Below are 56,870 nucleotides of genomic sequence, written 5' to 3' on the forward strand. Positions count from 1 at the left end.
CGCTGTGCCAGCGGCGTAAAGTCGTGGAGCTTCGCCCCACACCCGACCAAGAAGGGATCAACAGCAATCCCCTCTTGGATCTCCCTTGCCGCCCCCACACGGTGTCGAAAGCCCCTCGGCCTAATGGCGCAAATAACTACCGCTTCAGACGCTCATCCCTGATTCGACTGTCGCTGCTTCGGCATCCATGCCTCAGCCACGTTATTTGCGCCAACGACTTTCGGCGACACCGAGGGGGGAATTAGTGCAATTCTGTTAGCCCTGAGTAGCTTGAACCATTTGAAAGATCTGCAGGCATACACCTCATTTTCAGGCACAGGCGAAACTGTGACCGTCGAAAACAGGGACGTTTTCGTCGAGGCTACATGGACGTATTCACAACAACATCCCTGTTTAACGGCCAGCTCAACATCCCTGGCTCGCGCTCGAAAGCATGTTGCTGCGCAACTCTCGCCGAGTCACAGGATCGCCTGTGCGAAAAGCGCACCGCAGGTGATTAGCTACACCGTGGCCGGAAGCTCGGCCAGTACTAGGTGGGACTATGACTGTCGAAAAAAGGGAAGAATGCAAACACCCAGTCAATTCTGTTGCAAAAACAACCCAAATCAGGGTTTTGTTGCCTTTGTCAAAACTTGACCTTTGGCTAATTGTTTTAACATTCAATGCTGGCTATTGTATAACCAATTCAATACTTTGGATTTAGCACTTTCTTAAGCTTAAGGCCGAAAGCAACAACACTTTTCCGCATTAAGCGGAATTCAGGGACGAACAGAGTTTGGACCCGTGCGGTAGCTATGGCCTTACTTAGCGTTTTTTTGTAGGGCCTGGGTTGTAGGGCCCTTGGTTGTGCGGCTTGAAGCGCCTATGACAAGTACCTCAGAGCTGATTTTTATACAGTATTATTGACGTTCCGGACAAAATGCCGGGAATTTGCAGCTAAGTTTGTGCGTTATTTCTGTAATATTTAGAAAATAGTATCAAATTCATAAAGTTAAAAAATATAGCTGGTAGATAATAGGTTTGGAAACCGCGCATGCGCGTTTAGCTGCAAGGGATATTTGGACTAAATGGTATTATATCCAGCTAATACAAGCAGATAGCGATGCGCGTTTACACTCCTCCGAGGACTAAAACGCGCATGCGCACTATACAGCTGTTAGGCCCCTATAGCTCTGAGAGAATCTTAAATGAATGAGGAGTTACCACCTGAAGTGGTGGAAGCAATAAAGCATTTTCAAGAGCGAGCTGAAAAAGCGATTGCTTTAGAGGATCTGCTTAAAAATACAGAGTTTCCTCAAAAAATAGATTTTAGCGATCTTCCCTCCCTTGAGGCTCGCGCCAAGCTTTATATAAAGATCGCGCAAGCTAGATACGAAGCAGGTGATATTTCTGAGCACGAGCTCGCGTTTCATAGATGCTATGCAATTGAGGTCCAGATACACGAAGCAAGATGGAGTAATGGGCAGTACGAAGACATTCTTGGGCCAATATCAGAGAAAATGCGTGCTGTCGAAAAGTCTTACGGGCTCTCTGATGATGAGTATTGGCCAATATCAGAAGCGCCTGATGAGTATAAGAGCTTGTCTAAAGAGTATGATTTAGTTATGGAGCAGAAGCTTCTGGAGGCATTTAGCGAGTTCGGCGCTGATGATTTAAGAGACCTGTATATCAATGATCCAGAAGAGTTCTATAAGTTGCACGATGCAGGAAGGGTTGCAGTTTTCCAAAAAGACGAGCACGCAAAACTAAAATCAATCGCAATATACTATGAGAATGAGGCCCGCGTCTGTGAGGACGCTGGTTCTTTCTTGGCGGCGGCAGTAATGCTCGGATCAGCCATTGAGTCCAGATTGATTTTGACATGCCTTGAAAATGAAGCTCATATAAGAAAAACACTGACAACTCTAGGGTTAACGAATCGAGTCCTGAAGTCTAAGAATCCTCTGACGTGGACTTTGGATACCCTGATAAAGGTATGTTCTGCTGCTGGCTGGATACCCAATTACGAGACTGGCGATTATACATTTAGCGGACAAGCGATGATGGAGTTCTTGAAAGCATCAAGAAATCAGGTTCATCCTAAGATAAAAGTAAAGAATAAGGGTTTAGTAGTAGGAGAAGAGCAATTTAAAGATATAAAGTTTGCTCACCAACTCCTTTCGTCAACGCTAAATTGGCCTAACAATTCAAGCCAGAAGGACGCCGACAAAGTCGGCGCCTCTGCTTGAGGCGTTATGCCAAAGGAACTGATGACCAATGAATCAAGATTGGATTCTTCAAAAAAAGGAAACACGCCGGACTTTTTCAAAGTCTACTTGGGTGCCTTTGAGAGCATCAATTAACGATGAAAAAGGAAACTGCAAATATATAGGGCACGTTGACGAGTACTTTGGTTGTGGTTCTGTAGCATTTCCTCCAGAGCACAGAGAAATAGCAGAAAAAGCTAGCTGGAATGATATTGGGATTAGTTGTACCCCTCAAGCTTATGCCTATGAAGATGGTTATTATTCTACAATTGAACAGTACCAATGGAATGACAAAGAACCAATCGGAGTCCATCTTATATTTGAGCACCCTCAACCCGTAGTTGGCGGAAGTTTATGGATATTGAATCCTGACTTAGTAGTAGCGCTTCGTCTTATAAAAGAGGGGAATAATTGGGTAAGGCCAGAAGAAAATTTTGTAGTAGTAGCTCGGGAGGTTCTCGATGACAAAGGGGAGCAGCGCCTGATCGAAATAAAAAGAGAGTTTCTTCTCGACTATTTAGCGGCTAGAAATTTATGTCTAAGGCTATCGTACTATCGACAAAGAGTTGAAAACGTACCGACACTTGAAAATAGCGAATATGCTGACCTAGAAGGCCACCAAGAAGAAAGGGATGGCGGCCGTTATGAACTTCGTATTCGCAATGTGAATGATATATTTGGCGGTAGCTGGGCAATGCTTCGTGCTTGGCGTACAGATGTAGACGAAGAGGAAGATGCTCCTGTGATGGGGCCCGAAACAAACGAAAATACTGATTATGAAAAGTCTGAAGGAAACAAATCCGGTTATGATGGTGTACGGGTGGAAGGAGAATTTTGGCGGGATGAATGGATTGAACACCAAGGCATAAGCAAACGCGTTAGAGGAGACGCTGATACAAATCTACCTCAATTCATAGTTGAAACAGATAGTACTCGCATCGCATCATCTGAACTAAACAATGAAGACGTTGGAAGGTGGCTGTGGTTTCGTCCAAGTATTGTAAATGAGCTGTTGGGACTACGAGGCTTCTCACTTGAATGGTATACAGCAGAAACAGGTTCTATTCACTCAACGTCCGGTTATCGAATTCACTTTGGAGTAAACTCAGCGGATTTCATGACAGTATATGCTTATGATATTGCTCGCCTCCCTTCATGGGAACAGCACATATGGGCCGCACATAATGTAGTCCCAGAGGGCAAGGTTTCCAGTGAGTTGTTAGATTCTCAGGTTAAGGCTCAACCCGCATCCACACATGCAGTAGAGGAGTTACTATTCGAAGTAATGAGCATGCTGGAGAATGGATTTAAGCAAGAGTTTAATGTTTCTCTTTTCTCACATGATATAGATCGAAAAGAAGCCTTAAAGAAAATATCCAGATTCGAAAGTAAAGATCAAGCGTCATTATTAAGGCTAGCAAAAGAAATTGTACGCGTTTTCTCTGACCGGCTTAATGTCAAAGAGTTGCGGGCGTTATCAGTACATGCGAATAAGGATAAACTTGGCTCAAACAAACTACTTCAAGACATACTATCCCAGACAGTTGGAGATGATGCTGCTCGTAAAGTTTTTGGTTCAATTGTAGGTGCTTATGATATGCGAGTAGGTGATGCACACCCGACAAGTTCAAAAATCGGAGAAGCCTTAGAGCTTGCCGGAATTGACACTGAAAATTCGTTTTTAAGGCAAGGGCAACAATTGATTTCCAATGTTGGGCGGTCAATTTGGTGGATTGGTAAGATGATGTTTGAAAAGCCTAAAAAATAATGGGCTCGCAAGATGGCATAACAAGGCGCTGCTGTCGGACAAATTTTCCGCTGCGCTCCAAATTTGCCGCAGAGCGCGGCGTTGATATGATTCCCATTGTCAAATAGGTAAAAGTGTCCTTACCGGAGATTTTTGGGTCTCCGGTAAGGACACTCTGACAGTCGGACTTTGGCGAGTAAGTGTCGGCGGTTGACCTTGCACTCTTTTTAATAGAGCCGCGCGAGTTTGGTTATTCGCATTACTTGTGTTCGCCGCAGGGACCAGCCTCATAGATAGCACAGATTTTACTGGTCTTGGCTGTTTGATTTTTAATGAGTTTATCGAATGAACGCAGGTTGGTTGGGATTGTGCCATGGTAATGCACAGTCTCAGCAGACTTATCAGAAACCCAGGCCACGTCAGTGGTCTCCTTGTATACGTCCAACCCGATAAAAAGTGTGTTAGCTTTAGACATGTCGGCCTCCTGTGATTGTTTGCCTATTGGATCAACAAGCAGTGTGGCTCTGGTTTAACTAATACACGAAAAAACACGGAGGCCGACACCTGCACAGGGAATCATTATGTCTAATCGAAATAGGAGGATTAGGTGCGTACAGATCAAGTTTTTGGAATATCGCCCGAAATAAGAGATGCGTCATATGTTGATAGAGGTGAGCTTGACTCGAGATTGCAAAAAGCATTGTTGCGCACGAGACATGTAGCAATTCGTGGACCTTCGAAAAGTGGAAAATCCTGGCTAAGACTGAGGGTCGTCGAAAATCCCATCGTAGTTCAATGTCGTTTGCATAAGTCTTTCATTGATATTTATGTTGACGCGCTCTCCCAGCTCGATATCAAGTTAACTATAAGCGAATCGCGTACAGGATCTGTCAAAGGATCTATCAAGGCATCAGGAGCAGTCGGCGTAAATCTTCTTGGAAAAATCGGTGTCGATCTACAGGGTGAGATTAATGGAACTGGACAAAAGAACGAAAAGTCTATTGGTAAAGACATCGAGGATTTGAGATTTATTGCGGACATAATAAAAGCTTCAGATAGAAGGTTGATCATAGAAGATTTTCATTACATGTCGACCGAAAATAGAAAGGGGTTTGCTTTCGATTTAAAAGCGTTATGGGATTATGGCGTATTTTTAATAATAGTCGGCGTGTGGTCGGAAACAAATCTTTTGTTGCATCTAAACCCAGACCTTTCTGGAAGGGTAGAAGAAATTCCAGTTGATTGGTCGAACTCTGATTTAACAAAAATAATAAATAAAGGTTCAGGAACTCTCAATCTATCTGTTGCTGATCCAGTAAAAAACAAACTAGTAGAGTTGGCATATGGGAATGCAGGAGTATTGCAACAACTAACACTTTTAACATTAGACCAAGCCAACATTGAAGAAAAGCGATTTCTCAATCAAAAATTGGATGATGTAAATTTTGTTGATTCCGCTGCGATGGAATACGCCGAACAATTGAATCCTGTATACCAGCAATTTTCAAAGCTGGTTTCAAAAGGTATTCGTTCTCGGAAAAATGCAACTGGAATTTATGCTCATGCGATGAGTGCAATCATTGCTTCTACAGATAGCGAGTTAATAAATGGATTGCCTGCAAAATCAATTTATGAAAAGGCTCACGCGAAACAAGATAGAATTCAATATGGAAACTTGAAAACAATTTTAGAGAAACTGCCAGAGTTGCAGGTTGATGAAGATGGGCGCGGCTTGGTCGTTACCTACAATACTGCGACCGAAGAAATAAGCGTGGTAGACAGGCAATTATTGCTTTACAGGCGATTTTCCACTGTTAAATGGCCGTGGGAAGATTTGATAGCAGAAGCCGAAAAGGCAGGTGGCCAGCTAGATTCCGATTAACAATCACAAGCAAGGGACCAAACTATGCTCCGCCAATTTGCGGTTCGCTTCACTCATTCTACCGCAAATTGGCTCCACTCTGTTTGGCCCCTGTTGTGGACGTTATGTTTAAAATCCAACGAAGGAACTCTAATTAATGCAGAAATTAATCGCGATTATTGTACTTGTTGGTTTCCTGAGCGGGTGTAACTTTGAAGTACCGGGGGCTGATGAAAAGTTTGGAACACAAAACTTCGTTTCCGCGGTGTCAATAATTGAGCTTCATAAACTTAGAAATGGTGTATACCCCAAAAGCCTTAGAGATTTAGAGTTCTTAGGCGATTGGGATGGAATATGGCTTTCAGCCGTTCGATACGAACAGAATGGTGACGGATACAATCTCTATTTAGAGCGTGGCTGGGTTGGCAAACCTAGCCTAGAGTTTCCTGTCAAATTCAAACAGGGTCTTGGTATTAAAGAAAGTAACGTTACATGGTCTGCAACCAAATAAACATAACAAGCAAAGGTAGCATTGCCCTGAGGGTTGAGCGCACCGCTGTTTTTGCCTTTATGTGAACTCACTAATGAAGGTTTTATGAGCTACAAAAATTTACTTTTCACCATCTGTTTTTTGTCTACTGGAACAATCGCTGCCAGTAACTATGCCTCTGTAGAATTAACCTATTTGGAACCAACAAAAACGGAAAGTACTTGGCTTCGAGACAAGGAATTCATGCCTCGCTATCCCGTTGAGTTAGCAATGAAAGGTGTAGCTGGTTGCGGAGTATTTAAGGTCACAGTCGATGAAAACGGTTCAACCGAGAGCATCACTCTCATAAGCTCTGTGCCTAAAAAGACCATTTCAAAGCCAGCAACTGACGTAATTAAAGACTGGCATTGGAAGCTAGCAGAGGACAAAACGCCAGTAAATGAAGAAAAGTTGTTAAGGTTGGATTTTTGTATGGGTGGTAGTTCAGAAGCAGAGTCACTCTCAAAATGTAAGCAACAGGCAACTATGGTATGTGAATAGCGTTCACAGAATAAATCAGTTCAGCGGGACCATTAAATGCTGGCTCCTGTCACTTCATTCTGTATTTTAGCCTGCCCCTTGCTTGCAGCGTTCATCCTGTTCTTCACGGCATTATCCCCGCTGCAGGCAATGAAACATCCGTCATCGGAAGCCCAATCAATGTTATTTGGCTATTTTGAGCTAGGCCGTCGTCCCCGCGATAAACCTTCCGGGGAAGACGGCCGATGGTTTTAAGATTAGACTTTGAACTCGCCAACCGAAGCCTGCAACTCTTCGGCGAGTTGCGCCACCTGATGGCTGGATTGGGCGGTCTGATCGGCGCCTGAGGCGGTTTCTTCCGATATCAGCGCAATATGTTCCAGTTTTTCTGAAACCTGCTGGCTGACCAGGTTCTGCTCCTGAGCGGCGTTGGCGATTTGGGTTCCGGCATCGAAAGCCTGATGAACAGATTCGCTGATGGCTTCCAGAGCCTGATTGGCTTGCTCTGTCTTGGCGACGCAGGAGTTGGCCTGGGCGCGGCCTTGTTCCATGACAGCGACCGCCTCTTGGGTGCCTGTTTGCAACACCTGGATCATTTGCTGGATCTCCTGGGTCGACTCCTGGGTGCGGGATGCGAGGTTGCGTACCTCATCGGCCACAACGGCAAAGCCGCGTCCCTGTTCGCCGGCCCTGGCGGCCTCAATGGCGGCGTTGAGTGCCAGTAGATTAGTCTGCTCGGCAATGCCGCGAATAACATCCAGAATCGAGCCTATGGCATCACTGTCGGAATGCACCTTGTTGATCACTTGCCCCGCCTTGGCGACTTCTTCGGCCAGCGCTTCTATGGTGCGGCGGTTTTCTTCGGCAATCATCCGCATATGCTGGGCTTCTTCATCGGCCTGTTTAATCTGGTTCAGGGCGTGGTCGGCGCTGTGGGATACCTGCTGGGCACTGGAGCTCAGCTCTGTGGTCGCCGTTGCCACTTGATCCACCTGGCTCTTCTGCTCCTGGATCCCGATAGTAGTTTGTGAGGTGACCGCCGAGGTTTGTTCGGCGGCGGCTGCCAATTGGTTGGATCTATCCAAAATGCCGCGAATAAGACCTCTGAGACTGTCGATAAGGCGGTTGCAGTTGCGGGAAAGCTCGGCAAACTCATCCTGACCAGAGTCATCCAGCTTATGGGTCAAGTCACCGGAAGCTAGGATATTCAATGCCTGATTGATACGGTTGAGTGAGGCGGTCAGTGGTTTCACCACGGCAATACTCACAGCTATGGCAACCACTATCGCCACCAGTACTACCAATAGGGTCTGCATACTGGCCGAGTCGATACTGGCCAAGGTTTTGGCGTTAATCTCGTTGGTCAGGGTTTCGATGGCACCGGAAAGAGCCCCCATTGCCTGATTGACGTTCTTCTTGTCGGTTTCCACTTGATTCAGCGCCACTTGAGTACTGGCCTTGAGCTCAAGTTGGGTCGCTTTTTGGGCCTGAATCGAGTTTTTGCCCTTAAGATGTTGGCTGAGTTTGCCAAGCTCGCTGTTCATTTCGTTGAGTACATCGGCATCGATGACACCGGCGCCATGGCGACTGATGTACTCCAGCTTGGCCTCGGCTTCATTGATGATATAGCTAAGTTCTTTGACTATGATTTCGTACTTGCTGCGCTCTTCGGTGGCGACCAGATCGTAAACAGTACTGATCACATTGGTGACATTGCTGTCCAGAGCGGCGGCGGAAGCGGCAATCTCCCGCTCAGTCGTGTCTTGGCTCTGTTCCAGATCCATCAGATCCAGCAGCAGACTGGCAGCATCATCGGCGGTTGTTTCCAGCTGATCCCGCTGTTTATTGAGGCTTTCCTGTTGCTCCAGGGCGCTGAGGTGGTCGGCCATCATGCGTTCGCTGGTGTTGATAAAGGCCTGATAATTGCGCTCTACCTGGGGCAGGATCTCTTTGAGCCCGGGCTCGTGCTGTACCAGCTTTGACAGACTGGCAAATTGCGCCTTGAAGTTTTGCTTTTGACTGGCAAACTGCTGTTGGATAGGCGGGAGTTTATTGGCCTTGGTGACATGGTAACCCACCAGAACCAACCTTTGCTGTTCGCTGAGGGTTTCGCCCAGCTCGCCGGTTGATTTGAGTGCCGGGATACTCAGTTGCTGTAGAACTTCGGTGGTGTTTTTCAGCTCATTGTTGGTGAACCAGGAAACAGCACCAAGCAGGATCAATAGCAGGGTGACTACGGCAAACCCTGCTATGACTCGGGTCGCTACATTCAACTTCATAGGCTACTCCGGAAAGGTTATGGTTTTTCTCTTGGGAAAAATCTTTTAGTTTTCATGGGCACGTTACCAGATGGTTATCGGCCGACGTCCGCTAAGTTTAACCTTTTTTTAACCTGGGTTGGGTAATTTTTTGATCTGATTCCAGGTGCCAGAGTGTCAGGTATTCTCCCCAGCAACAGCCGGTGTCCAGCGCCTGCAGTCTTTCGCCTTCGACCTTGCCCATCAGCGCGGCCCAATGGCCAAAGACCCGGGTGTAGTCAGCGGTGTTGGATGGGAATAAAAACCAGGGTTTGAGATTGGGGTCTTCACATTTGGCCGGTGGCACCTTGCAGCTGAAATCCAGCGTGCCGTCGAGATAGAGGTAACGCATCCGGGTCAGGGCGTTGATACAGTACCTGAGTCTGGGCAGGCCGCTGAGCTCACCGGACCAATCTTCCGGCTCTTCTGTGTACATCCTGGCGATGAGACTGTCTAAATAGTCGGCTCTTTGCAATGCCTGGCTGACGGCGCCTGCTTCCTGGCGTAAAGTTTGGATGTCCCACTGGGGCGGCACGCCCGCATGGGTCATAATGAGTTTGTGCTCGGGCAGTTCGCGCATCAGGGGCTGGGTTCTAACCCAGTCGATGAGGCTGTCGATATCAGCGGCTTCCAACAGTGGTTGCAGCTTGTCGCTGGGTTTGGCGCGTTTGAGCCCGGCCTTGACCGCCAGCAGATGCAGATCATGGTTACCCAGTACCGACTTGGCCGAACCGCCGAGATCGCGGAAGAATCTCAAGGTCGAGAGAGAATCCGGACCGCGGGCGACCAGATCGCCGACCGCCCAAAGTTCGTCCTTGGAGGGATTGAAATCGACTTTCTCCAGCAGGCGTTGCAACTCGTTGAAACAGCCCTGAATATCGCCGACAAAATAGTGAGCCACTGTTATCTGCCCATCAGTGTACCTGGCCGGGTACGGCCAGGCGGAAAGGAGGGATCTGGGCGTAGAAACTCTCGCCCGCATCGGTTTCCATCAGGTAACGGCCTTCCATAAAGCCCAGCGGCGTTTCCAGCACTGTGCCGCTGCTGTATTGGTAGGCAGTATTGGGCTTGATCCTCGGGGTTTCACCGACGACACCGGCGCCCTGAACCTCGCTCTGTTGGCCATTGCCATCAGTGATCACCCAGTGACGACTCTTGAGGGTCGCCGCCTCATCACTCAGATTGATAATGGTGATGGTGTAACTGAAAAGATACTTGTCTTCATCCGGCGCAGACTGGTGTTCTATGTACTGGGTCTGTACCTCGACTCTGATACGGCTTTTCTGGGGATTCATCTTAAGTTCCTGGCCAAAATCTCTGATGGAAAGGAAGGACGCCGCCCGGCGTCCGGATGTTACGCCTGGCGGTCGCTCAGCAAGTTGGCGATGGCAACATACTGCTCGACACTAATCTGCTCGGGTCTGAGGCCGGGATCGATTCCCAGGGTCTCATAATCGGCATCACCAAGCAGCCCCTTGAGGTTATTTCTCAGGGTCTTGCGGCGCATGTTGAAGGCGGTGCTGGTTACCTTGCCGAGCATGGCAACGTCTTTGGCCGGCCAGGGTTTGGTTTCATAGGGTACCAGACGCACGACGGCGGAATCGACCTTAGGTGGCGGCGTGAAGCTGCCCGGAGGCACTTCCAGTACCGGCACTACCTGGCAATAGTATTGGGCCATGACAGTGAGGCGGCCATAGGCCTTGCTGCCCGGGCTGGCTGAAAGCCGCAACACCACCTCTTTTTGCAACATAAAGTGCATGTTGGTGATCTGCTCGGCATATTCGAACAGATGGAACATCAGTGGTGTGGAGATATTGTATGGCAGGTTACCAAAGACCTTGAGCTTCTTGCCCTCGACCATGAGTTTGTTGAAGTCAAACTGCAGGGCATCGCCCTGATGAATTTCCAGCTTGTCTTTCAGCACAGGATGCTGCTTCAGGCGTTCTACCAGATCTCTGTCCAGCTCGACCACGGTCAGCTTGTCTATGGCACTGGCCACAGGTTCGGTCAGGGCCGCCAGACCCGGGCCGATTTCGACCATGACATGCTCATTATCCGGGGCGATAGCCGCCACAATACGGTTGATCACATTGTCATCGGTCAGGAAGTTTTGTCCGAAACGTTTTCTGGCGGTATGGCCTAAGTGTACTTTATTGCTCATTGATACTCAGTTGGATCAGTTTTTGCCGGCCAGTTCTATGGCCTTGTTGAGTGCACAGACGAAGCTGCCGATATCGGCCTTGCCTGTGCCTGCGAGTTCCAGCGCCGTGCCGTGATCCACCGAAGTGCGGATATAGGGCAGGCCCAGAGTGATGTTTACCGACTTGCCAAAGCCCTGTGACTTGAGCACAGGTAGGCCCTGGTCGTGGTACATGGCCAGCACCACATCGGCGTCTTGCAGATACTTGGGTTGGAACAGGGTATCGGCAGGCAGAGGGCCTATGATACGCATCTGTTCCTGCTCTCTGAGCTCGTTCAGCGCCGGGATGATTACATCCAGCTCTTCCCGTCCCAGATGGCCATCTTCACCGGCATGGGGGTTAAGGCCACAGACATAAATCTTGGGGTTGTCCAGGGCAAACTTATTCACCAGATCCTGGTGCAGTATCCTGATGATCTGATGCAGGCGTTCACGGGTGATCGCTTTGGAAACGTAAGCCAGTGGAATGTGAGTGGTCACCAGGGCTACCTGCAGACCGGGGCAGGCGAGCATCATCACCACATCCTGACAACCGGCCTGATGGGCAAAGAACTCGGTATGGCCGGAGAATGGGATCCCGGCCTGATTGATAATGCCCTTGTGTACCGGACCTGTCACCACGGCATCAAACTCGCCGTTCATATTCTTCTCACCCGCATAACGCAGGGTGTCGACCACATAGGCGCTGTTTTGCTCATTGAGCACGCCGCAGCGAGGCTCACAGGCCATGGGGAAGGGCACTATGGTCAAACTACCGGCTTGCTGTGGCTTGGCCGCTTGGCTTGGCTGGTAAGGCTTGAGCTGGAGACTGAGCCCCAGCATCTTGGCGCGCGCCTGCAACAAGGCAGGATCCGCGCACACAACCAGCTCGGCCGGCCAGTCGCGCTGCGCCAGCTGTACTACCAGATCCGGGCCTATGCCGGCAGGCTCTCCGGGGGTAATGGCAATACGTTTAATGTCCAAGCGACTTAACCTCTGTCAGTTTCTGGGTCGAAGAGTTCAATGTATGCGTCGGCCCGCATTTCGTCCAGCCAGTTCTGTAACTCTTCGTTGAATTTGCGGCGGAAGATCAACTGATGCGCACGGTTGGTATTGAACTGATCTGTGGCATCTGTTTTGCGTCTCTCTTCCAGCTGAGTGATGTGCCAGCCGTGAGTTGAGCGGAACGGCTCACTGATTTCACCCTGCTTCAGGCTGTTGAGTGTCTGGGCGAACTCGGGCACATAAATGCCGGGATCGGCCCAACCCAGCTCACCGCCTTTGGTGGCACTACCGGGATCTTCCGAGTACTGACGCGCCAGATCTTCAAACTTGGCTTCGCCGCTGCGGATCTGTTTGAGGAACTGCTGCAGCATCGCCTTGGCTCTGTCTTCAGACAGGATCGGTGACGGCTTGAGCAGGATATGGCGGGCTCTGACTTCCTCGACTTCTTTGGTCTGCAGGCCGCGGGCGTCCATAATCTTGATGATATGGAAACCGGCACCACTCTTGATAGGGCCTATGATGTCGCCTTTCTTGGCATCTGTGATCACTTCGGCAAACAGGGTAGGCATCTCATTGATGTTCATGTAATCCCAGATACCGCCTTCCAGCGCCTTGGGACCGGCGGAAGAAGCAATGGCGGTTTCACGGAAGTCGGCACCGGATTTCAGGCGCTCCAGCACGGCATTGGCACGCTTGCTGGCTCCTTCCAGTTGCTCTGAAGTGGGGTTGGAAGGCACTTCAATCAGAATGTGGCCAACCTGGTATTCCACGTCTTTCAGGCCCTGTTCCTTGATCAGCTTCACCAGGTTATTGATTTCCTGGGGTGAAACCTGAATTCGGCGCTGTACTTGAATACGCTGGATCTCGCCTATGGTTACTTCTTCACGCAGTTGCTCGCGGTATTGGCTGAAGCTGCTGCCATCGGCTTCAATTTCGGCGCGCATCTGGGCGACAGTCATGTTCTGTTGCTTGGCAATGTTTTCTATGGTTTGGTCCAGCTGCAGATCCCCGATATGCAGGCCGATACGGTCGGCCATCTGCAGTTGCAGACGGGTCAGGATCAAACGCTCAATAACCTGGGTGCGCAGCGCCTGATCCGAAGGCAGACTCTGGCCGGCGGCCTTGGCGTTGGCCTTAACAGTGTCGACCATGTTCTGGACTTCGCTTTCCAGCACTATGCCGTCGTTGATCTGCACTGCAACGCGATCCAGCAGCTGTGGTGCTGCCAGGGCAGCCTGGCTCATGACTAGAGCAAAAAATCCAAAAATCAGTTTCTTACAGGGTTTCATCCACAAAATCCTTGCCACATTTTCGTTTCGTTGGCCGCCGATGGCAGCGGCCTGGGTTGTCCAGATTGGACTCTCTGTCCCGTCCGAGGTTCAGCAATCTACCACAAATCTTGATTAATTCCTCAGATAAAGTGGTTTGCGGTAGTTGAACAGACCTTCATCCAGCATGTCGCTGACCCCCAGTGGGCCTGAGCCGCCGAGGCCTTTGATCACAAAGTTGAGGTAGACACCGGTTTCGAACATCTCACGCTCGTTGAGCACTGCATTCTTGAGGTCGTCCTCGTAGTTGGTCTTGATGCGGTAGTGGTAACTCAGACGCACTGCCCAGCAGCATGACTCGTACTGGAAGCCGGTATAGGTTTCCACCGAACGTTCCTCTTTGAGATCGTAATACCAGTTGCCGACAAAATAGAGGCTGTCGGTAATTGGCCAGGTGGTACGGACACCGGCCTGGGAGATATCCACTCTGTCATTGGTGTTGCTGTTGAGCAGATCCGGCACGTAACGATAGCTGAACTGTAGCAGCTTGTTGGGGCCGGGGCGGTAGTCCAGGGTTGCTTCACTCTTCTTGTTGGAGCTGTAACGGGTGTCGTATTGAATAGCACCGCTGACAAACCAGTCTTTGTAGATTCTGGCATCCAGCTCGGCGGCCAGTACCGAAGTGGACGGCTGCTCGGTGAGTTCATTCTCATAGAGGCTGACTTTACTGTCGTCGAAGTAGATGATCTGGCCCAGGCTGAATTTCAGCTGTTCCAGGTTACGCTCATCAAACAGTCGGGTGGTCAAACCCAGAGTCAATTGGTTGGCATCGGCGATACGGTCCAGGCCCGAGAAGCGGCGGTCGCGGAACAGGCCAAAATAGTCCTGCTGCAGTTCACCTGTGTCGTAGAGACCGATATTGGACTGATCTTCATAGCCAACATACAGGTATTGGAACTGGGGCTCCAGCGTCTGGCGGTAGTTCTGGTTGAAGTATTCGGTATAACGCTCGAAGTTTATCTGACCGTGAACCCTCACCTGAGGTAAGGTACGGCTGACACTGTCATCCAACTCGGGCTGCTGGATATTGTGCTGCCAGTAGTTGGTCTGCATCAGCTTGACCTCACTGGTCAGTGACCCCGCCGGGCCATGGATTGGCAGACGGATACTGGGCTCCATATGTACCCGGCTGGCGGTGGTGTATATATCTTCTTTATGACGGAAGTTGGTTATCTCGGAGGCGAAGCTGAAATCCAGGCCTTCCCACACCCCAGGGGTACGGTAGTTGAAGTTCAGCTGTGGCATCACCTGATAAGGACGCTCTTCCTTGCCCAGTACCTTGATGTCCTGCACTCTGGCGCTGAAGTCCCAGTTGTCGGTGAAGTAGGCGATTTCGCCAACCCGGGATAACTGGTTGTCCGTGGCGCGATTGACATCAGACTTGAGATCGTTGAAGTAGTTATTGTCCGAGACATCGGTATAGTTGGCCAGCACCCGCCAGTTTTCATCCAGGGCATCGCTGTGCTCCCAGTGATACATATAGCGGTTGGGGCTGCCATCGAGCATGTTATCGCTGCCCAGATATTCGAGGTTGAACTGGCCGGTAGGCGTTTGCCGGTCGCCGGGATCGCCCAGCAGATAGCGGAATTCTGTCTTGGTAAACAAGCCCCGCGACGACATATAGTGCGGGGTAAAGGTCAGATCGTACTCAGGCGCTATGTTCCAATAAAACGGGGTGGCGATTTCGATCCCGTTGGTGGTGCTGGAACTGAAGCTGGGGAACAGGAAACCTGTCTTGCGTTTCTCCGAAACCGGCACTGTCATATAGGGAATATAGAATACCGGCACGCCACCTATTCTGAGTTTGGCATCCCAGATCTCCCCCCACTCTTCCTTGCTGTCGATTTTGATCTTCTCGGCTTCCAGCAGCCAGGAGACATTATCCGGTGGGCAAGTGGTGAAGTTGGTGTTGTTCAATACCAGGTTGTTGTTCTGGGTAATTTCCAGTTTCTGGGCGTCACCGTGAACTTGCTGGCCGTGGAGCCAGTACTGAGCGCCTTCCAGGGTGGCGTTGTTGGAACGCATCTGCGCCATCAGCGAGTCGGCGGTCACTGTAAACAGCGGGTCTTGAAACACCAGGTTGCCCTGAGCGGTTAGCTGCTGCTCCTGCTGGTTGACTGTGGCTCTTTCGGCGGAAATTTTGCGCCCGGCCTGAGAAAAGGTCACATTGCCTTCGAAGGTCGCCTCGCGTCCCAATTGCGCCGAAGAGGCGTCAGAATGGATCTGTATTTTTTGATCGGCCAAAGGGCCGCTGCTTTCCCCATCCTGATGATAGGGAACCGGAGGCAAGATAACACATTGAGCGTTGTTGCCGCCCTCCTGAGGAAGGGTTTCAGCCAGCGTCAGGGGAGGTAAAAGGCTCAATGCCAGAAAATATCGGATCTGCATCTTAGGTCAATTATTTAGATTTCTTTGTCTGGACAAGTTTCGGAGGGAAAAGTTGCATCCTGCCTCGGGCAACGCAGCCATAAAAAACTCTGTATTTATTGGCTGTTTCCTGTTTTTTACCTCGGTATAATAAAGCAATTTTTCGTCAAGAGCCATGAGATGACCTTGTCTGATCCCAGATTTCTTTCCATGTCGTGCTGGTTGCAGCAACTTTTCGGTAAGCCCTTGCAAGCCAAGCTGATTTCCGGTGATGCCAGCTTTCGGCGTTATTTTCGTCTCAATGTCGATGGTTGTGATTACATAGTCACGGACTCACCTCCCAACTTATTGGATAACAAGCCCTTTATTGCCTTGGCACGGGCGTATCACCAAGCTGGCATTCGGGTGCCCAAGGTGCTTGAGTTCAATGAGGAAGCGGGCTTTATTCTGCAGCAGGACCTTGGCGATAACTTGTTGTTGCCCGAGTTGACCGAAACCAATGTGAGTGACTGGTATCTCAAGGCGCTGGCGATTTTGCCGGATATTGCGGCGGTGCGGGAAAGTGAACTTGGCCCCTTGCCGGACTATGATGCGGCCTTTGTCGAACGCGAGCTGGCGATTTTCAGCGAGTGGCTGCTGGATAAACACTGGCAAGTCTCCCTGACAGCCGCTGAGCATACTATGTTGGCCGAAAGCTTTGCTATTTTGACTGCCAGCGCGCTTGCGCAACCCCAGGTCGGCATGCACAGGGACTTTCACAGCCGTAATCTGATGCTTAAAGAGGGTAAGCTTTGGGTAATAGATTTTCAGGATGCCGTGTTGGGACCTGTGACCTATGATGCAGTCTCGCTGCTGAGAGATTGCTATATACGTTGGCCGGATGCGATAGTCGAGCCGCTGCTCAAAGCCTTCTTTGAACAGTGTCGCGAGCTGGGGTTGGTTGGCAAAGGTGTTGATTATGCCACCTTCAGTCGCTGGTTCGATCTCATGGGAGTGCAGCGACACCTGAAGGCGGCGGGTATCTTTGCCCGTTTGCACCACAGAGACGGCAAGTCAGGTTATCTCAAGGATATACCGCTTACACTCGGCTATGTGGCCGATATCTGCGAGCGTTATCCTCAGTTGCAGGCGCTTTCCTCCTGGGTCAGGCAGAGGTTATTACCACTGACTCAACAAGAGTCACAATCACAGTCCCGACCACAAGCAGAGGCACAGGAGCACAAATGAAGGCGATGATTCTGGCAGCCGGCAGAGGGGAGCGTCTGCGCCCCTTGACCGACAAGCTGCCTAAACCTCTGGTGACAGTGGCCGGTAAGCCCTTGATTGAGTATCACATTGAACGTTTGGCCGCCATGGGCGTGACTGAGTTGGTGATCAACTGCGCCTGGCAGGCAGACAAACTGATTGAACGCCTGGGAGACGGCAGCCGTTTTGGCGTGACGATTCATTACAGCCGTGAGATTGAGGCGCTGGAAACCGGCGGCGGGATCAAAAAAGCCCTGCCGCTACTTGGCAACGCGCCTTTTTTGGTGATTAACGGCGATGTGTTTATCGATGCCATGCCTGAGCTGCCCTATTTGGCTGCAGATACTCTGGCGCACCTGTTTCTGGTGGATAACCCGGCGCAGCATCCCGAGGGAGACTTCGCCTTGCTGCCGCAAACATTCGGCTATTCGCGGGTCAGTGACAGGGGCGCGCCCAGATACACTTTCTCCGGGGTGGGAATATATCGCCCCGAGTTATTCGATGGGGTAGCCCAAACACATTTTGCCTTGGCGCCGCTGCTGCGGCAAAAGATGGCGCAGGGGCTTATCAGTGGCAGTCATTTCACGGGTTACTGGTGTGATGTCGGCACACTGGACAGGTTGCAACAGCTGGAGCTTAGGCAGGCGAAAGGGACTGTTTAACCACGAGCCCGCAAGCGGACGCAAGACAAGACAGTTCAAGATTGAGTATTGGCCCGGCCAAGCACGGGCGCACTATGGGATAACAGATGCGTATTTGGGGTAAATTTTTCGGCGGTGTCATTGGCTTTATGTTCGGGCGTTTCTTCGGCGCCTTGCTGGGGATCTGGCTTGGGCATCTATATGACAAGCGGATGGCGGCCTCTCAGGGGCTTCCGGGGGGCAGTCGGCAGGCACAGTTTTTCAACACCACTTTTGCCGTTATGGGGCATATCGCCAAGGCCTCGGGGCGGGTGACCGAAAACGATATCCGCATGGCCACCAGTCTGATGGATATGCTGCGCCTCAGCGGCAAGGCACGTAAAGACGCCCAGCAGGCGTTTCGCGAGGGCAAGGAGCCGGACTTTGAACTGGAAGCCAGCCTGCGCCGCTTTCGACGCATCACCTTTGGTCGCCGGGAAGTGCAGCAGATGTTTCTGGAAATTCAAATCCAGACTGCCCTGTCTGACGGTGAACTGCAGGACAAGGAATATGCAATACTGCAGGTGATTGCCAGAGAGCTGGGATTCAGCAGTTTTCAGCTCGATGAACTGCTCAAGCGTTGGCAAGCGGAGCTGCGTTTTCAACAAGCTCCCGGCGATCACAGACCATCGGTTGCCGATGCCTATGAAGTCTTGGGGCTGTCAGAATCCGCCAGCGATCAGGACATCAAACGCGCCTATCGCAAATTGATGAATGAACACCATCCGGATAAGTTGGTAGCCAAGGGCTTACCGGAAGAGATGATGGAGTTGGCCAAGCGTAAGGCTCAGGATATTCAGGCGGCTTACGACAGGGTCAAGAGCAGTAGAGGAATGCGCTGAGCCTCGCCCTTGGGTGTTGGCTCATGCTGTTAAAGAGGGTTCACCCAAGGAGAGCGCCATGAAACTTGCTTATTCAATCCCCTTGCTTTTGGCCCTGAGCGGCCAGGCTACGGCCGAAGTGTTTGTTGCGCCGTTTGGCGGCTACAGCTTTGGCGGCAATGATCTGGACTATAGGTCCAGCGAAAGCACGGTTAATAACAACAGTAGTGCGGATATTACCGAGGCCGGTCATTTTGGCTTTATGTTGGGGCTGACGACGTCAGAGCCGGGTGACATGTATCTGCTTTACTCCCATCAGGGCACAGAGCTCAGTGGCAGCGGTTTCCCGGGCACTGACAAGCTGATGGACCTCAGCGTCGATTATCTGCATCTGGGGGGCACCCTCTATTTCCCCAAAGACAAGCTGCGGCCCTATGTCACCGCCAGTGCCGGTTTGACGCAATTGCGTCCCGAGCATGGCAGCAACGAAACCCGTTTTTCCATGGGGCTAGGGCTGGGGTTGGATTATCAACTGCTGGAGCAGCTATCCCTGTTTGCCGATGTGCGCGGCTATGCGACCCTGATAAACAGCGACAGCAGCCTGTTTTGCGATGCCAATCAGTGCTTATGGCATATCAAGGGCGATACCCTGTGGCAGGGGCAGGCCAATCTGGGGTTAAGATACCGTTTCTGAGTGGGGTAACAAAGAGGTGAGTATGAGCTTAAAAATAGTGGTTCTGGATGGCTTTTGTCTCAATCCTGGTGATCTCGATTGGTCGCCACTCAAGGCACTTGGGGAGCTTAGCGTCTATGACAGAACCCCGGCGGAGCTTGTGCTGCAGCGCGCCCAAGGCGCCGATGTTTTGCTCACCAACAAGACAGTGCTCGGGGCGCAGCAACTGGCGGCGCTGCCTGGGCTCAAGTACGTAGGCATTCTTGCCACGGGCACCAATGTGGTTGACTTACAGGCCGCCGGCGACCTTGGCATCACAGTCACCAATGTGCCTGGCTATGGTCCGGATGCGGTGGCGCAGATGGTCTTTGCCCATCTCTTGTATCACACCCAACAAGTGGCGCAGCACCACCAGGCGGTGGTGGCGGGGGCCTGGAGCCAGTGCGCCGACTTCTGTTTTATTCTGTCACCGCTGATGTCACTCTCGGGCAAGGTGATGGGAATTGTCGGTTATGGTGATATAGGCTCGCGAGTGGCGAATATAGCCAGGTCACTGGGGATGCGGGTGCTGCTGCATACCCGAACTGAGCGCCATGACCTGGCCGAAGGCATCAGCTGGGCGCCACTGGAGCAGCTGTATCGTGAAGCCGATGTGATCTCGCTGCACTGCCCGCTGACAGCGGCGACCGAGAAGATGATCAATCAAGACTCGCTGCAGCTGTTAAAGCCAGGAGTGATTTTGATTAATACCGCCCGTGGCGGGCTGGTGGATGAAACTGCGCTTGCCACAGCACTCAATCAGGGCAAGTTGCGGGCCGGAGTGGACGTGCTCTCCAGTGAACCCCCTATGCCGGATAACCCCTTACTCAATGCCAAAGGAGTCAGCATAAGTCCGCACAATGCTTGGGCGACAATAGAAGCCAGGCAGAAGCTGTTGGATATTGCCGTGGACAATCTGCGCGCCTTTATTGGCGGGGACTCAGTTAACCAGGTTTAACTCAATAAGGTTTAGTGCGGCACAGTTGCCGATAGGAGCGGGACTCCAACATGGCTTGGGTCAGCCCGAACCGGGCCGCCAGTTGCCAAAGCTCGCTGCGAAGCTGCTCCAGCTTATCGCTATCGTCGGTCATGATTGCCAGCTCGGCAAAATCGCCGAGTCCCGCCAGGCTGTCCAGCGTCATATGCCACTTGCCGATAAAGTAGATGCTGCGGCGTTTTTGCAGCCGCTGCACCGGCACATAGCCCATAGCGCTGAGCATGCTGCGGGCCCTGGCGGCATCCGAGATATTGACCGCTTCACAGCAATCTGCTCCCGGGCCCTTGAGGATCCACAGCAGATTGTTGGATGGCTGCATCTCCCGGATGCACAGTGACTTGTCCGCCGCGGCCAGTTGACCATCCGGGGTATCGAAGTAGCAGTCGTCCTCCTGATTATCGGCAAACATGCACTCATGCTCCATGGCATTGAGGTGCTCAAGCAGTTGTTGTTTGCTGCAAGATTCATTCAGACGGAACTTGAGTTCCACTTCATACTTACCCTGAAAATGCTGGCTCATGGCGGTCTCTTTTAAAAAATCACTTCTACTTTGGCGGCGCTGCGCAGCGCCTTGTCTATGGCGCTTTGAATATCCAGATCCCTTGCCAGGGCAACTCCCAGACGGCGGCGACCATGGATCTCCGGTTTGCCGAACAGTCGCAGCTGGGTGTCGGCTTCGCTCAGCGCTGCTGCAAGGCCTGTGTAGCGCAGGTTGTCTGAGTCGCCTTCTTTGAGCACCACAGCCGAAGCGCTGGGGCCGTGTTGGCGGATATTGGCGATCGGCAATCCGAGAATGGCACGCACGTGCAGGGCAAACTCGGACAGATCCTGGCTTATCAGGGTTACCATGCCTGTGTCGTGGGGCCGGGGCGAGACTTCAGAGAAGTAGACTTCATCGCCCTTGATAAAGAGTTCTACCCCAAACAAACCATGGCCGCCGAGCGCCTCAACCACTTTGGCGCCTATCTGTTGTGCCTTTTCCAGGGCCACTTGGCTCATGGCCTGTGGCTGCCAGGATTCGCGGTAGTCACCGTCTTCCTGTCTGTGGCCTATAGGCGCACAGAAATGAATGCCGTTGACTGCACTTATGGTGAGCAGGGTGATTTCGTAGTCGAAAGGCACAAAGCCTTCGACAATCACCCGGCCTTGACCGGCGCGGCCACCTTGCTGGGCATACTCCCAGGCCGCAGCTATCTGGGCTTGCTCGCGGATCACGCTCTGGCCCTTGCCCGATGAGCTCATCACAGGCTTGACCACACAGGGCAAACCTATTTGGGCCACCGCCTGATTGAATCCTGTCTCTGTGTCACAAAAGACGTAGGGCGAGGTGGGGATCCCCAGCGTCTCTGCTGCCAGACGGCGAATGCCTTCTCTGTCCATGGTCAACTGGGTGGCTCTGGCGGTGGGCACCACCTTCAGACCTTCGGCCTCCATCTTTGCCAGCGTTGCTGTGGCTATGGCTTCGATTTCCGGAATGACCAGATGGGGTTTTTCCAGCTCGATGACCGCGCGCAGCGCCTCGGGATCGAGCATGTTCACCACATGAAAACGATGGCTGACCTGCATGGCAGGGGCATTGGGGTAGCGGTCGACGCCGATGACTTCGACGCCCAGGCGCTGCAGTTCAATCGCAACTTCTTTGCCCAGTTCGCCGCAGCCGAGCAGCATGGCGCGCACGGCGCCTTGGCTAAGGGGAGTGCCTAACATAGTGTGGGTACCTTTGGTTATTGTAGCTGCCTGTGGCAGCGGATTTTTTTGCCAGTTTACCCTTTGGCAATCGGCTTGGGCGGAAGGCTTGATAAATTGTGCGCTGGATCACTGCTTGCGCTGCTGTGGCGGATGTTGAAACTTTGTTATTCTTAAGTCCGCTATTATCGTGCGGGAAGCCAGAATGCAGGATGTCAAAGACTTAACCGGGGTGCTCAGGGGCGGTACGCCCTTGGTGATAATTGAAACGTATGAGGAGCCCAGGGTACTGGAGCTGCTCAAACGAGTGGCCGGTGTGCTGATGCGGCCCCTGTATGGCTGGAGTGTTACCCAGGGGCTCAAGCGGCTGGACAGGGAAGTCGGGGTGCAGAAATTCAATGCCGAACCGACCGATATTCTGGCGCACATCAAGGCCAGCCAGCAACAGGGGATCTATGTGCTCTGTGACTTTCACCCCTATGTGGTCGATGCGCCGCGTAACGTGAGAATGATCAAGGAGATTGCCCTTGAGCACGAAACCTTGCAGCACACCCTGGTGATGGTCAGCCACGCCTTTGATGTGCCCCCTGAACTGAGCCGATACTGCGCTCATTTCTCCCTCTCCATGCCAGGGCAGGCCCAGTTGGAAAACCTCATTATAGAGGAAGCGCGCCTGGCCCGAGCCAAAGGGGTATTGAATCGTCTCGATGAAGCCGTGATCCCACTGCTTGCCGGTAATCTTCGTGGTCTGAGCCATGCCGATGCACGACGTCTTGCCCGTAAGGCCATCTGGGATGATGGTGCCTTGTGTCACTCGGATATTCCCGTGGTCAACAAGGCCAAGTTTGAGCTTTTGGATATGGAAGGTGTGCTGCAATTTGAATACGACACTTGTGACTTTGCCGATGTTGCCGGGCTTTCCAGACTCAAGGAGTGGCTGAACCACAGGCGTCTTGGCAGCGATGCGCAATCGTTCGATACGCCCAAGGGCGTGATGCTGCTCGGGGTGCAGGGTAGCGGCAAGAGCCTGGCGGCCAAGGCGGTGGCCGGGATCTGGCAGCGGCCTTTACTGCGCCTGGATATGGCCGGACTCTACAATAAGTACATAGGCGAGACGGAGCGCAACCTCAAGAAAGCGCTGGAGATGGCGGAATTGATGGCGCCCTGTGTACTCTGGATAGATGAAATTGAAAAGGGGCTGGGCAGCAGTAACAGCGATGAAGGCACCTCGAAGCGGATCCTCGGCACCCTGCTGACCTGGATGGCAGAGCGCAAGTCCGAGGTCTTTATGGTGGCTACTGCCAACGATATCAGCGCGTTGCCCCCCGAGCTGCTGCGTAAGGGACGCCTGGATGAGATCTTTTTTGTCGACCTGCCGGACAGCTCCACCCGGGAGGAGATCTTCCGCATCCACTGCCGCAAGCGCAATATCGATCCGGCCGCGCTGGAATTGGCGAGTCTGGCAAGCGCCAGTGAAGGTTTCTCCGGCGCCGAGATAGAGCAGGCGGTTATTTCTGCCCGTTATGCCGCGAGGGCCGCGGGGCAGGAGGCCAATCAGGCCTGGCTGCTCGATGCCCTGAGTCGGACCCGCCCCTTATCTGTGGTGATGGCCGAAAAGCTCAACGCCCTGCGTCAATGGGCTAACGGTCGCACTGTGATGGCTCACGGTTGAGGCGGAAACTGGCTCAGGATCCGCATCACGGTTTCCCGGGTTGCCTGAGCCTTACCTTCGCCGCCATCGCTGAAGCTGAACTGATCGCTGCCGCGCCAGATGAGGCGGTTGCTGGAGGCCTCTATGATATCGATTTGTATGGTCTGGAGTTTGGCATCGGCTCCCAGAGGCACACCCACACTGGTGCCCACGCCTATGCCACCGCCAGATCCCCAGGTGCCGCTGCCAAGGCCGATGGAGAGGCCCTTGTCTTTCGGCTTATCTGTAGTGCGAAAGGCAAAGGAAACCTTGAAGTCCGCTGACTCTGTGACTTCGATAAATTGTTTGCTTTTCAGCGTGTCGACAATCGCCTGATTGATCCGCTCGGCGCTCAGGGGGTCATCACTGCTGGAAATCGGCAGGGGGGTGAACTTTTGTAGCTTGGCGAAGCTGTATCCTGGGTCGTAGTCTTGTTTCGGCTGCTGGGCGCAGGCCGTCAGCAGCAGGGGTAACAGCAGCAAGAGTGTCCTGAATTTCATCGCTTGTCCTCCGTGAAGGGATATACCTTACCCTGTGACTTTGTGCCAAAGCAGCCGTCGTTGCAAGAAGTGGATAAAAAATCGCCTTTTTAAGAATGAGATGATATACCTAAGGTTCAGCCGTCAGAGAGCCTGCATTTACACCCCTATGGAACAACTGGTCTTTTTTGATATCCCCAGCCCCTGTATCGGTGTCTGCCAGACAGATGCCAAGGGCTATTGCAAAGGTTGTTTTCGGAACCGCGAAGAGAGGTTCGATTGGCTCAACTTTTCCGATGCCCGTAAGTTGGATGTTATTCGCCTGTGCAAGGCGCGCAAAAGGCGCTGGCAGCTGGCGCAGATAAAGGCGCGCAGGGAACAGCTCAAGGAGGAAGAGCTGCAGTTGAATCACAGCCTGGACTTTGATGCCAAAGGTGACGAAGACGAGCCTCTGGACTTCAGCGATTTCAGTCTCGATTGAATTCCCGCTTGGGCAGGCTGATGCAAAAACGAGTTTCCCCGGGGCGGCTGAACAGCAGGATTTCGCCGTGATGGCGTTCGACTATGCGCTTGATAATCGCCAGCCCCAACCCAAAGCCTTTATTGCTGTTGCGTGAGGTATCGCTGCGGACAAAGGGCTCGAAAATCTTGTGCTGTTCCTCTTCGGGGATCCCTTCACCATCGTCTTTAACCTCGATAGTTACCCTGTCTTTTTCTTCATTCAGTGTCACCAGAATTTGACTTTCGGCAAAGCGCTGGGCATTGGTGAGCAGGTTTTGCAGCGCTCTTTCAATCAAGGCCGGTTCACAGGTGAAGGGCAGTTTGGCGACTGAGCTATCCAGGGTTATCGGAATCGGGCTCAGGCTCTGCAGTCTGTCTATCACTTGGCGGCAGAGGGCGGTGAGATCGCAGCTCTCCTGTCTCAGCCCTGTTTGGGCCGACTCCAGGCTGGCGTAGGTGAGCATCTCCTGCAGCAAGGATTCCATCTCTTTGACATCTTCTGTCATGCCGGCAATAAAGTCGGCTCTGGCCGCTTCATCGGCGCCTTCACGGCAATAGTTGGGGATCAGCGCCAGGGCAAACTTGAGCCTGGCCAGCGGCGTGCGGATCTCGTGGGAGACAGCATTGGCCAGGTGGCGCTGGTTGTCGATAAGAGCACCGATATGCCTCGCCATCTCGTTAAAGGTGTGCGCCAGGGGTTTTACCTGAGAGCGGGGTGACAGCTTGATACGGGTATCCCATTTGGCCTGACCAAGTGCCTGGGTGGCTTGTTTCAGCACCTTGAGATCCCGTGACAGCGGCCAGACCCAAACCAGGGCAACCCCGGCCAGAGATAGATAGAAGAACAAAGTGAACAGGCCGCGCAGACTGGCTCTGGGGTCTGTATCTATTGGGCCAGTCATCAGCACCTGTTGATCCAGACGGATAAACTGCATCTGCTTGCCAGAGTTGGTCAGGGTGGTGAAGACTTCACCGGGAGCCAACTCGCCATCGTCTGCCAGGGTGATCTTGTCGGCACTGAACAGACGCAGCGGGTAAGTGGCATTGACATTGGCGGCGGCAATCGCCTGTTGCCGCTGCTCTGGGGGCATGGGTTTCAGCATGGCCGCCATTGCCATCAAAGGCGCATCGGCCAACAGTTCCGCCTCGTCATCGTGTTGCTGCCAGAGGGCGTCGAGGGTCCATCCCAGCCCGAGAAAACTCAGGCTGATCAGCAGGTACAAACTGATGAAGAGGCGTTTCACTCGGTAACCTACAAGAGGATCAGCTGTTCCAGGCCTCGGGAGCAAATAGATATCCCTGGCCCCAGACCGTCTTGATCCTGAACGGTGTTTCTATGTTATCGCCCAGCTTCTTGCGCAGGCGGGAAATGCGCACGTCTATCTTGCGATCCTTGCCGTCGAAATCGATATTCAGCAGGCATTGGTAGATATACTGGCGGCTCAGCACCTGGCCAGCCTGGGATGCCAGCAGCCACAGGAGTTCAAATTCGTGACTGGTGAGATCCACCTCTTTCTCGCCCAAACGAATCGCCTGGGTGTGAGGATCTATGCTCAGCTTGCCAAAGCTCAGGCAGTGGGATTCTGCCATAGGTGGCTTGGTATGACGTCTCAGCAGATTGTTGATCCGCGCGACCAAGAGTGCCGGGTCAACCGGTTTAACCACATAGTCATCGGCGCCCAGTTCCAGGCCTTTGATTTGATCTTCGTTGGAGCCAAGTGCGCTCATCAGCAGGATAGGGCCGGCAAAGTAATCCGGCAGCTTTTCACATAATGTCAGTCCATCCATCCCCGGCAGCATGATGTCCAACAGGATAATGTCTGGCTTGTAGTTAAGCAGTCTGGTCAGTACTGTGTCACCGCGGCGCTCAACTTCTACATGCATGCCATGGGACTTGAGATAATCCACAATAAGGTTGGCAAGACGAATGTCGTCTTCCACCAATAAAACTCGGTGAGTCGATTGCGCTGAGGTCATCAGAATAAACTCCAAGGGTTGCGATATCTTCGCCTGACGCTGGTGTCAGACACGGGCGTAGTTCTAAAGTAAACGCCGGCTAAGGTTTGCCATGTGTCTTTATCTACCATGACAAAGTGAATGTCCTCACTGGTTGTGAGTCGGAATGTGAGGCTGTGCACATCTTCAGTTTCACTGCACCAACGTTGTAACCCTTCGTAATCAGAAAGGATACAAACCGCACCGTTTGTATTACTCCAGCTTAAACTGACGTCAAGCGAACAGGTGTCCTCTTCACTCTTGAGAATACAGAGCTGTGGTGTGATAGCCAGCTTGGCTTCTTGATTATTATTATCTGGTTCGGCCTGTACCTTGGCTGCAAATATCATTGACAACATCAGCAGCGGGAACAGCCAACACCAGCCTTTTGCTAAGCGCACCTTGTTTTAAAACCTATAGGCAGCACCAATGAAAAAAGCTCTGACATCATCTTCATCCAGCAGAGGGCTCTTGGCTATTTCATCGGCAAGTTGGGTATAACGCAGTCCTAATACAAGATCCCAGTCCTCGTTGAGGCTATAGCGACCGGTAAACTCCAGTCCACGGTTAAAGCCTGAACTCCCCTGGTACGCCTGACTCCAATAGGCATTCTCGCTTGGTCTTACGCCAAAGTAATAGTCGACTATTTCTTTACTCTTCCATTCTATGTTCAGGGCAAACTCCAGTTTCCAGCGTTCCAATGTCAGATGATATAACCATCTGGCTTTGGCTTCAGTGCCCCGGTGAACATTGAACATATCATGTGTAAGCGAAAGATTCAGTATACCGTATCGAGTGTAAATAAAAGCCTCGGCTCCGCCAAGAAATGTAAAGTGCCTGTCCTCCAATTCGTTAAAAACTTTTGGTGGTTCACTGCTTTGCATTAACATTACCGGCGCGGCGCGGCTCTCTGGGGTAATGGAGACTTGAGATCCGCCACTGAAGGTAAACACATTGCTGGGATCCCAGCGGTAGAAAAAAGCCCGCTCTCTGCTGTAAGCCGTCACCAGGTTGATGGTGTAGTTTTCCGACTCCGCCAGGGTCAGCCCCAGATTACCGTTGTCAAAAAACCAGTTCTCACCATAGTAGGCAATACTGGGGATCACATAGAGGGGAATATCGTCCTGATGGCGCAAGGGGTTGCTCTTTTGGCCGTAACCCAAAGCCAGTCCAAGATCCCATTCACCAACAGGTATGCACTCTCTCTCCTCGCAATAGGGATGGGCCCAGGCGCTGAGAGAAAAGAGGCTGATAATGAATAAACAGAGCCGTACAGACATGAATACCGGAAATATCAGTAATAACTATGACCAAGATTGTGCAGAAGATTAGCATTTGTCCGGCGCAAATTCAGAGATTTCTTTCATAAAGGTTGCAATTTGATACAGACGTAATCTTTGTTTGGCAGAGGTTTCAGCTCTGGGCAGACATCCGGGACTGAGGTAGCATGATGAAAATCAGCTGAAAAAAAGGACAAAGCTATGGCCCGTAATCCCTTCGATTGGCAAGACCCCTTGCAGTTTGACAGTCTGTTGCAGCCGGAAGAAAGGATGATCCGTGACACTGTGCATGAATATGCCCAAAGCAAGTTGCAACCCAGGATCCTGCAGGCAAATCGCCAGCAATACTTTGATCCCGAGATCATGACAGAGCTCGGTGCTCTGGGGTTACTCGGGGCGACTCTGCCTACCGAATATGGCGGCGCCGGGGTCAACTATGTCAGCTATGGCCTGATTGCCCGGGAGATAGAGCGGGTCGACAGTGGTTATCGCTCGGCCATGAGTGTGCAGTCCTCTTTGGTGATGTATCCGATTTTTGCCTACGGCAGTGAAGAGCAGAAACAGAAATACCTGCCAAAGTTGGCACGGGGGGAGCTGATAGGCTGTTTCGGCCTGACCGAGCCGGATGTGGGGTCAGATCCCGGCGGCATGAAGACTCGCGCCGAAGCCATCCCGGGAGGGTATCGGCTCCATGGCAACAAGATGTGGATCACCAATTCACCGATTGCCGATCTCTTCCTGGTTTGGGCCAAGCTGGATGGGGTCATTCGTGGCTTTTTAGTGGAAAAGGGCACCCCTGGGCTGTCGGCGCCCAAGATAGAGGGCAAGTTCTCTCTCAGGGCCTCGATAACCGGCGAAATTGTGCTGGACGGGGTTGAAGTGGGTGTCGATGCTCTGCTGCCCAACGTCGAGGGGCTCAAGGGGCCCTTTGGCTGTCTCAACAAGGCCAGATACGGCATCGCCTGGGGCGCCTTGGGCGCGGCTGAGTTTTGCTGGCATGCCGCGCGGCAATACAGTCTGGACCGAGTCCAGTTTGGCAGGCCGCTGGCGGCCAATCAACTGATCCAGAAAAAGCTGGTGGACATGCAGACAGAGATCACCACGGCGCTGTTTGCCTGCTTGCAGGCCGGTCGCTTGCTGGATCAGGACAGTTTGGCTATCGAGGCCATCTCGCTAATCAAGCGTAACTCCTGCGGCAAGGCGCTCGAAGTCGCTCGCCAGGCCAGGGACATTCACGGGGGTAATGGTATCAGTGACGAGTTTCATGTCATCCGGCATCTGATGAACCTGGAAGCGGTCAATACCTATGAGGGGACCCATGATATTCATGCCTTGATCCTGGGACGGGCCCAGACAGGCTTGGCGGCTTTTAGTTAAGGAGAACAACAGAGTGCAGGTAACAGAGTTTGAACCCAAGGTGAGTCAGTCACAACAAGAGGTAGTGGTGCGCCACAGCGAGCACACGGATATTCCGGCAATACGGGCGCTATTTACTCAGCCCAGCTGTTATGCCGGCACCTTGCAGCAGCCCTTTCCGTCACTCGAGAAGTGGTATAAGCGCCTGGGCGAACTGCCGGATGGTTACTATTCACTGGTCGCAGAGTGGCAAGGGGAAGTGGCCGGTCAGCTCTCCTTACAGGTACAAACCAACCCCAGACGTAAGCATGTGGCCGATCTGGGGATGGCGGTGAGTGAAGAGTGCCGCGGTATCGGCGTGGGTTCTACGCTGCTGGCAGCCGCTGTGGATTTGGCCCATAACTGGTTGGCGGTGAGACGCCTTGAGCTGACGGTTTATACCGACAATCACGCCGCCATAGCGCTCTACAAACGCCATGGCTTTGTGATTGAGGGCGAGGCGAGGGACTATGCCTTCCGTGATGGCGAATATGTGGATGTATTTTTCATGGCCAACATCCGCGAATGATTATTCAAACATCAAGAACAGATAGACCACAAACAACACCAAGTGAGTCGCCCCGTGCAGCGCATGGGTGCGGCCACTGCTGAAACTCACCTTACAAACCATCAGCGTGGTCACCAGCAATACCATATCTGCGGGACTGAGCCCCAGCCTGACCTCTTCACCGGCAATACTGCCCACCAGAAGTACCGCAGGTACGGTCAGGGCTATGGTGGCCAACACAGAACCAAAATAGAGATTCATCGCTCTTTGCAACTGATTATTGAGCGCCGCTTTTATGGCACCTACGGCTTCCGGCGCGAGAATAATACAGGCTACCAGGAAGCCACCCAGGCTCGCCGGCGCGCCCAGAGTGGTAATGCTGTAGTTGATGGGCATGGCCAGGGTCTTGGCCAGCAGCATTACGGTTACCAGGCAGATGAGCAACAGCACTCCGTGGTAGAGGTTGGAGTGGCTGGAGGCATGATGATGGTGCTCATCATCCAGGTGGTCGGCATCAACAAAAAAGTGGCTATGGCTCTTGGTTTGGATCACCAGGAAGATGCCGTAGAGCATTATCGACACCAAGCCAAGCATCCAGGACATGGAAACCGATAGGCCGCCTATGCTGCCGCCTTCGGTAAAATTGGGCAGCACCAGACACACCAGGGCCAGCGGGATAATGGCGACCAGGTAGGATTTTACCCCATCGAGATTGAATTGCTGGGTATGATAACGCCAACCGCCCAGCAGCAGCGTCAGCCCCACAAGGCCGGTAGAGATGATCATCACCACGGCAAACATGGTGTCTCGGGCCAGGGTTGGGTTGGAGTCACCTGTCAGCATCACTGAGGAGATCATCACCACTTCCAATGAGATCACCGACAGGGTGAGGATCAGGGTGCCATAGGGATCGCCCAGTCGAATCGCCAGAATATCTGAATGGCGCACGACTCCGAAAATGGTCCAGATCACTACCACAAGCAGCAATATCGACAGCGGGATATAAACGGCGAGCGGAGTTCCGTCCGCCAGATACTCAGCGCCACCTGTCTTAAAGAATAACAAGGTAATCAAGGCGATAAGCAGTGATATTTCTTCTTTGATAAAAGCCAGCATGGCAGGTTTCCATCGTCGCTATAAAGCCGCATTATACTTTGGCATTGGTGTCAAAAAAACACCAATATGCTGTTTTGCCCTGTTTTTTCTACCCGAATTCAGGGGATATCTGCAGCACTGCACACCTGGTTGCGACCATTTTTCTTGGCCTGGTACATGGCCTTGTCGGTATCTGCCAAGAGCGTCTCCAGCTGATAGCCGGAAATTGCAGCTTCAGAGACCCCAAAGCTGGCGGTCAAGGTAAAGCTGTGGCCCGAATCCGAGGTATCGGCCTGCTCCAATAATTCCCGCAGAATTTCGGCAAAGGCTATCGCCTTGTCGATACGGGTTTCAGGCATCAACAAGCAAAACTCCTCGCCACCAATACGCCCCAGTATTTCCTTGCCGTTACATAGGTTTCGGGCGATACGGGCCACCTCCCTCAGCGCCCAGTCTCCGGTCTTGTGACCTTTGGTGTCGTTGATACGTTTGAAATTATCCAAATCCAGCATGATGCAACTCACCGGCAGTTGCTGCAGCTTGCAGTATTCCAGCGCGCTGAGCCCGACCTGAGTGAAATGCCCGCGGCTGAAAATCCCGGTCAGGCAATCAAACTCGGCCAGCTCCCGTAACCGTTTCTGGGTTTTCCAGGATTGGTATCCCCATGTAAGCAGCAAAGTGATGACACAGAAAAGTGCCGCTATCAGCAGCTTGTGGTTATGGGACTCTGTCTCGGCCAACTGTTGTTTGACCTTGAGCAGCTTGTTCTGTTCATCCAGCAGTGCGATACGGTTTTTTTGCTCCACGCTTTGGTGTTCCGCCAACTGGAATGCCAGGGTCTTGGCTCTGATCTCGTCGAGAAAGGCTTTATCGGCTTCGGAATACTGTATATAGGCATCCAATGCCGCATCAAGGTCGCCGCTTTGTCGGTAATACTGATACAGCACCCGAAAGGCTCGGATACTGGGGTCGCCCTTGCCGGCTTCGGCACCGCCTGCCACGGCTTGGATGGCAAACTCTTTGGCGAGTTCTGGTTCATCTGTGCGCCAATAAGCTTCGGCAAGCAGCGAATAATAGCTGGCAATCATAGGGGCATAGCGGGTCGACTCCATTTGGGGAAGCTGATGTAACAAAAGCTCCAGCGCCTGCTGTGGTTTGCCCTCATTGATATAGAGCTCTGCCTGGTAACTGAGTATAGCGCTGGCGCCCACGGGTTCATTGGCTTCCCGGCAGATATTCAAGGCTTGGGCAAAAGCTCTGTCAGTGGCTTCAATACGCTTCAAGCCAAACAGTGCCTGCAGGCTGAGTTGGTCGGCAAAACAGAGGCTGCGACCATCATTGTGGCCCTTTTCCCTGAGTCTGGTGGCAAAGTGCAGCCCTTGTTGATACTGCCCCAGAAGGTTGTAGAAAACCGCAGCTACCGCCAGACCATGAACATAGAAGCCGTCGTCCTTGATTTGTGGCAAGAGTTGCAGGGTTTGTCGCAGGTTTTCGGCGCCCTGGCTCCACTCGCGCTTGATGGCATTGGTATTGACCAAAGAGGTCAGCGCCCGAAAGCGGATTTCGAGCACAGCGCTAGACTGCACCAGCTCCTGATAGATACTGCGGGCTTTTTCCAAGCGGCCGTTGAAGGAGTGCTCGTAGGCGAGCAGGTAAGACAGGTAGTCCTGCTCGGCAGCAGACATATCGGTACGGCGCAGCTCCAGCTTTCTGAGCATGGCGCTGAACTGCCCGGGCGAACTCGAGCGGATTTCGTCGCTGCGTTGCAGCGCTTCTCCGAGTTCGTCCGAGCCTTGGGCCGCAGTGCTTGCTATCAGGCACAGCAGGGCGCAAATGAGCCGCCTACTGCTGAGCCTCAGGTGCCGTCTAGCTGGCCACAGCTTGTAGCTGTGAAGCTTGATTCTCTTCGTCATCTTCCTGCTCGTCTTTTTCCGGTTCATCTTCGGCCGGGAAAAATATACAGAATACGTCCGGGCAAAGATCCAGCTCGGCCTTCAACTGCAGCAGATCTTTATCTTTGATGGCCGTGGCTATTTCGGCGGATACCCCGGCTTCAGTCAGGGCTTTATCCAGCGCCTCCGGGGCTTGCAGGCTCGGGTCGGCGCCCAGTCGGGCCAGCAGGTTAATCACTTTACTCATACACTCTCCTCGGGTTGATGATACAAGGGCGCCTTGCTACCCAATGCCGCAAGGCGTGCTCGCATTTCTAAGTTAGGTTCGGGTTTTGCAGCCGGAGGGATCACCAAAGTGGTATGGAGCGCCAAAGTGGCCTCTACAAGCTCGCGCAGTTTTATGGCTTCTCTTCTGGGAGAGGCCAGCGCCGTGGTGGCGGCTTCATAAAGCCAGCAGGAGTGCTCTGGACTGTAGAGCCGATAGAGTTCTTCCAACAAGAGTTGCCGATTCTTGGCGTCTGTGATTGTCAGCCCCATGTCGAGATCGCCTGCCAGGCCTATCTGCCACAGGATCAGAGTGGCAGTCGGATCGACTCGCCTGTGGTATAGCATGAATTGGGTTGCTTCAAAGTGCTGGCAACCATTTTGACCGGGATCTATGCCAAGGTCGGCATAGAGGCAATCGGCAGCGGATATGCCTGGCAGCATCTGCGCCTCAAAGCCTTCATTCCTGGCAATGGTCACTGCCTGGTGAGGCGCTTTGGCAAACACGCCGGGATGTCCATAGAAGGCACCGACCACTTTTTTACCCAAACGAACTTCACTTAGCATGGTATCGACCATCTCCCGATAGCTGAGATGGCGGGATTTTCCGTGAGCATAGCAAGGCTGCAGCGAGCGGACATTGGCATTGAGTTCCTTAAGCCAGAGTTCGACCAGAGGGTCGGATACTCCACAGAACACTATATCGGCCTGCTCGATATGACTAAGGCTGACTGGACTCAGGTGAGCCCCCAGCATCATACCGACGCCGACACAGGTGATAGAGCCTTGCATTGATTTGGTCTCTTTAATTGTTTTGCTAATGTTATCAATGTTTGTTATTTTTTAAAGCGCTATTGCTGGTCTGCCACAGAAATGACATCAAGCGGGAGTGCTCAGGCTCGGCCATGACTGGCTTAAACCCCATAGCCAATGCGACTTTTTTTCATCGGTTCGTTCTTTTTATGAGTACGAAGCAGCAGCTCATTGAGGGTCGCTTCGCTTGAGAGTCGCTGCTGCATCAGGTGCAGTAGCTCCTTGGCATAACCTTGTCCCTGAGCCTGTGGGCGCAACAAAATGCCTATTTCGCCCACTCGTCCGTAGCGGCTGAGGCCCAGTATGCCTATCGGGAGCTGCCTGCGGGTTTTGATACACCAACAATATGTTCGGGGCAGCAATTTGTTGTTGGCTGTCAGGGTATGGGTAAATCGCCTTTCGGCCTCTGTTTCACTGAGCTCAGTTGCGATAAAAGACATGACTTGAGGATCGCGATAAAGGCCGGTGAACAAGTCTTTATCCTCTGCTTTCAGAGGCGTTAAAAGCAGTCTTGGACTGGTCAATCTGTTCATGACTCTCCTTAGGGGACTGCCGGCTTGGAAACATTTTTCTTACGGGCAAAGCGAACCGTGCCGCTCGCTCCCAGATCGCGACGGAACACTACATAGTAGGGATTGAACAGCGGAAGCCCCAGAATGCTCTGGGCCGGCCAATGGGGCAGTTGTCCCATGAGTTTGAATACGGCATGACCATGCTTGGGGGCATTTGTTTGCCAATAACAGTCAGCTGGGCAGGTGAGTATGCAGGTCTCCCCTTTTTCTCCCTCGAGGTAAAACAACAGCTCCGGCCATTGCTCAAGCTTGAGTTGGTTGCAGGGGATACCTTCTGCCAGCATTTGCTGCACCTTGGAAAGCTCATGGATAAAGGGCTCCAGCACAGAGGCGCGTCAGGGTGAAGACGGTAAAGACTCTGCAGCAAGCGCTTGAACAGACTCTCTGGCAGGCAGATGAGGGAAGCGCCCGAGTCCAGAATGGCGTTACTCGACCCTCTCTGCTCCAGCTTGCTGTCGGTGGGAGGACGAGGAATGGCATCCTCACCGTGCCAGCCGACGGCTTTGAGGTTGAGGTTATAGTAGCGGTCATGGACGACCTTGATATCGATAAATTGGCCATCGTAGAGATGGGTCTGCTCTTCGCCGCCGCCGAGTATCAGTATTCCTTGATTGAGACTGTCGTCTTTTAAGCTTGCCTGCCTTGTTTCGGCACAGGCATGGTGAATACTGGATCTATGACAGAGTAGGGCAAACCTGTTGGCGCACAGACCATGTTGTTCCATCAGGGTAAAGCAACTGGGAATATCCTGCTCTGGTGCCTGCGAGATTAAGGCCTTAAAGTGCTGCAGCTGCCTTTGATCAAGCACTTGTGCTTGATCACCAAAGGGCCAGGGAAAGGTGTATTTCTGCCGCTGATGTTGCAGAGCGAGATAATGGCTCAGATCATAGCTGCGATTGAGGGGGTGATAGGCCAGTCCCCAGATACCGTCAGCCTCCAGGAATGTGTGCCGGGTTTCCTTGTGTACCAAGGCCAGTGGCGTATCTGTTAACTTCAGCTGCGCCGCCTGAACCTGAGTGTGAATGACAGAGCCCAGCCAGCCTCCCTGGCCATAGCAAATCTCCTGTGCCAAGGCCGTTGGCTTGAGTGACATATCCTGTTCAGGCTGATAGCGCCTGTGCAGCACAGCCATGGTGGAGCTGCCGCTATCTATGATGAGGTTAACCTCACACTCTTCACTGCCGAGTTTGAAAGGAGCGGTATAAACGCCGTCTGCCAACAGGTTGTTGAGTGGCAGCAAAGTGCCGTTGACCAAGGTCGCTCTCTGGGTCATAAGAATAATTTTTGTTAATTTTTTGTTATCTTATAAGCCCTTCGAGCGACTGACAAGTGACAGATATTATACCTGTGGTTGTTTACCCTTATCCCGAGTCAGCCACAAACTGCCCAATACACTGATCAGCAGGATAGCGGCGATGACCGCCAGTGCCAGCATGATAGGCAGATGATAGATATCCAGCAGAAGCATCTTGGTACCGATAAACATCAGGATCAGCGCCAGGCCATATTTGAGCAGCACAAAACGTTCGGCGGCGCCCGCCAGCAGAAAGTACATGGCCCTGAGTCCCATGATAGCAAAGATGTTGGAGGTCAGTACGATAAAGGGATCTGTCGTGACCGCGAAGATGGCCGGAATACTGTCCACCGCGAAGATGATGTCGCTGATCTCTACCAAAATCAGCGCCAGCAACAGGGGCGTGGCAAATAACATACCGCGGCGACGCACCACAAAGCGCTCACCCTGAAGCTTTTTCACCACCCTCAGGTGTTTTCTGAGCCAGCCGAGCAGTTTGCTGTTGGAGAGATCGGTTTCATTCTCTTCCTTGGCAAACAGCATCTTGGCGCCGGTAAACAGCAAAAAGGCCCCGAATAGATACAACACCCAGTGGAACTGATTAATCAGCCAGGTACCGCCAAATACCATGGCGGCGCGCATGACTATGGCGCCCAGCACTCCGTAGAGCAGCACCCGCCTTTGCAGCTCGGCGGGGATGGCGAAATAGCTAAACAGCATCAACCAGACAAATACATTGTCCACGGCCAGGGCTTTTTCGATGAGATAGGCGGTGAGGAACTCCAGCCCCTGCTGATTGGCGACTTCGAGACCTGCGGTCTGTTTCAGATAGAACCAGATCCCTAAGTTGAACAGCATGGCGACGCTTATCCACACCAGGGTCCAGATCCCCGCCTCTTTGACCGAGACTTTATGGCTGTGACCACCGCCGACAAACTTAAGATCTATCCAAAGGATCCCCAGTACTATTACCAGAAATCCGCTCCACAACCACCAGGTACCCATTTCGTTATCTCCAAATACAACAAAGCCTGCCACCGACGGCAGGCCAGCTGAAGGAGCACGGATCTTGCCTGTCGGCAAGGTCTCACTTACAAAGCACAGCTCAGTGGCTTTGCCCGGTTGCCGGGTGCGCAAACACCGTAATGACGACAAGCCGGCGAGAAGTTACTCCCCTTGGAATATTCCCCAATTTAACAATATGTTGCCCCGATAGCCAGCGCTGGCAGATGAAATTATCTTAATCTTGCCAACCCTCTGCCCTGGGCGCAAACGGAATGAAAAAGGGCAGTCAATTGACTGCCCTTACATTTATCGCTCTTGAGCTAATCGTTAGGCTTCCAGTTTGGCCAGCTCGGCTTGCTGCTCTTTGAGCTTGTCCATATCGCGCTTGAGATCAGCCATCTTGCTGCGCTCTTTGTCGATAACGGTTGCCGGTGCCTTGGCGACAAAGCCTTCATTGGACAGCTTGCCTTCAATGCGGGCCACTTCGCCACTCAGCTTGTCCAGCTGTTTGTCGATACGAGCCATCTCGGCCGCTACGTCGATAAGCCCTGCCATAGGGATCAACAGTTCCATCTCGCCCACCAGTTGGGTGGTGGACATGGGCGCGTTGTCGCCATCGGCCAGAATCGTCATGCTTTCCAGCTTGGCCAAGCTAGTGAAGAAGGTTTGGTTGGCTTCGACACGGGCCTTGTCGCGGGCACTGACACTGCGCAGCAAGGCGTTGAGCGGCTTGGACGGAGCTATGTTCAGCTCGGCGCGGATGTTACGCACGGCAACAATCACTTGCTTGACCCATTCCAAGTCGGCCATGGCCTCGGTATCGACTTTGTCGGTCTGATACTCAGGGAAGGCGGCCAGCATCAGGGTTTCCCCTTCCACACCTGCAAGTGGTTTGACACGGTGCCAGATGGTTTCAGTGATATATGGCATCAATGGGTGCATCAGGCGCAACAGCTGCTCGAGTACAGTCACCAGAGTATGACGGGTGCCACGCTGCTCGGCTTCAGAGCCGTTTTGCAGCACAGGCTTGGTCAGCTCAAGATACCAGTCACAGAACTGGTTCCAGGTGAATTCGTACAGGGTATTGGCGGCCAGGTCGAAACGATAGGCGCCCATATGCTCTTCGAAGGTCTTGACCGTTTGGTTGAACAGACCTGTGATCCAGCGATCTGCCAGTGACAGCTGCATCTCACCGCCGGCCTTGCCGTTGGGTGAGTTGGGGCCGCAATCTTGATCTTCTGTATTCATCAGTACATAGCGGGAAGCATTCCACAGCTTGTTACAGAAACTGCGGTAACCGTCCAGGCGCTTCATGTCCCAGTTGATGTCACGGCCGGTGGACGCCATGGCAGCCAGGGTAAAGCGCAGCGCGTCGGTACCGTGGGCTTCGATGCCGTCGGCAAACTCCTTGCGGGTGCTCTTTTCAATCTTGGCGGCCAGTTGCGGCTGCATCATGTTACCGGTGCGCTTGCCAACCAGAGATTCGAGATCTATGCCATCGATCATATCCAGAGGATCCAGCACATTGCCCTTGGACTTGGACATCTTGTTGCCTTGCTCATCACGGATAAGCCCGGTCACATAGACAGTCTTGAAAGGCACCTGAGGTGTGCCGTCTTCATCCTTGATGAAGTGCATGGTCATCATGATCATCCGGGCTACCCAGAAGAAGATGATGTCGAAACCTGTCACCAGCACGTCTGTGGGGTGGAAGGTTTTCAGCTCAGGAGTCTGCTGTGGCCAGCCCAGGGTTGAGAAGGTCCACAGGGCAGAGGAGAACCAGGTATCCAGTACATCATCGTCCTGACGCAGAGCAATATCGCTTGCCAAGTTATGCTTGGCACGGACTTCGGCTTCGTTACGGCCGACATAGACCTTGCCGCTGTCGTCATACCAGGCCGGAATGCGGTGACCCCACCACAGCTGACGTGAAATACACCAGTCCTGAATGTCACGCATCCAGGAGAAGTACATGTTCTCGTATTGCTGAGGCACAAACTTGATATCGCCATTTTCCACCGCTTCTATGGCTGTCTTGGCCAGTGGTTTGACAGACACATACCATTGGTCGGTCAGCAGGGGCTCAATCACCACGCCACTGCGGTCGCCATAAGGCACTTTCAGGCCGTGGGGCTCGATTTTTTCCAAAAGACCCAGGGTCTCGAATTCGGCGACAACTGCATCGCGGGCCTTGAATCTGTCCATACCGGCATAACGGCTTGGCAAAGAGGCGTCCAATTCGGTGTTGAGGCTACCGTCGACATTCACCACTTCGGCCACAGTGCGGATGGCGGCATCCTGGGTGAGTATGTTGAACATAGGCAGATTATGACGCTTGCCGACTTCATAGTCGTTGAAGTCGTGGGCCGGGGTGATCTTCACGCAACCGGTACCGAACTCCATATCCACATAGTCATCGGCCACCACAGGAATACGGCGGTTGACGATTGGCAGAATGATCTCTTTGCCTATCAGGGATTGATAACGTTCATCGTCAGGGTGCACGGCAACGGCGCTGTCACCCAGCATGGTTTCCGGACGTGTGGTGGCGACAATCAGATAATCTTTACCGTCGGCGGTCAGGGCGCCATCGGCGAGTGGATAGCGGAAATGCCACATGTGGCCCTGCTTTTCCTTGTTTTCCACTTCCAGATCGGAAATTGCCGTGTGCAGCTTGGGATCCCAGTTAACCAGGCGCTTACCGCGATAGATGAGATCATCTTCATAGAGGCGAACAAACACTTCCTGCACGGCTTCCGACAGGCCTTCGTCCATGGTGAAACGCTCGCGGTCCCAGTCTACCGAGGCGCCCAGGCGACGCATCTGGCGGGTAATGGTGCCACCGGACTGGTTCTTCCATTCCCATACTTTGTCCATAAAGGCTTCACGGCCCAGGTCGTGGCGGCTCTTGCCTTCTTCGGCGGCGACTTTGCGCTCCACCAACATCTGGGTGGCGATACCGGCATGGTCGGTACCCACTTGCCAGAGGGTGTTCTTGCCTTTCATCCGCTGGTAACGGATCAGGGTGTCCATAATGGTATCCTGGAAGGCGTGTCCCATATGCAGGCTGCCGGTGACATTCGGCGGCGGGATCATGATGCAATAGTTGCCCTGGGACTCGTCACCGTGGGGCTTGAAGTAACCTTTCTCTTCCCATACACGGTAGAGCGCTTGTTCAATAGACTGCGGATTGTATGTTTTTTCCATGGGAACTGTCGTTTCTCAAACAAAATTAAGTGGTTGTGTTGCCAAATCCTGGGTGCTGAGCGTGACTCCCAGATTACGATACTGGCGGTATCTGTCCCTGGCCAGGGCCTTGTGTTGCTCATCACCGGCAACAAAATCTATGATCCTGCCAAAGTTTACCGCAAACGCCGGGGCTTCATTGGCCAGATTGATCAGTATCGGGCGGCGTTGATTGGGCCCCAGCCTGTCAAAGCCGATTTCAACCGGTGCACCGGCGGCAGGGCCTTCCCCTTTGAGGTTGTGGGGCACAAAAGCACTGGGCTCAAACTGCCACAGCAGCTCGTCAATCCCATGGGCCTGAACCTGATCCTCACAGTGAATATAGAGCCATTCACCCTTGGCATAATGCTGCCCGGCCAACTGACAGGCAAGCAGTTGCAACTGCTCGGCGCTTGGTTGCTGTGCTGCATTCGGCAGCAGATAAAAAGTTGCCTTGCTCATCGCCTGCATCTCACCCCTGCACAGAACACTGGTAGCCATTTGACATAAGAGGAGGATTTTACACCTTTTGGCCAAAGGTTGAAATGGTCCGCGCCATCCCGATAAGGCTCTTGAGCTATCGGGTGACAAGCTACGCCTATATTGCCAAGGGTTGGGAAAGTGTCGATACTCGTTTGACGCTTTTGTTCCGGAGTCAATCATGGAGTTACAACTCTTTCAAGTGGATGCCTTTACCACTGAGCTGTTTGCCGGTAATCCCGCCGGTGTAGTGCTCAATGCCGATGGCTTGAATGAGCGGCAGATGCAAAATATCGCCAGAGAGCTAAATAATTCGGAAACGGCCTTTATTTTTAATACTCCAGGGGCCGATTACGATATCGAAGTCAGGTTTTTTACTCCCACTCAAGAGGTCCCTATCTGTGGCCATGCCACGGTGTCGGCCCACTATGTTTATGCCAAAAGTCGCAGTGTCACAGATGGAACCGTAATTCAAAAGACGGGAGCAGGAAAGCTACCGGTTACCATAGCACCGGAAGAGGGCGATATTTCAGTGCTGATGACTCAGGGAAAGGTAGAGTTTGGCGCCATCTTGAGTGCTGCCCAGGTTGAGTCATTGTTGCTGGGTACCGGCTTGCCTGAAGGGGCCCTGGTGACGGATTTGCCGGTACAGATAGTTTCTACCGGCCACTCCAAAGTGATGGTACCACTCAAGAGTAAAGCGCTGCTCGAGCAGGTCACCTTGGATGAGCCCAAGCTGGTGGCGTTGAGTCGGGAAATTGGTTGCAATGGTTTTTACCTGTTTACACTGGAGTCTGAAGAAGAGGGCGTGCTGGCTGCAGGGCGTATGTTTGCACCTGCCATAGGGATAACAGAGGATCCTGTGACGGGTAATGCCAATGGGCCTTTGGGCGCTTATTTGACTCACTACGGCAGCTTGCCTGCCAGCATGCAGGGCTCGGAGTTTTCCATCGCTCAGGGCGAACAGATGGGCCGCAAGGGATATATGCAGGTGCGGGTCTTTGCCGATAAAGAGACTGTCCACAAAGTTCAAATCAAAGGGCGTGCCCGGATTGTCTTTGAAACCAGGCTTAAGCTGGAGGCCTGATCCAAGGCTTTGTTGAAGACGGTGTGCATAGCTTGAATTAAGCCGTTAAAACTTGCGGCCCTCTTGGCGTTTATGCTTAAGCGGGCCGCAAGTCTTGCTTTGCTGGTTACCGAATGGCCGCAGGACTCAACTTGGTGCAGCCATCAGTTTTTATCACAGCGGCTCGGCAACCTTGATCACCAGTTTGCCGAAGTTTTTACCTTCAAGCAGGCCGATAAAGGCTTGTGGGGCCTGCTCCAGCCCTTCGACCAGTTGCTCCTTGTATTGAATTTTGCCTTGAGACAGCCAGTCACCCATATCCTTGGCAAACTCTTCATATCTGTGACCATAGTCGTCAAAAATGATAAAGCCCTGCATCTTTATCCGCTTCACCAAAATGGTGCTCATCAGCAGTGACAGGCGATCCGGTCCGGCCGGCAACTCAGTGGCGTTATATTGAGACACCAAACCACATACGGGGACTCTGGCGCTGGTGTTAAGCAGGGGCAATACGGCATCAAACACCTTGCCGCCGACGTTCTCGAAATAGATGTCTATTCCCTGGCCGCAAACTCGGGCCAACTGCTCGGCGAAGTCCTCGGCCTTGTGATCCAGACACTCATCGAAACCCAGTACTTCTTTGGCGTGGCGACATTTCTCAGCGCCGCCGGCAATACCTATGACCCGGCAGCCCTTGAGTTTACCTATCTGACCTACGGTAGCGCCAACCGGTCCGGTGGCGGCGGCAACCACCAGGGTTTCTCCCGCTTTGGGCTGGCCTATATCCAGCAGTCCCATATAGGCGGTGAAACCCGGCATGCCCATGACTCCGAGGGCGTATGAGGGGGCTGCCGGCGCTTTGCCGAGTTTCAACAACCCTTCACCGTCCGAAAGGGCATAGTTTTGCCAGCCGGTATAAGCGAGCACCCACTCACCGACTTCAAAGTCAGGATGACGGGATTCTTCTACCTGGCAAACCGTGCCGCCGACCATGATATCGTTCACGGCTACCGGCTCGGCATAGGATTCTGCATCACTCATGCGGCCGCGCATGTATGGATCCAGCGACAGATAGATAGTGCGCAGTAACACCTGGCCGTCGCCTGCTACCGGCTTGCTGCTGCTTTCCAGGCGGAAGTTGTCTGCGTTGGGAGCGCCGCTCGGGCGAGAGGCCAGCACAATGCGCTGATGTGGGTTTTGATTGGCAGTCATAATAGGCTCCATTGGCTTTTATTGCTTAATTAGACCGGTCGTCTAGTTTTTGGTTAAAAAAATCCCGCCACCTGTGTGGCGGGGAGTATCTGTTATTGGCCGCTGTTGTCCAGCCTGCCTGTGAGTATGTTGTCAGTGGTTTGCATCGCCAGATTGAGGGCGTTTTTATCCTGAGTCAGCTTGCTCATCAGGCTGGCCCCCAGCCAGAGGTTGTAGAGCAGCTGCGCCGTCTGGTCACTGTTGCTGACCTTGACAGAGCCATCCCGGTTACCGGCTTCGATACATTCGGCAATAGTGGCAATGATCCGCTTCGCACCTTGCAGCAGCGCCATACGCATCGGCTCAGAGAGATCGGCCACTTCGGCACTCAGCTTTACTACCAAGCACTTTTGCGCGCCGCAGACATCAGCGTCGCAGTCCAGCCAGAGTTGCCAGTAGCTTTGCAGCCGTTGTAGCGCCGGAGTACGTTCATGGCCCAGCAGTGCCTGCAGCTTATCCTGATAATCGTTGAAATAGTCCTTTATCAGGGCTTCACCGAACTGCTCCTTGGATTTGAAGTAGTGGTAGAAGGAGCCCTTGGGGACTTTGGCATGTTGCAGCAGTTGTGACAGGCCAACATTGGAAAAGCCTTTGGTTACGACGAGCTGGTAACCTGTGTCCAGTATGTGTTGGCGTGTGCTTTGTGTCTGTGTGTTCATGACGGGCAGTATAATCACCATTAGACCGGTCGTCTAGTGGTTTATTTGAACAGCACTTGTTTGGCTCGGAGCTTCAGCGGCAGTAGCAAGTGACTAAGGAAACGCGATAAGAAGTAACTGGATGAAAAATATGAATTAAAGCGTTCAGAGTTTAAGTAAACGGAGTCATGTCGGCTGGAACTTTATAGTTGGAAGCCGAGTTTTATGGGCCGTATTGAGCCACGACCTTTCAACAGGTCGGTTTATTGTGGCCTCGCTCTGTGGTTTGAGCCGTGGATGAATACTATTTCGCCCAAGCGCCGGCTCTCTCGGCGATAATCAAAAGGCGGGGGCGATAATCAAAAGACGGGGAAGGAGCAGGACAAAGGGAAGATTGGCTTTAAAAAATAGCCAATGGCATGACCCCACAAAAATAAAAAGCGAAGCACTGGGCTTCGCTTTTTCTCAGCAGGGAGTCAGGCGCTTATTCGCCTTGCTCGACCCCGGCGCGGTTGATCAGGAACTGCGCCAGCATAGGAACCGGACGACCGGTCGAGCCCTTGTTGGCGCCGCTGTTCCAGGCTGTACCTGCTACATCCAAGTGAGCCCAGTGGTACTTCTTGGTAAAGCGCGACAGGAAACAGGCCGCCGTGATAGACCCGGCAGGGCGTCCGCCCAGGTTGGTCATATCGGCAAATGGGCTGTCCAGCATCTCCTGATACTCATCCCATATCGGCAGGCGCCAGGCGCGGTCACCGCTCTGCTCACCGGCATTGAGCAGCTCGCTCGCCAGTGGGTTATGGGCAGAGAACAGACCTGAGGCGTGTTTACCCAGCGCGATAACACAGGCACCTGTCAGAGTGGCGGTATCTACCACCAGTTCAGGGTCGAAGCGCTCCACATAGGTGAGTACATCACAAAGCACCAGACGGCCTTCGGCGTCTGTGTTAAGTACTTCCACGGTTTGGCCGCTCATGGTGGTGAGAATATCACCTGGGCGGTAGGCGTTGCCGGAAGGCATGTTTTCACAGCCGGCCAGTACCCCAACCACATTGATAGGCAACTTCATTTCACAGATGGCCTTCATGGTACCCAGTACCCCGGCAGCGCCGCCCATGTCGTATTTCATTTCATCCATGGCTTCGCCCGGCTTGAGCGAGATACCACCTGAGTCAAAGGTCAGGCCCTTACCCACAAGCACTATCGGCTTGGCGGTCGTGTCGACGGCGCCCTGATACTCCATCACTGTCATGATGGACTCGTTGGCACTGCCACGGCCCACGGCCAGGTAGGCGTTCATGCCAAGCTTGGCCATCTGCTCTTCACCGACAGTGCTGACCTTCAGGTTCTCGTGCACTTCGGCCAGTTGCCGGGCCTGCGAGGCCAGATAAGCCGGGTTACAGATGTTGGGTGGCATATTGGCCACGTCGCGGCACAACTGCATACCAGCGGAAACACCGACACCGTGCTCGATGGCGCGCTCGCCGACCGTCAGTTCACGGCGGGTAGGGACATTGAATACCAGTTTGCGCAGCGGCCGGCGGGTCTCGCCCTTGCGGGTCTTGAGTCCATCGAAGCTGTAGAGGGTAGAGCTGGTGGTTTCCACGGCCTGGCGCACTTTCCAATAAGTGTCGCGGCCTTTAACGTGCAGTTCGGTCAGGAAGCAAACGGCTTCCATTGAGCCGGTATCATTGAGGGTGTTGATCGTCTTGGTGATGATCTGCTTGTATTGGCGCTCGTCTAGTTCTCGTTCTTTTCCGCAACCTACCAGCAGAACCCGCTCACTCAGTACATTGGGTACATGATGCAGGAGCAACATCTGCCCGGGCTTACCTTCCAGATCGCCACGACGCAACAGGTTGCTGATGTAACCTTCACTGATTTTGTCCAGTTGTTCGGCGATGCCGGACAGGCGACGGGGTTCGTAAACGCCTACAACTATGCAGGCCGAGCGCTGTTTTTCGGGGCTGCCGCTCTTTACGCTAAACTCCATGAGCTCTCCTAGATTCTTTTAAAGACAAACTTTTTTATTTATTGGATAATGTCTGCTTGTGCCGCCCAAAGGCGGAAAATTTCCTGCAGCAGGGGGCTGGTTTGGCTGACAAGAATCATACGCCTGAAACAACCAAAATGCCGCCTGTTATGGTCAGAAAACTATCAAAAGTAGACAGTCTACATGAAAGTAACACTGACACCAGCAAAAAGATAAGTTTGGATACCGGATTCAGCCTGTGATTGTATTTAGATACTTGATCCGCGAAGTTTTGAAGGCACAAATAGCGGTGCTTTCAGTCTTGTTAGCTATTTTTATCAGCCAGCAATTTGTCCGCATCCTGGCCGATGCCTCCGATGGCGAATTTCCCGCTTCCCTGGTGATGACACTGATAGGCCTCAATCTGCCCGAACTGGCGGTGCTTATCCTGCCCCTGAGTCTGTTTCTGGGGATCTTGCTCGCCCATGGCCGCATGTATGCAGAAAACGAGATGGTGGTCTTTCACGGGGTCGGCATCAGCGAATGGTATGTCACCCGGGTAACCCTGATCCTGGCGTTGCTCAACAGCCTGTTTACCGGTTATCTGGCGCTTTATGTCGCGCCTTGGGCGCAGGACAAACAGCACACGGTTTTGGAAAAGGCTCAGTCAGAGGCCGGGCTTGCCGCCCTGGTTCAGGGACGTTTTCAAACCAGTGCCAATGGCCGGGCTGTGCTCTTTGTTGAAAAAATCAGTAAAGACAACGAACTGGAAAAAGTCTTTGTGGCCCAGCTTCCCGATGCGGAAGACGAAAGTGGCGTTACCAACCTGGTAGTGGCCCATGGTGGCCGGGTGGTGGAAGACGCAACCGGTGGTCAGCGGCTCAAGCTCGATGATGGCGTGCGTTATCAGGGAGCCCCGAACCGGGTGGATTACCAGGTGATTGAGTTCGGCGGCTATCAGATGCAGCTCAAAGAGCAGGAAGTGGATGAGAGGGATCGTAAGTTATCTGCCGTGCCTTTCAAGGAACTGCTCAATACGCCGGGGCCGGAAGCCGTGGCAGAATTTCACTGGCGACTGGCTATTCCGCTGGCGATCCCCTTGATGACGCTGATTGCGGTGCCGCTGGCGCGGGTTAATGTGCGTCAGGGCAAGTTTGCCAAGGTGTTCCCGGCGGTATTGCTCTATCTTGGCTATTTCGGCTTGATGGTCGCCGGGCGCAAGGCACTGCAGGATGAGGTGATCCCGGCCTGGCTGGGGATGTGGTGGATCCATGCCTCGGCATTGGTGATGGGCATCTTGCTGATAGGTAAGGGCAGACCTTTGGGCACTCGCCTGACCGGCCTGTTCAAACGCCGGGGGGCCGCAGCATGAAGATACTGGACTGGTATATTGCCAGAGTACTGCTCAGCACCTCTGCCCTGTGTCTGCTGATTTTGACCGGGCTTTCCGGGATCATCAAATGGGTCGATCAGCTGCGTCTGGTGGGCCGGGGCAGCTACACCATGATGGATGCCGCAGTCTATGTGCTGTTTTTGATCCCAAGAGATGTGGAGATGTTCTTCCCCATGGCCGTGCTGCTTGGGGCCCTCATCGGTATGGGCATGCTGGCCTCCAACTCTGAACTGATAGTGATGCAGGCCTCCGGCATGTCACGGCTGCAGATCACCCTGTCGGCGATGAAGACGGCGGTCCCTTTGATGCTGTTGGTGATGGTACTGGGGGAATGGGGCGCGCCGGTGGCGGAGCAGAAGGCCTATGAGCTTAAGACCAACAAGATCTCCGGCGGTAACCTGATTAAGTCCCACCGCGGGATTTGGGCCAGAGACGGAAACCTGTTCGTCAACATCGGCGAGATTGAGGATGTGACCCGTCTTGGCAATATTACCCTCTATGAGTTTGACTCAGAGCAGAAGTTGGCCAGTGTGGTGCACGCCGAGCAGGCTATCTATACCAAGGAATATTGGCGTTTATTGGAGGTTCGCCGCACTGTGTTCAAAAATGAGCAAGTGGTGCTGGATAACCTCAAGGAAGACAGATGGCCCTCCAGTCTGACACCGGACAAGCTGAGCGTGGTGTCGGTTAAACCCGATGCCCTGTCTATCCGTGGCTTGGTCGGTTATCTCGATTATCTGAAGAACAACAATCAGGATGCCAGTCGCTATGAGTTGGCACTGTGGCGTAAGGTGATGCAGCCCATCACAGTGGCTGTGATGATGCTGGTGGCGCTCTCTTTTGTGTTCGGGCCACTGCGAACCGTCACCATGGGGGCCAGGGTGTTACTCGGGGTGATAGCCGGCTTTACCTTCTATATCTGTAATGAGATCTTCGGCCCCATGAGCATAGTCTATGAGCTGCCGGCCTTGATGGGCGCCATGATGCCGAGTGTGCTGTTTACCGGCGCGGCTATCTACTATATCCGCCGCTGAGGACGCTGAGGATTGAAGGCTTGAGAGTAAAGCCGCTGCGGGTTTAAAGCCTCCCTTGTTGATTAACGTTATGAAAAAGCCCTGTCACTGACAGGGCTTTTTGCTGTGGTTTGCGTATTAGTATCTAAAAAGCTCTATTTTTAATGCTACCACTATCCGTGTACTTCAGGCTCCGTGCCAGTTACGCAGTGAGTTGGCTTCTTTACTGAGAAGCACCACTTCTGAGCGGGTCATGCTGTCCTGCAGTGCCAGTTTGTCACCATTGAACAGGATCCACAGGTTGCCTATCCCCAACAAGGACCAAACTACCCGTGCCAGCGCGGTAATAAAACTCAGGTTTTGGCCGTTGGGATGCTGCACCTTGAGGCGCCAGGCGCGCATGCCCAGAGTCTGGCCGCCCTTGGACCAGAACAGGGCGTAGAAACCGGCCACACAGCAGGCCAGCCACAGCTGATAGAGGCCGTGATAGAGGCTGTTGCCATTGAGCAGATCCGAAACATGTTCATAGTTTCCCATGGGAATAAGGCCGGAGGCGGTCAGGCCGGTAAAGATCCCAAACCCTATGGCACCGGCAAACATGTAGACGGCTACCGCCAGCAGCAGATCATAGACGGCGGCACCGAGGCGCTTGAAAAAGCCGGCTCGGGGAAAATTGGCGTGCTCTGGATTTATCATGGCTTAACCCTCTTTTGGGCAGGTATTAACCCTGCTCTTCTTCTTTGACAAAGTGGATATGACGAAACCCCATACGGGCGAATTCACTGGTGCGATAGCTCTTCAGGGCGCCACCGCCTTTGGCTGTCATGGCGACTTGCTGCTCCATCGCCAGAAAACGGCTGAGATCTATTCCCTCGGCGGCGGCAACAGCCTCGTACATGTCGTGGTATTTGTCATAGGCAAAGTTGATCACTTTCGCGACCCCTTTGTATTCATAGGCGACCTGACGTGCCATCTTGTGTCCTCATTAAAGCAGTGGGCTCAAGCGAACTTACTGCGAAATATAAAATAAACGGCGCCGAGCATACACAACCCGGCCCAAAGATAGTCCAGTTTCAGTGGTTCCTTTAGGTAATAGAATGAAAAAGGAACAAACAGACTTAGGGTGATGACTTCCTGAAGTATCTTGAGCTGGCCCACATTCATCACACTATAACCAATACGGTTGGCCGGTACCTGCAAAAGATATTCGAACAGGGCTATGCCCCAACTGACCAAAGCGGCAATGATCCAGGGTTTACCTGAAAGGGACTTGAGGTGGCCGTACCAGGCAAAGGTCATAAAGATATTGCTCAGGCACAACAAGCCTATGGTGATGAGTGTGGGTTGCATCTGTCAGCGGGCTACCGGATAGACCATATAACTGGCGTCATCTGTATAGGTGGCCAGCGATTTTTCGATACGCTTGTGGTTAAAGCCGAGCTTTTCCCAGTAACCACAGGCGCCCTGTACTGCAACCAGTGACAAGGAACCCAGGCGCAGTTTTTCCGCCTGAAGCTTGAGGGTATCAAACAGTTTGCGTCCGGCGCCGAATCCCTGAGCTCTGTTGCTGATGGCAATATCATGCAGATAAAGGGTGTCGGCCTTGGGCAGTGTGGTAATCGCCTTGTACAGTGGCGGAGGGGTGTCTTCGGTCCAGGGATGAGCCAGACAATAGCCTACCACCTGGTCACTCTTTTCAAGGACATAGCAGGTTTGCGGTGATGCCTGCCACTTGCTCTTGAGCACATGTAAAGGTTCGGGGGCCAGAGCGTGGTAGCACTCTGCTTGAATTTCGCCTATGGCTTGCCAGTCATCCTGGCTAATGGCGCGTATCAACATCTGAATTCACTTTCTCTTTTCAGTTACTTCGTAGAAACGCGCCATTATACCATTTTTGCAGATAAATTAATCCAGATAGCGCTGCTGCAGATGGCGCTGCAGGAAGTTGGGATCCAGACTCTGCCCTGTGGCGCTGCGGATCAGTTCATCGGTTTCCAGCAGGCACCCCTTGGACCAGATCTTTTCATCCAGCCAGTCGCAAATCTGCCCCAGCTTATCCTGGCTCAGCAGGGCTTCAATGGGGCCCAACTCGGCTTCCATGGCAAATCTCAGCTGGGCGGCATACATGGCGCCCAAGGTATAGCTGGGGAAATATCCCAGTTCGCCCAAGGTCCAGTGAATATCCTGCATGCAGCCATCTTTATAATTGCCGGCAGTACTCAGCCCCAGATATTGCTGCATCTTTTGATCCCAGAAATCGGGTAGGTCTTTCACTTCCAGGCTGCCGTCGATAAAGGCCTGCTCGGCTTCAAATCGCAGCAGTATGTGCGCCGGATAGGTGACTTCATCGGCATCGACCCGGATAAGACCCGGCTTGACCCGGGTGATTTTGTCGACCAGTTCATGGGCCGATACCGGGCAGTCGAGATGTCGGCGAATTCTCGGATAGAGCTTGCTGATAAAGGCGCGGCTGCCGCCGAGTTGCATCTCAAAAAACAGGCTCTGACTCTCGTGGATCCCCATGGAGCGAGACATTCCGGCGGGTTGTCCTCGCCAATCCTTTGGCAGCGCCTGCTCGTAACGGGCATGACCCGTTTCGTGAATAGTGGAGGTGAGGGCAGCGATAAAGTCATCTTCCGTGTAGCGACTGGTGAGGCGGATATCACCGGGCACGCCACCGCAAAATGGGTGCGAGCTGACATCCAAACGTCCTTGGTTGAAATCAAATCCCAGGTATTGCATTACCTCCCGTCCCAGCAGCTTTTGGTCTGCTATCGGGTAGTCGCCGGCGCTGCTCTTGTAACTCTGGTGCAGCTGCTTGTGCTTCACTTTTTGGATAAGCTCGGGCAACCAGTCCCGCACTGCCCCAAGCGTGGTCTCCAGCCGCTCACATGTCATGCCGGGTTCAAATCTGTCCAGCAGGGCATCGTAACCGGCCTTGCCAGTGTGCGCCGAGCGAGCCTGGGCTTCCTCTCGCACCAAGGCGATTACCGCTTCAAGATTGGGGCGAAACCCTTGCCAATCGTTGTTATGTCGCTGTTCGCGCCATTGGTTTTCACAGCGATAACCCGCCAGCGTCTTGGCCTGCACCAAGTCCCCCGGTACGGCTATAGCTTGGGCATAGTGCCAGCGCATCTCTCTGAGGTTGGCTTGCTGCTCGATACTGAGTTCGGCGGCCTTGGCTTCGGCGCTATCCAGCCATTCGGCAAGCCGGGGCGAGGTTTTTAAACTGTGAATGTGTAATGCCAACTCGGCCATCGCCTCGGAGCGGACCTCGCTGCCTCCCATGGGCATCATGGTGGCTTGGTCCCAGTCCCCCAGGGCACTGAAATGCTCAAAGTGGCTGATGGTACGAAAGTGCTGGCAAAGTTGCTGATATTCGGTTTTGGCTGTCATGGTGTGCTCTGGAATGTTTGGCATTCATCAAAGAATAACTGCCCCTATGCTAACCAAGCCAAGGGACGATACTCAAGCAGTTTTCAGCAGGCTTTACTCATGCGTAGATTGATTAACATAATGTTTTGTAACAAAAAATAAAGGTGTGGCACTAATTGGGTTATTCCCTGTTGCCGATATTGAGCCGGCAGTTTGCGACTTAAGGTTAACTAAGCCTGGTTAAGCCTTAAGCGTTGCGATGGCAGTATCAAACCTTCTGGATTTGAGCCTTAGTGTGAACTGCTTCCGATTTCTGACGTCAAATGCAGATAAAAGCTATTGGAGTCCAAGCTTGCCTGGAGGTAAACTCGAGAATTACCTGAATTTAACAGGCATATATGGAATGTTGGCGACCGGGAGCGGTCGTCGCCCACAAGGAGGAATCCTGTGCTGGACTTTTTTCTGGCCCAGTCCAATCTGCCCTATGCTGTAGCCTTGGCGATAGTGGCACTGCTTGGAGTGATAGAGGGACTCACATTAATCGCGGGTATCAGCCTGATGGCCGCCATGGATGACTGGCTTCCCGATGCCGATCTTGATACTGACCTGCCTCAGGGCGGACTGACAGCGCTGGCCGGTTGGCTCTGCCTGGATAGGCTGCCTGTGCTCATCTGGTTTGTGCTGGCGCTGGGATGTTTCAGTATTACGGGCTACCTGCTTAACTATTTTTCCTGGCTGCTGACCTCTGCTCTGTTGCCGCAAGTGTTTTCTTTGCTGCTGGCCTTGCCGCTAGCGGCGATTGCCTGCCATTTCCTCGGTGGGCAGTTGGCCCGAATTCTTCCCAAAAATGAATCCAGCGCCGTCTCAATCGAAGATCTCAGCGGCAGCGTCGGCACAGTAACACTCGGCTGTGCCATCAAGGGCAATCCCAGCGAGGCTGTGGTTCAGGATCAGTACCGTCAGAAACACTATGTTCTGGTCGAGCCCGAAGACGAAGACACCGAATTCCCGGCAGGGGTGCAAGTGGTGCTGCTCAGACGCAGCGGCCGCGTGTGGTCTGCCACCCGTTTTGAACAATAATCTAACCAAAGAAGGAAACAACAGGAATGGAAACCATCCCGGGTTTAAATACCAGCGGCACCAGTATGTTGCTGTTTACCGCAGGCGCAGTAGTGCTCTGCCTGTTGGTGATAGGGTTTATTTTTGCCAAGCTCTATTGCCGCGCCACTAAAGAGATGGCCTTTGTGCGCACGGGGTTCGGTGGTGAAAAGGTAGTCAAAGATGGCGGCGCCATTGTCCTGCCGGTACTGCATGAAATTATTCACGTCAATATGAACACCCTGCGCATCGAGGTGGGCAAGACCCAAAAAGATGCCCTGATCACCAAAGACAGGATGCGGGTGGACGTCAAGGCCGACTTTTACTTGAGGGTGGCCCCCAATGCCGAAGGTATTTCCATGGCGGCCCAGACATTGGGTGGTCGTACCAATAGGGTGGAAGAGCTCAAGAAGCTGATGGAATCCAAGTTTGTTGACGTGCTGCGCGCCGTGGCAGCCGAAATGAACATGACAGAGATGCACGAACAGCGGGCCGACTTTGTACAACGGGTGCAGAACAACGTAGCCAACGATCTTGAAAAAAATGGTCTGGAACTGGAGTCGGTTTCTCTGACAGGTTTTGACCAGACAGAGCTGGAGTTCTTCAATGAGAACAACGCCTTCGACGCCGAAGGTCGTGCCAGACTTGCCAAGATCATCGAAGAAAAGCGTAAAGAAACCAACGACATTCAGCAGGATAACCGGATCCAGATTGAGCTGCGTAACCTGGAAGCCGAAAAAGAGTCGCTGAATATCGAAAAGGCTGAAGAGGAAGCACGTCTGATCCAGCAGCAGGCACTGGAGTTCAAGCGCGCCGAGCAAAAGGCCGAGATCATCAAGCAGAAAGAGCAAAAGCAGCGTGAGGAGCGGGAGGCGGAAATCGCCAAGGAACGCGCCATTGAGTCGGCGGAAATTGAAAAGACCAAAGACATAGAAACCCGCGAGATTGAAAAGCGTAAGCAAATTGAGCAGGCCAGAATTCAACAGTTGCGAGATATCGAAGTCTCTGAACAGGAGAAACAGATTGCGGTTGCCGCCAAGTCGGAAGAAGAATCTGCCGCCAGGGCCCGCGCCGCCGAGGCCGAAAAGCTCAAGGTTGAAAAAGAGGAAGCGGTAATCACAGTGCGTCAGGTGGCTGAGGCTAATCGTCGCAAAGAGATTGAAGTTATTGACGCCCGTAAAGAGGCAGAGCGGGAAGCCGTTGGGGTTACAGTTCAGGCTGAAGCCGAGAAACGCGCCGCCGAAGACAGATCCATAGCGATACTGACCGAAGCCCGCGCCAGTGCCGATGCCAAGATGCTCAAGGCCGAGGCCGATGAGAAGGTGTATGCGGTGGAAGCGGCCGGTAAACAGGCGCTGCACGAAGCCGAGAACGTGTTGCGTGACGAGCAAGTTGCCCTGCAGCGTTCACTGGCGATCCTCAAAGTTCTGCCGGAAATCGTCGCCAATGCGGTTAAACCACTGGAAAACATCGAAGGCATCAAGATCCTTCAAGGCTATGGCAGCGGCGTAACCGGCCAATTGGGGACAGCTTCCGATGGCGCCGGTGTCAAGGGCGGCATTGCCGAGCAAGTGACCAGTGCAGCGCTCAACTACCGTGCCAATGCGCCCGTGGTCGATGCCATGCTCAGAGAGTTGGGGCTGGTAGATGCCGAAAAGGGCGGCCTGAATGATCTGCTTAGTGGCAACAACATGCTCACCCATGAAGCGCTGCAAATCGCCCGGGATACCAAGGCCAGTGCCGAGCCCAAAGTGGAGACGGTAAAGCCTGTCAGCCAAAACAATGTGGCCTATGAAGTGACTTTGGATATAGACAAACCTGAGCAACCGAGAAACGTTTGAGCCCGGTTGTACTCATCAATGCCCTCCTCCATCGGAGGGCATTTTCTTATCAGGCATAGCTTGTTCTTATCAGGCATTGCCTCGGAAAATTCGTTTTCAATTCGCCAAACCAGGTTCGGCTACGCCAATATGCAAACAAAGCCTAGCGGCGGCTTCGAAGGGGAATCGGTGTAATTCTGTTAGCGCTGAGTAGCTTGGAACATCTGAAGTGTCTGCAGACATACACCTAATTTCCAGGCACAGGCGGAACTGTGACCGTCGAAAACAGGGACGAATTTTGTTCCAGACAAATTCGGCATTTCCTACGTCCCTGTAGGTCAGATGTTTTCGTCGAGGCTACATGGACGTATTCACAACAACTTCCCTGTTTAACGGCCAGCTCACCGTCCCTGGCTCGCGCTCGAAAGCATGTTGCTGTGCAACTCTCGCCGAATCACAGGATCGCCTGTGCATAAGCCTGCGGCAGGCAATGGGAGACATCCGTTGCTGGAAATTTAATCTATGTTATTTGGCTGTTTTGAGCTGAAAGCAATGCTAGCCGCTGTGCCAGCGGCGTAAAGTCGTGGAGCTTCGCCCCACACCCGACCAAGAAGGGATCAACAGCAATCCCCTCTTGGATCTCCCTTGCCGCCCCACACGGTGTCGAAAGCCCCTCGGCCTAATGGCGCAAATAACTATCGCTTCAGACGCTCATCCCTGATTCGACTGTCGCTGCTTCGGCATCCATGCCTCAGCCACGTTATTTGCGCCAACGGCTTTCGGCGACACCGAGGGGGAATTGGTACAACTCTGTTAGCGCTGAGTAGCTTGAAATATCTGAAGAGTTTGCAGACATACACCTATTTTCCAGGCACAGGTGGAACTGTGACCTTCCGAGCCAGGGATGGCGAGGCAGAGCTTACAAGGACGTACTTGCAGCGTGTCACAGGATCGCCTGTGCAAAAGGCGCACCGCAGGTGATGGGCTACACAGTGGCCGGAAACTCGGCCAGTACCAACTTAGGAACTTTTAGCTGGAAGCTATGATAGCCGCTGTGCCAGCGGCTTAAAGTCGTGTCGCTTTGGGTTTCCAATCCAGTCAATTCTGCTTCAAAAACAAACCAAATCAGGGTTTTGTTGCCTTTGTCAGAACTTGACCTTTGGCTAATTGTTTTCAAATTCAGTACTGGGTATTGTATAACCAATTCAAACGCTTAGCTTTAGCACTTTCTTAAGCTTAAGGCCGAAAGCAACAACACTTTTCTGCATTAAGCGGAATGCAGGGACAAACAGAGTTTGGACCCGTGCGGTAGCCATGGCTTTACTTAATGCTTTTTGTTGGGTCTGGATTGTAGAGCCCTTGAACGACTTGGCGCGCTCATGACAAGCACCTCAGAACTGATTTTTTATACAGTATTATTGCCGTTCCAGGAAAAATGCCGGAAATTTGTAGATAATTTTGCGCATTATTTCTGTAACATTTTAGAAAATAGCATCAAATTCATAACGTTAAAAAATACAGCTGGTAGATAATAGGTTTAGAAACCGCGCATGCGCGTTTAGCTGCAAGGGATATTTGGACTAAACTCTATTATATCCAGCGAATACAAACAGATAGCGATGCGCGTTTACGCTCCTCCGAGGACTAAAACGCGCATGCGCGCTATACAGCTGTTAGCAGTCGAAGGAGAAATAGTGACAAAACGTAAAAATGAGAGAAGTCTAATTCCGCTTTTAGCTGTTTTAGGAATTGTAGCTACACCTTTGATATTTATTCTTGGAATTGTTGCAGGTAGCCAAATTCAGCTAGCAAACATTTTAACTGCAGATTCATTGTCTTCTTGGATAAGTGCATTAGCTACAGTAGCGATCGCAGTACTTACTTTTGTTCTTGCTAAAGAAACGTGGTACTTGCGAGAAGCACAAATCGAGCAAGTTAACGAACTACGAGTACAGAGCATTCGTCCTAACGTATCCATAAAATTCTTTAGTAGTCCAATATCATTCAATTTGATGATGCTTGAGGTTAGCAATCTTGGTAAAGGTATAGCGAGAAATGTTCGTTTTAAATTTTATGATAGGAATGGTAACGAAATTAAAGCGACTGAAGACGCTATTGTCGATGAGTTTTTAAAGTTGCATGTCATGTCAAAAGGCCTGCACTCTCTTGGTATTAATCAAAAATTTGAGAGTTTCTTATTCAGTTTTTATGATGTGAAAAATAAAATCGATAGTGAAGATGTATTTTCCCCATATTTTAAAATTTCAACCTCTTATGAGGATGTTGAAGGAAACTCATACTCTGATGAGTTAATCATTGACTTTAAAGAGTTTGATGGCGTTTCAGAGATCGGTGGAGGTGATCCTCTCCATAAAATTTCGGGAGACATCAAAAAGCTCAGAGAGCAGTTCGAAGGAATGACACGGTCATCCTCAAAAAGGCTTCATGTAAACACATATTCATCTCAAGACAGAAAGCAAGAACGAGAAGATCAGCAGAGATGGTTTGAAGAGCAGAAAGCCAAGCGAGAACAGTCAACTGCTAACAATAAAAGTCAGGCGGACAGCTAAAGCAGC

The 56,870-nt window shown here is 52.6% G+C and carries 52 protein-coding genes; 20 read left to right on the forward strand and 32 right to left on the reverse strand.

What is annotated here, in order from left to right; all coding sequences use genetic code 11:
* Positions 1 to 1,187: 1,187 nt before the first annotated feature.
* Both ACMHXI_RS21670 and ACMHXI_RS21675 read left to right on the forward strand, forming a co-directional pair.
* On the forward strand, positions 1,188 to 2,228 hold the full coding sequence (locus ACMHXI_RS21670) for a hypothetical protein (protein WP_144215765.1): 1,041 nt from the start codon (positions 1,188 to 1,190) through the stop codon (positions 2,226 to 2,228).
* A gap of 28 nt (positions 2,229 to 2,256) precedes the next feature.
* A complete protein-coding gene (locus ACMHXI_RS21675) occupies positions 2,257 to 4,014 on the forward strand; it encodes a hypothetical protein (RefSeq protein ID WP_413736150.1) in 1,758 nt (585 codons plus the stop codon).
* Positions 4,015 to 4,252: 238 nt separating this feature from the next.
* Here the strand turns inward: ACMHXI_RS21675 and ACMHXI_RS21680 are convergent, their stop codons facing one another.
* A complete protein-coding gene (locus ACMHXI_RS21680; protein ID WP_025889241.1) occupies positions 4,253 to 4,468 on the reverse strand; it encodes a hypothetical protein in 216 nt (71 codons plus the stop codon).
* A 132-nt stretch (positions 4,469 to 4,600) separates the two neighbouring features.
* Here ACMHXI_RS21680 and ACMHXI_RS21685 point away from each other — a divergent pair, with 132 nt between their 5' ends.
* The 3 genes from ACMHXI_RS21685 (at position 4,601) to ACMHXI_RS21695 (ending at position 6,884) form a co-directional block, all read left to right on the forward strand.
* Positions 4,601 to 5,875, forward strand: a complete 1,275-nt coding sequence (locus tag ACMHXI_RS21685) for a hypothetical protein (protein ID WP_025889242.1) — start codon at positions 4,601 to 4,603, stop codon at positions 5,873 to 5,875.
* A gap of 136 nt (positions 5,876 to 6,011) precedes the next feature.
* Positions 6,012 to 6,365 (forward strand): hypothetical protein, encoded by a 354-nt coding sequence (locus tag ACMHXI_RS21690; RefSeq protein ID WP_025011367.1) that lies wholly within the window; start codon positions 6,012 to 6,014, stop codon positions 6,363 to 6,365.
* Between the two features lie 84 nt (positions 6,366 to 6,449).
* A complete protein-coding gene (locus ACMHXI_RS21695) occupies positions 6,450 to 6,884 on the forward strand; it encodes an energy transducer TonB (protein WP_208160064.1) in 435 nt (144 codons plus the stop codon).
* A 236-nt stretch (positions 6,885 to 7,120) separates the two neighbouring features.
* On the opposite strand, the gene ACMHXI_RS21700 is transcribed toward ACMHXI_RS21695, so the two are convergent.
* From ACMHXI_RS21700 to lptD, 7 genes are all read right to left on the reverse strand, one after another.
* Complete coding sequence (locus ACMHXI_RS21700) at positions 7,121 to 9,142, reverse strand: methyl-accepting chemotaxis protein (protein WP_093982191.1); 2,022 nt, start codon at positions 9,140 to 9,142, stop codon at positions 7,121 to 7,123.
* 97 nt (positions 9,143 to 9,239) lie between these two features.
* Entirely contained in the window at positions 9,240 to 10,061 is an 822-nt protein-coding gene (locus ACMHXI_RS21705) for a symmetrical bis(5'-nucleosyl)-tetraphosphatase (RefSeq protein ID WP_101059402.1), read from the reverse strand.
* 13 nt (positions 10,062 to 10,074) lie between these two features.
* A complete protein-coding gene (apaG, locus tag ACMHXI_RS21710) occupies positions 10,075 to 10,455 on the reverse strand; it encodes a Co2+/Mg2+ efflux protein ApaG (protein WP_101059403.1) in 381 nt (126 codons plus the stop codon).
* 59 nt (positions 10,456 to 10,514) lie between these two features.
* Positions 10,515 to 11,321, reverse strand: a complete 807-nt coding sequence (rsmA, locus tag ACMHXI_RS21715) for a 16S rRNA (adenine(1518)-N(6)/adenine(1519)-N(6))-dimethyltransferase RsmA (protein ID WP_025889249.1) — start codon at positions 11,319 to 11,321, stop codon at positions 10,515 to 10,517.
* Positions 11,322 to 11,336: 15 nt separating this feature from the next.
* On the reverse strand, positions 11,337 to 12,323 hold the full coding sequence (gene pdxA, locus ACMHXI_RS21720; RefSeq protein ID WP_025889251.1) for a 4-hydroxythreonine-4-phosphate dehydrogenase PdxA: 987 nt from the start codon (positions 12,321 to 12,323) through the stop codon (positions 11,337 to 11,339).
* A gap of 5 nt (positions 12,324 to 12,328) precedes the next feature.
* Positions 12,329 to 13,633: a peptidylprolyl isomerase SurA gene (gene surA, locus ACMHXI_RS21725; RefSeq protein WP_028781628.1), complete on the reverse strand. Its 1,305-nt coding sequence runs from the start codon at positions 13,631 to 13,633 to the stop codon at positions 12,329 to 12,331.
* 114 nt (positions 13,634 to 13,747) lie between these two features.
* Entirely contained in the window at positions 13,748 to 16,060 is a 2,313-nt protein-coding gene (gene lptD / locus ACMHXI_RS21730) for an LPS assembly protein LptD (RefSeq protein WP_025011373.1), read from the reverse strand.
* A gap of 159 nt (positions 16,061 to 16,219) precedes the next feature.
* On the opposite strand from lptD, the gene ACMHXI_RS21735 reads away from it, so the two are divergent.
* The 5 genes from ACMHXI_RS21735 (at position 16,220) to ACMHXI_RS21755 (ending at position 20,455) form a co-directional block, all read left to right on the forward strand.
* Positions 16,220 to 17,266 carry an aminoglycoside phosphotransferase family protein gene (locus tag ACMHXI_RS21735; protein ID WP_101059404.1) on the forward strand — a complete coding sequence of 349 codons (1,047 nt, stop codon included), beginning with the start codon at positions 16,220 to 16,222 and terminating at the stop codon, positions 17,264 to 17,266.
* Positions 17,263 to 17,946, forward strand: coding sequence for an N-acetylmuramate alpha-1-phosphate uridylyltransferase MurU (murU, locus tag ACMHXI_RS21740; RefSeq protein WP_101059405.1), 684 nt, complete (start codon positions 17,263 to 17,265; stop codon positions 17,944 to 17,946). Before ACMHXI_RS21735 ends, murU begins: the two co-directional genes overlap by 4 nt.
* Before the next feature lie 86 nt (positions 17,947 to 18,032).
* Positions 18,033 to 18,806: a co-chaperone DjlA gene (djlA, locus tag ACMHXI_RS21745; protein ID WP_101059406.1), complete on the forward strand. Its 774-nt coding sequence runs from the start codon at positions 18,033 to 18,035 to the stop codon at positions 18,804 to 18,806.
* Between the two features lie 58 nt (positions 18,807 to 18,864).
* Complete coding sequence (locus ACMHXI_RS21750) at positions 18,865 to 19,479, forward strand: outer membrane protein (protein ID WP_101059407.1); 615 nt, start codon at positions 18,865 to 18,867, stop codon at positions 19,477 to 19,479.
* Positions 19,480 to 19,501: 22 nt separating this feature from the next.
* Positions 19,502 to 20,455, forward strand: coding sequence for a D-2-hydroxyacid dehydrogenase (locus ACMHXI_RS21755; protein WP_101059408.1), 954 nt, complete (start codon positions 19,502 to 19,504; stop codon positions 20,453 to 20,455).
* Position 20,456: 1 nt separating this feature from the next.
* On the opposite strand, the gene cyaB is transcribed toward ACMHXI_RS21755, so the two are convergent.
* Together cyaB and purT are read right to left on the reverse strand one after the other, a co-directional pair.
* The gene (cyaB, locus tag ACMHXI_RS21760) at positions 20,457 to 21,014 is read right to left on the reverse strand and encodes a class IV adenylate cyclase (RefSeq protein WP_093982199.1); all 558 of its coding nucleotides are present in this window, start codon (positions 21,012 to 21,014) and stop codon (positions 20,457 to 20,459) included.
* Between the two features lie 11 nt (positions 21,015 to 21,025).
* Positions 21,026 to 22,201, reverse strand: a complete 1,176-nt coding sequence (purT, locus tag ACMHXI_RS21765) for a formate-dependent phosphoribosylglycinamide formyltransferase (RefSeq protein WP_101059409.1) — start codon at positions 22,199 to 22,201, stop codon at positions 21,026 to 21,028.
* A gap of 184 nt (positions 22,202 to 22,385) precedes the next feature.
* Between purT and ACMHXI_RS21770 the strand changes: the two genes are divergently transcribed.
* Positions 22,386 to 23,852, forward strand: coding sequence for an AAA family ATPase (locus tag ACMHXI_RS21770; RefSeq protein ID WP_062793815.1), 1,467 nt, complete (start codon positions 22,386 to 22,388; stop codon positions 23,850 to 23,852).
* Here the strand turns inward: ACMHXI_RS21770 and ACMHXI_RS21775 are convergent.
* Positions 23,843 to 24,370 (reverse strand): DUF4136 domain-containing protein, encoded by a 528-nt coding sequence (locus tag ACMHXI_RS21775; protein ID WP_096140899.1) that lies wholly within the window; start codon positions 24,368 to 24,370, stop codon positions 23,843 to 23,845. The genes ACMHXI_RS21770 and ACMHXI_RS21775 overlap by 10 nt on opposite strands.
* Before the next feature lie 148 nt (positions 24,371 to 24,518).
* On the opposite strand from ACMHXI_RS21775, the gene ACMHXI_RS21780 reads away from it, so the two are divergent.
* A complete protein-coding gene (locus ACMHXI_RS21780; protein WP_025011380.1) occupies positions 24,519 to 24,830 on the forward strand; it encodes a DUF1289 domain-containing protein in 312 nt (103 codons plus the stop codon).
* Here ACMHXI_RS21780 and ACMHXI_RS21785 read toward each other — a convergent pair.
* From ACMHXI_RS21785 to ACMHXI_RS21800, 4 genes are read right to left on the reverse strand one after another with little or no spacing between them, the layout of a single operon-like run.
* A complete protein-coding gene (locus ACMHXI_RS21785; RefSeq protein ID WP_025889262.1) occupies positions 24,817 to 26,094 on the reverse strand; it encodes an ATP-binding protein in 1,278 nt (425 codons plus the stop codon). The two genes, ACMHXI_RS21780 and ACMHXI_RS21785, sit on opposite strands and share 14 nt — an antisense overlap.
* 19 nt (positions 26,095 to 26,113) lie before the next feature.
* Complete coding sequence (locus tag ACMHXI_RS21790; protein WP_025889263.1) at positions 26,114 to 26,827, reverse strand: response regulator; 714 nt, start codon at positions 26,825 to 26,827, stop codon at positions 26,114 to 26,116.
* Positions 26,827 to 27,246 (reverse strand): DUF3019 domain-containing protein, encoded by a 420-nt coding sequence (locus tag ACMHXI_RS21795; protein ID WP_025011382.1) that lies wholly within the window; start codon positions 27,244 to 27,246, stop codon positions 26,827 to 26,829. The genes ACMHXI_RS21790 and ACMHXI_RS21795 overlap by 1 nt, the downstream gene beginning before the upstream one ends.
* Positions 27,247 to 27,252: 6 nt before the next feature.
* Positions 27,253 to 28,125 (reverse strand): MipA/OmpV family protein, encoded by an 873-nt coding sequence (locus ACMHXI_RS21800; RefSeq protein WP_025011383.1) that lies wholly within the window; start codon positions 28,123 to 28,125, stop codon positions 27,253 to 27,255.
* Positions 28,126 to 28,326: 201 nt separating this feature from the next.
* Between ACMHXI_RS21800 and ACMHXI_RS21805 the strand changes: the two genes are divergently transcribed.
* Both ACMHXI_RS21805 and ACMHXI_RS21810 read left to right on the forward strand, forming a co-directional pair.
* Positions 28,327 to 29,502, forward strand: coding sequence for an acyl-CoA dehydrogenase (locus tag ACMHXI_RS21805; protein ID WP_101059410.1), 1,176 nt, complete (start codon positions 28,327 to 28,329; stop codon positions 29,500 to 29,502).
* 13 nt (positions 29,503 to 29,515) lie between these two features.
* Complete coding sequence (locus tag ACMHXI_RS21810; RefSeq protein ID WP_224867864.1) at positions 29,516 to 30,049, forward strand: GNAT family N-acetyltransferase; 534 nt, start codon at positions 29,516 to 29,518, stop codon at positions 30,047 to 30,049.
* Here ACMHXI_RS21810 and ACMHXI_RS21815 read toward each other — a convergent pair whose 3' ends face one another.
* The 9 genes from ACMHXI_RS21815 to ACMHXI_RS21855 all read right to left on the reverse strand — a co-directional run bounded on the left by ACMHXI_RS21815 (position 30,050) and on the right by ACMHXI_RS21855 (position 40,650).
* The gene (locus tag ACMHXI_RS21815) at positions 30,050 to 31,144 is read right to left on the reverse strand and encodes a calcium:proton antiporter (protein ID WP_101059411.1); all 1,095 of its coding nucleotides are present in this window, start codon (positions 31,142 to 31,144) and stop codon (positions 30,050 to 30,052) included. It abuts the gene before it with no gap.
* Positions 31,145 to 31,242: 98 nt separating this feature from the next.
* Positions 31,243 to 33,036, reverse strand: coding sequence for a GGDEF domain-containing protein (locus ACMHXI_RS21820; protein WP_101059412.1), 1,794 nt, complete (start codon positions 33,034 to 33,036; stop codon positions 31,243 to 31,245).
* A complete protein-coding gene (locus ACMHXI_RS21825; protein WP_028781613.1) occupies positions 32,990 to 33,262 on the reverse strand; it encodes a hypothetical protein in 273 nt (90 codons plus the stop codon). Before ACMHXI_RS21825 ends, ACMHXI_RS21820 begins: the two co-directional genes overlap by 47 nt.
* Positions 33,259 to 34,071, reverse strand: a complete 813-nt coding sequence (locus ACMHXI_RS21830; RefSeq protein WP_044735032.1) for an SAM-dependent methyltransferase — start codon at positions 34,069 to 34,071, stop codon at positions 33,259 to 33,261. The genes ACMHXI_RS21825 and ACMHXI_RS21830 overlap by 4 nt, the downstream gene beginning before the upstream one ends.
* A 122-nt stretch (positions 34,072 to 34,193) precedes the next feature.
* Positions 34,194 to 34,625: a GNAT family N-acetyltransferase gene (locus ACMHXI_RS21835; protein WP_101059413.1), complete on the reverse strand. Its 432-nt coding sequence runs from the start codon at positions 34,623 to 34,625 to the stop codon at positions 34,194 to 34,196.
* An 88-nt stretch (positions 34,626 to 34,713) separates the two neighbouring features.
* Positions 34,714 to 35,937, reverse strand: a complete 1,224-nt coding sequence (locus tag ACMHXI_RS21840) for a pepsin-like aspartic protease (protein ID WP_101059414.1) — start codon at positions 35,935 to 35,937, stop codon at positions 34,714 to 34,716.
* A gap of 66 nt (positions 35,938 to 36,003) precedes the next feature.
* Positions 36,004 to 36,963, reverse strand: coding sequence for a TerC family protein (locus ACMHXI_RS21845; RefSeq protein WP_101059439.1), 960 nt, complete (start codon positions 36,961 to 36,963; stop codon positions 36,004 to 36,006).
* Between the two features lie 327 nt (positions 36,964 to 37,290).
* Positions 37,291 to 40,170, reverse strand: coding sequence for a valine--tRNA ligase (locus ACMHXI_RS21850; RefSeq protein ID WP_101059415.1), 2,880 nt, complete (start codon positions 40,168 to 40,170; stop codon positions 37,291 to 37,293).
* A 15-nt stretch (positions 40,171 to 40,185) separates the two neighbouring features.
* A complete protein-coding gene (locus ACMHXI_RS21855) occupies positions 40,186 to 40,650 on the reverse strand; it encodes a DNA polymerase III subunit chi (protein ID WP_101059440.1) in 465 nt (154 codons plus the stop codon).
* A gap of 199 nt (positions 40,651 to 40,849) precedes the next feature.
* On the opposite strand from ACMHXI_RS21855, the gene ACMHXI_RS21860 reads away from it, so the two are divergent.
* Positions 40,850 to 41,755, forward strand: coding sequence for a PhzF family isomerase (locus ACMHXI_RS21860; protein WP_071237032.1), 906 nt, complete (start codon positions 40,850 to 40,852; stop codon positions 41,753 to 41,755).
* A gap of 153 nt (positions 41,756 to 41,908) precedes the next feature.
* On the opposite strand, the gene ACMHXI_RS21865 is transcribed toward ACMHXI_RS21860, so the two are convergent.
* From ACMHXI_RS21865 to pepA, 3 genes are all read right to left on the reverse strand, one after another.
* On the reverse strand, positions 41,909 to 42,946 hold the full coding sequence (locus ACMHXI_RS21865) for an NADP-dependent oxidoreductase (protein WP_101059441.1): 1,038 nt from the start codon (positions 42,944 to 42,946) through the stop codon (positions 41,909 to 41,911).
* A gap of 92 nt (positions 42,947 to 43,038) precedes the next feature.
* Positions 43,039 to 43,644: a TetR/AcrR family transcriptional regulator gene (locus ACMHXI_RS21870; RefSeq protein ID WP_101059442.1), complete on the reverse strand. Its 606-nt coding sequence runs from the start codon at positions 43,642 to 43,644 to the stop codon at positions 43,039 to 43,041.
* 463 nt (positions 43,645 to 44,107) lie between these two features.
* Complete coding sequence (gene pepA, locus ACMHXI_RS21875) at positions 44,108 to 45,616, reverse strand: leucyl aminopeptidase (protein ID WP_107006302.1); 1,509 nt, start codon at positions 45,614 to 45,616, stop codon at positions 44,108 to 44,110.
* A gap of 238 nt (positions 45,617 to 45,854) precedes the next feature.
* On the opposite strand from pepA, the gene lptF reads away from it, so the two are divergent.
* Positions 45,855 to 46,967: an LPS export ABC transporter permease LptF gene (gene lptF, locus ACMHXI_RS21880; RefSeq protein ID WP_025011394.1), complete on the forward strand. Its 1,113-nt coding sequence runs from the start codon at positions 45,855 to 45,857 to the stop codon at positions 46,965 to 46,967.
* On the forward strand, positions 46,964 to 48,022 hold the full coding sequence (gene lptG, locus ACMHXI_RS21885) for an LPS export ABC transporter permease LptG (RefSeq protein WP_025889279.1): 1,059 nt from the start codon (positions 46,964 to 46,966) through the stop codon (positions 48,020 to 48,022). Before lptF ends, lptG begins: the two co-directional genes overlap by 4 nt.
* Before the next feature lie 165 nt (positions 48,023 to 48,187).
* Here lptG and ACMHXI_RS21890 read toward each other — a convergent pair whose 3' ends face one another.
* The 5 genes from ACMHXI_RS21890 to ACMHXI_RS21910 form a co-directional block, all read right to left on the reverse strand.
* Entirely contained in the window at positions 48,188 to 48,697 is a 510-nt protein-coding gene (locus tag ACMHXI_RS21890; protein WP_025011396.1) for an RDD family protein, read from the reverse strand.
* Between the two features lie 25 nt (positions 48,698 to 48,722).
* Positions 48,723 to 48,974, reverse strand: coding sequence for a DUF2960 domain-containing protein (locus ACMHXI_RS21895; RefSeq protein ID WP_025011397.1), 252 nt, complete (start codon positions 48,972 to 48,974; stop codon positions 48,723 to 48,725).
* Between the two features lie 26 nt (positions 48,975 to 49,000).
* Positions 49,001 to 49,351: a DMT family protein gene (locus ACMHXI_RS21900; protein WP_025889282.1), complete on the reverse strand. Its 351-nt coding sequence runs from the start codon at positions 49,349 to 49,351 to the stop codon at positions 49,001 to 49,003.
* A gap of 3 nt (positions 49,352 to 49,354) precedes the next feature.
* Complete coding sequence (locus ACMHXI_RS21905) at positions 49,355 to 49,840, reverse strand: GNAT family N-acetyltransferase (RefSeq protein ID WP_025011398.1); 486 nt, start codon at positions 49,838 to 49,840, stop codon at positions 49,355 to 49,357.
* Positions 49,841 to 49,906: 66 nt separating this feature from the next.
* Positions 49,907 to 51,397, reverse strand: a complete 1,491-nt coding sequence (locus tag ACMHXI_RS21910) for a carboxypeptidase M32 (protein WP_208185012.1) — start codon at positions 51,395 to 51,397, stop codon at positions 49,907 to 49,909.
* Positions 51,398 to 51,823: 426 nt separating this feature from the next.
* On the opposite strand from ACMHXI_RS21910, the gene ACMHXI_RS21915 reads away from it, so the two are divergent.
* From ACMHXI_RS21915 to ACMHXI_RS21925, 3 genes are all read left to right on the forward strand, one after another.
* The gene (locus ACMHXI_RS21915) at positions 51,824 to 52,456 is read left to right on the forward strand and encodes a YqiJ family protein (protein ID WP_096140892.1); all 633 of its coding nucleotides are present in this window, start codon (positions 51,824 to 51,826) and stop codon (positions 52,454 to 52,456) included.
* A 26-nt stretch (positions 52,457 to 52,482) separates the two neighbouring features.
* A complete protein-coding gene (locus ACMHXI_RS21920) occupies positions 52,483 to 54,315 on the forward strand; it encodes a flotillin family protein (protein ID WP_096140891.1) in 1,833 nt (610 codons plus the stop codon).
* Positions 54,316 to 55,988: 1,673 nt separating this feature from the next.
* Positions 55,989 to 56,864: a hypothetical protein gene (locus tag ACMHXI_RS21925; protein ID WP_345873674.1), complete on the forward strand. Its 876-nt coding sequence runs from the start codon at positions 55,989 to 55,991 to the stop codon at positions 56,862 to 56,864.
* Positions 56,865 to 56,870 lie beyond the last annotated feature (6 nt).

Source organism: Shewanella sp. BJSY2023SW005 (assembly GCF_047314585.1).
Classification (GTDB): domain Bacteria; phylum Pseudomonadota; class Gammaproteobacteria; order Enterobacterales; family Shewanellaceae; genus Shewanella; species Shewanella algae.

What these genes read in the sequence shown, in the direction of transcription:
- ACMHXI_RS21670 (WP_144215765.1), top strand. Translation starts at nt 1,188, where the DNA reads ATGAATGAGGAGTTACCACCTGAAGTGGTGGAAGCAATAAAGCATTTT.
- ACMHXI_RS21675 (WP_413736150.1), top strand. Translation starts at nt 2,257, where the DNA reads ATGAATCAAGATTGGATTCTTCAAAAAAAGGAAACACGCCGGACTTTT.
- ACMHXI_RS21680 (WP_025889241.1), bottom strand. Translation starts at nt 4,468, where the DNA reads ATGTCTAAAGCTAACACACTTTTTATCGGGTTGGACGTATACAAGGAG.
- ACMHXI_RS21690 (WP_025011367.1), top strand. Translation starts at nt 6,012, where the DNA reads ATGCAGAAATTAATCGCGATTATTGTACTTGTTGGTTTCCTGAGCGGG.
- ACMHXI_RS21695 (WP_208160064.1), top strand. Translation starts at nt 6,450, where the DNA reads ATGAGCTACAAAAATTTACTTTTCACCATCTGTTTTTTGTCTACTGGA.
- ACMHXI_RS21700 (WP_093982191.1), bottom strand. Translation starts at nt 9,142, where the DNA reads ATGAAGTTGAATGTAGCGACCCGAGTCATAGCAGGGTTTGCCGTAGTC.
- apaG (WP_101059403.1), bottom strand. Translation starts at nt 10,455, where the DNA reads ATGAATCCCCAGAAAAGCCGTATCAGAGTCGAGGTACAGACCCAGTAC.
- rsmA (WP_025889249.1), bottom strand. Translation starts at nt 11,321, where the DNA reads ATGAGCAATAAAGTACACTTAGGCCATACCGCCAGAAAACGTTTCGGA.
- surA (WP_028781628.1), bottom strand. Translation starts at nt 13,633, where the DNA reads ATGAAACCCTGTAAGAAACTGATTTTTGGATTTTTTGCTCTAGTCATG.
- lptD (WP_025011373.1), bottom strand. Translation starts at nt 16,060, where the DNA reads ATGCAGATCCGATATTTTCTGGCATTGAGCCTTTTACCTCCCCTGACG.
- ACMHXI_RS21735 (WP_101059404.1), top strand. Translation starts at nt 16,220, where the DNA reads ATGACCTTGTCTGATCCCAGATTTCTTTCCATGTCGTGCTGGTTGCAG.
- murU (WP_101059405.1), top strand. Translation starts at nt 17,263, where the DNA reads ATGAAGGCGATGATTCTGGCAGCCGGCAGAGGGGAGCGTCTGCGCCCC.
- djlA (WP_101059406.1), top strand. Translation starts at nt 18,033, where the DNA reads ATGCGTATTTGGGGTAAATTTTTCGGCGGTGTCATTGGCTTTATGTTC.
- ACMHXI_RS21750 (WP_101059407.1), top strand. Translation starts at nt 18,865, where the DNA reads ATGAAACTTGCTTATTCAATCCCCTTGCTTTTGGCCCTGAGCGGCCAG.
- ACMHXI_RS21755 (WP_101059408.1), top strand. Translation starts at nt 19,502, where the DNA reads ATGAGCTTAAAAATAGTGGTTCTGGATGGCTTTTGTCTCAATCCTGGT.
- cyaB (WP_093982199.1), bottom strand. Translation starts at nt 21,014, where the DNA reads ATGAGCCAGCATTTTCAGGGTAAGTATGAAGTGGAACTCAAGTTCCGT.
- purT (WP_101059409.1), bottom strand. Translation starts at nt 22,201, where the DNA reads ATGTTAGGCACTCCCCTTAGCCAAGGCGCCGTGCGCGCCATGCTGCTC.
- ACMHXI_RS21770 (WP_062793815.1), top strand. Translation starts at nt 22,386, where the DNA reads ATGCAGGATGTCAAAGACTTAACCGGGGTGCTCAGGGGCGGTACGCCC.
- ACMHXI_RS21775 (WP_096140899.1), bottom strand. Translation starts at nt 24,370, where the DNA reads ATGAAATTCAGGACACTCTTGCTGCTGTTACCCCTGCTGCTGACGGCC.
- ACMHXI_RS21780 (WP_025011380.1), top strand. Translation starts at nt 24,519, where the DNA reads ATGGAACAACTGGTCTTTTTTGATATCCCCAGCCCCTGTATCGGTGTC.
- ACMHXI_RS21790 (WP_025889263.1), bottom strand. Translation starts at nt 26,827, where the DNA reads ATGACCTCAGCGCAATCGACTCACCGAGTTTTATTGGTGGAAGACGAC.
- ACMHXI_RS21800 (WP_025011383.1), bottom strand. Translation starts at nt 28,125, where the DNA reads ATGTCTGTACGGCTCTGTTTATTCATTATCAGCCTCTTTTCTCTCAGC.
- ACMHXI_RS21805 (WP_101059410.1), top strand. Translation starts at nt 28,327, where the DNA reads ATGGCCCGTAATCCCTTCGATTGGCAAGACCCCTTGCAGTTTGACAGT.
- ACMHXI_RS21815 (WP_101059411.1), bottom strand. Translation starts at nt 31,144, where the DNA reads ATGCTGGCTTTTATCAAAGAAGAAATATCACTGCTTATCGCCTTGATT.
- ACMHXI_RS21820 (WP_101059412.1), bottom strand. Translation starts at nt 33,036, where the DNA reads ATGACGAAGAGAATCAAGCTTCACAGCTACAAGCTGTGGCCAGCTAGA.
- ACMHXI_RS21825 (WP_028781613.1), bottom strand. Translation starts at nt 33,262, where the DNA reads ATGAGTAAAGTGATTAACCTGCTGGCCCGACTGGGCGCCGACCCGAGC.
- ACMHXI_RS21830 (WP_044735032.1), bottom strand. Translation starts at nt 34,071, where the DNA reads ATGCAAGGCTCTATCACCTGTGTCGGCGTCGGTATGATGCTGGGGGCT.
- ACMHXI_RS21835 (WP_101059413.1), bottom strand. Translation starts at nt 34,625, where the DNA reads ATGAACAGATTGACCAGTCCAAGACTGCTTTTAACGCCTCTGAAAGCA.
- ACMHXI_RS21840 (WP_101059414.1), bottom strand. Translation starts at nt 35,937, where the DNA reads ATGACCCAGAGAGCGACCTTGGTCAACGGCACTTTGCTGCCACTCAAC.
- ACMHXI_RS21845 (WP_101059439.1), bottom strand. Translation starts at nt 36,963, where the DNA reads ATGGGTACCTGGTGGTTGTGGAGCGGATTTCTGGTAATAGTACTGGGG.
- ACMHXI_RS21850 (WP_101059415.1), bottom strand. Translation starts at nt 40,170, where the DNA reads ATGGAAAAAACATACAATCCGCAGTCTATTGAACAAGCGCTCTACCGT.
- ACMHXI_RS21855 (WP_101059440.1), bottom strand. Translation starts at nt 40,650, where the DNA reads ATGAGCAAGGCAACTTTTTATCTGCTGCCGAATGCAGCACAGCAACCA.
- ACMHXI_RS21860 (WP_071237032.1), top strand. Translation starts at nt 40,850, where the DNA reads ATGGAGTTACAACTCTTTCAAGTGGATGCCTTTACCACTGAGCTGTTT.
- ACMHXI_RS21865 (WP_101059441.1), bottom strand. Translation starts at nt 42,946, where the DNA reads ATGACTGCCAATCAAAACCCACATCAGCGCATTGTGCTGGCCTCTCGC.
- ACMHXI_RS21870 (WP_101059442.1), bottom strand. Translation starts at nt 43,644, where the DNA reads ATGAACACACAGACACAAAGCACACGCCAACACATACTGGACACAGGT.
- pepA (WP_107006302.1), bottom strand. Translation starts at nt 45,616, where the DNA reads ATGGAGTTTAGCGTAAAGAGCGGCAGCCCCGAAAAACAGCGCTCGGCC.
- lptG (WP_025889279.1), top strand. Translation starts at nt 46,964, where the DNA reads ATGAAGATACTGGACTGGTATATTGCCAGAGTACTGCTCAGCACCTCT.
- ACMHXI_RS21890 (WP_025011396.1), bottom strand. Translation starts at nt 48,697, where the DNA reads ATGATAAATCCAGAGCACGCCAATTTTCCCCGAGCCGGCTTTTTCAAG.
- ACMHXI_RS21895 (WP_025011397.1), bottom strand. Translation starts at nt 48,974, where the DNA reads ATGGCACGTCAGGTCGCCTATGAATACAAAGGGGTCGCGAAAGTGATC.
- ACMHXI_RS21900 (WP_025889282.1), bottom strand. Translation starts at nt 49,351, where the DNA reads ATGCAACCCACACTCATCACCATAGGCTTGTTGTGCCTGAGCAATATC.
- ACMHXI_RS21905 (WP_025011398.1), bottom strand. Translation starts at nt 49,840, where the DNA reads ATGTTGATACGCGCCATTAGCCAGGATGACTGGCAAGCCATAGGCGAA.
- ACMHXI_RS21910 (WP_208185012.1), bottom strand. Translation starts at nt 51,397, where the DNA reads ATGACAGCCAAAACCGAATATCAGCAACTTTGCCAGCACTTTCGTACC.
- ACMHXI_RS21920 (WP_096140891.1), top strand. Translation starts at nt 52,483, where the DNA reads ATGGAAACCATCCCGGGTTTAAATACCAGCGGCACCAGTATGTTGCTG.